Source organism: Oceanobacillus profundus (assembly GCF_003515705.1).
Classification (GTDB): Bacteria; Bacillota; Bacilli; order Bacillales; family Amphibacillaceae; genus Oceanobacillus; species Oceanobacillus profundus.
In genome coordinates this window covers 1-57,671 of the sequence record NZ_QWEH01000019.1, presented here as the reverse complement: position 1 = coordinate 57,671, position 57,671 = coordinate 1, and the positions used below count along the sequence as shown (strand labels likewise).

At 37.7% G+C, this 57,671-nt stretch carries 41 protein-coding genes and 1 riboswitch (1 of these 42 running past the window's edge); of the genes, 23 read left to right on the top strand and 18 right to left on the bottom strand.

What is annotated here, in order from left to right; all coding sequences use genetic code 11:
* From D1B32_RS20125 to D1B32_RS20115, 3 genes are all read right to left on the bottom strand, one after another.
* Positions 1-2,694 carry the 5' portion of an AAA family ATPase gene (locus D1B32_RS20125; protein ID WP_095307443.1) on the bottom strand. 399 nt of this gene lie to the left of the window's left edge, so only the first 2,694 of its 3,093 coding nucleotides appear in the window; its start codon is at positions 2,692-2,694; its stop codon lies off the left edge, out of view.
* A 30-nt stretch (positions 2,695-2,724) separates the two neighbouring features.
* The gene (locus D1B32_RS20120; RefSeq protein ID WP_118890291.1) at positions 2,725-3,918 is read right to left on the bottom strand and encodes an exonuclease SbcCD subunit D; all 1,194 of its coding nucleotides are present in this window, start codon (positions 3,916-3,918) and stop codon (positions 2,725-2,727) included.
* Between the two features lie 499 nt (positions 3,919-4,417).
* Entirely contained in the window at positions 4,418-5,881 is a 1,464-nt protein-coding gene (locus D1B32_RS20115) for a DHA2 family efflux MFS transporter permease subunit (RefSeq protein ID WP_095307446.1), read from the bottom strand.
* A gap of 469 nt (positions 5,882-6,350) precedes the next feature.
* Between D1B32_RS20115 and qoxA the strand changes: the two genes are divergently transcribed.
* From qoxA to qoxD, 4 genes are all read left to right on the top strand, one after another.
* Entirely contained in the window at positions 6,351-7,259 is a 909-nt protein-coding gene (qoxA, locus tag D1B32_RS20110) for a cytochrome aa3 quinol oxidase subunit II (RefSeq protein WP_118890290.1), read from the top strand.
* A gap of 73 nt (positions 7,260-7,332) precedes the next feature.
* On the top strand, positions 7,333-9,282 hold the full coding sequence (gene qoxB / locus D1B32_RS20105) for a cytochrome aa3 quinol oxidase subunit I (RefSeq protein WP_095307449.1): 1,950 nt from the start codon (positions 7,333-7,335) through the stop codon (positions 9,280-9,282).
* The gene (locus tag D1B32_RS20100; RefSeq protein ID WP_095307450.1) at positions 9,279-9,875 is read left to right on the top strand and encodes a cytochrome (ubi)quinol oxidase subunit III; all 597 of its coding nucleotides are present in this window, start codon (positions 9,279-9,281) and stop codon (positions 9,873-9,875) included. The genes qoxB and D1B32_RS20100 overlap by 4 nt, the downstream gene beginning before the upstream one ends.
* Before the next feature lies 1 nt (position 9,876).
* The gene (gene qoxD, locus D1B32_RS20095) at positions 9,877-10,158 is read left to right on the top strand and encodes a cytochrome aa3 quinol oxidase subunit IV (RefSeq protein WP_095307453.1); all 282 of its coding nucleotides are present in this window, start codon (positions 9,877-9,879) and stop codon (positions 10,156-10,158) included.
* A 363-nt stretch (positions 10,159-10,521) separates the two neighbouring features.
* On the opposite strand, the gene D1B32_RS20090 is transcribed toward qoxD, so the two are convergent.
* The 3 genes from D1B32_RS20090 to D1B32_RS20080 form a co-directional block, all read right to left on the bottom strand.
* Positions 10,522-10,755, bottom strand: a complete 234-nt coding sequence (locus tag D1B32_RS20090; RefSeq protein ID WP_095307455.1) for a hypothetical protein — start codon at positions 10,753-10,755, stop codon at positions 10,522-10,524.
* Between the two features lie 191 nt (positions 10,756-10,946).
* Positions 10,947-12,080 (bottom strand): DUF4145 domain-containing protein, encoded by a 1,134-nt coding sequence (locus D1B32_RS20085; RefSeq protein ID WP_118890289.1) that lies wholly within the window; start codon positions 12,078-12,080, stop codon positions 10,947-10,949.
* Between the two features lie 138 nt (positions 12,081-12,218).
* Positions 12,219-13,055, bottom strand: a complete 837-nt coding sequence (locus D1B32_RS20080) for a TetR/AcrR family transcriptional regulator (protein ID WP_095307458.1) — start codon at positions 13,053-13,055, stop codon at positions 12,219-12,221.
* A gap of 100 nt (positions 13,056-13,155) precedes the next feature.
* Between D1B32_RS20080 and D1B32_RS20075 the strand changes: the two genes are divergently transcribed.
* The gene (locus tag D1B32_RS20075) at positions 13,156-16,251 is read left to right on the top strand and encodes an efflux RND transporter permease subunit (RefSeq protein WP_095307460.1); all 3,096 of its coding nucleotides are present in this window, start codon (positions 13,156-13,158) and stop codon (positions 16,249-16,251) included.
* Between the two features lie 103 nt (positions 16,252-16,354).
* Here the strand turns inward: D1B32_RS20075 and D1B32_RS20070 are convergent, their stop codons facing one another.
* Positions 16,355-17,452 (bottom strand): YkvI family membrane protein, encoded by a 1,098-nt coding sequence (locus D1B32_RS20070; protein WP_095307462.1) that lies wholly within the window; start codon positions 17,450-17,452, stop codon positions 16,355-16,357.
* A 179-nt stretch (positions 17,453-17,631) separates the two neighbouring features.
* Between D1B32_RS20070 and D1B32_RS20065 the strand changes: the two genes are divergently transcribed.
* Positions 17,632-18,894, top strand: a complete 1,263-nt coding sequence (locus tag D1B32_RS20065; protein WP_118890288.1) for a PucR family transcriptional regulator — start codon at positions 17,632-17,634, stop codon at positions 18,892-18,894.
* Positions 18,895-19,005: 111 nt separating this feature from the next.
* Positions 19,006-20,136, top strand: coding sequence for an alanine dehydrogenase (ald, locus tag D1B32_RS20060; RefSeq protein WP_095307467.1), 1,131 nt, complete (start codon positions 19,006-19,008; stop codon positions 20,134-20,136).
* Between the two features lie 211 nt (positions 20,137-20,347).
* On the opposite strand, the gene argH is transcribed toward ald, so the two are convergent.
* Positions 20,348-21,748, bottom strand: coding sequence for an argininosuccinate lyase (argH, locus tag D1B32_RS20055; RefSeq protein ID WP_118890287.1), 1,401 nt, complete (start codon positions 21,746-21,748; stop codon positions 20,348-20,350).
* 252 nt (positions 21,749-22,000) lie between these two features.
* Between argH and D1B32_RS20045 the strand changes: the two genes are divergently transcribed.
* From D1B32_RS20045 to D1B32_RS20030, 4 genes are all read left to right on the top strand, one after another.
* Entirely contained in the window at positions 22,001-23,185 is a 1,185-nt protein-coding gene (locus D1B32_RS20045; protein ID WP_316246669.1) for an ROK family transcriptional regulator, read from the top strand.
* A gap of 61 nt (positions 23,186-23,246) precedes the next feature.
* Entirely contained in the window at positions 23,247-24,536 is a 1,290-nt protein-coding gene (locus tag D1B32_RS20040) for a sugar ABC transporter substrate-binding protein (protein ID WP_118890285.1), read from the top strand.
* A gap of 64 nt (positions 24,537-24,600) precedes the next feature.
* Positions 24,601-25,575 carry a carbohydrate ABC transporter permease gene (locus D1B32_RS20035; protein WP_118890284.1) on the top strand — a complete coding sequence of 325 codons (975 nt, stop codon included), beginning with the start codon at positions 24,601-24,603 and terminating at the stop codon, positions 25,573-25,575.
* Positions 25,576-25,593: 18 nt separating this feature from the next.
* Positions 25,594-26,403, top strand: coding sequence for a carbohydrate ABC transporter permease (locus D1B32_RS20030; RefSeq protein WP_095307476.1), 810 nt, complete (start codon positions 25,594-25,596; stop codon positions 26,401-26,403).
* 50 nt (positions 26,404-26,453) lie between these two features.
* Here D1B32_RS20030 and D1B32_RS20025 read toward each other — a convergent pair whose 3' ends face one another.
* The 3 genes from D1B32_RS20025 to D1B32_RS20015 form a co-directional block, all read right to left on the bottom strand.
* Entirely contained in the window at positions 26,454-28,955 is a 2,502-nt protein-coding gene (locus D1B32_RS20025; RefSeq protein WP_118890283.1) for an NEW3 domain-containing protein, read from the bottom strand.
* Positions 28,956-29,249: 294 nt separating this feature from the next.
* The gene (gene chbG / locus D1B32_RS20020) at positions 29,250-29,951 is read right to left on the bottom strand and encodes a chitin disaccharide deacetylase (RefSeq protein ID WP_118890282.1); all 702 of its coding nucleotides are present in this window, start codon (positions 29,949-29,951) and stop codon (positions 29,250-29,252) included.
* A gap of 26 nt (positions 29,952-29,977) precedes the next feature.
* Complete coding sequence (locus D1B32_RS20015; RefSeq protein ID WP_095307482.1) at positions 29,978-30,706, bottom strand: GntR family transcriptional regulator; 729 nt, start codon at positions 30,704-30,706, stop codon at positions 29,978-29,980.
* A 230-nt stretch (positions 30,707-30,936) separates the two neighbouring features.
* Here D1B32_RS20015 and D1B32_RS20010 point away from each other — a divergent pair, with 230 nt between their 5' ends.
* From D1B32_RS20010 to D1B32_RS19980, 7 genes are all read left to right on the top strand, one after another.
* A complete protein-coding gene (locus D1B32_RS20010) occupies positions 30,937-32,256 on the top strand; it encodes a 6-phospho-beta-glucosidase (RefSeq protein ID WP_118890281.1) in 1,320 nt (439 codons plus the stop codon).
* Position 32,257: 1 nt separating this feature from the next.
* On the top strand, positions 32,258-33,544 hold the full coding sequence (locus D1B32_RS20005) for a PTS sugar transporter subunit IIC (protein ID WP_095307485.1): 1,287 nt from the start codon (positions 32,258-32,260) through the stop codon (positions 33,542-33,544).
* Positions 33,545-33,546: 2 nt separating this feature from the next.
* Complete coding sequence (locus D1B32_RS20000) at positions 33,547-33,888, top strand: PTS lactose/cellobiose transporter subunit IIA (protein WP_118890280.1); 342 nt, start codon at positions 33,547-33,549, stop codon at positions 33,886-33,888.
* Positions 33,885-34,190: a PTS sugar transporter subunit IIB gene (locus D1B32_RS19995; protein ID WP_118890279.1), complete on the top strand. Its 306-nt coding sequence runs from the start codon at positions 33,885-33,887 to the stop codon at positions 34,188-34,190. Before D1B32_RS20000 ends, D1B32_RS19995 begins: the two co-directional genes overlap by 4 nt.
* 639 nt (positions 34,191-34,829) lie before the next feature.
* Positions 34,830-35,096, top strand: a complete 267-nt coding sequence (locus D1B32_RS19990; protein WP_095307502.1) for a DUF1292 domain-containing protein — start codon at positions 34,830-34,832, stop codon at positions 35,094-35,096.
* Positions 35,097-35,394: 298 nt separating this feature from the next.
* Entirely contained in the window at positions 35,395-35,898 is a 504-nt protein-coding gene (locus D1B32_RS19985; RefSeq protein WP_095307503.1) for an Lrp/AsnC family transcriptional regulator, read from the top strand.
* Complete coding sequence (locus D1B32_RS19980; protein ID WP_095307506.1) at positions 35,895-37,100, top strand: aminotransferase; 1,206 nt, start codon at positions 35,895-35,897, stop codon at positions 37,098-37,100. The genes D1B32_RS19985 and D1B32_RS19980 overlap by 4 nt, the downstream gene beginning before the upstream one ends.
* Positions 37,101-37,259: 159 nt before the next feature.
* Here D1B32_RS19980 and D1B32_RS19975 read toward each other — a convergent pair whose 3' ends face one another.
* Positions 37,260-38,276, bottom strand: coding sequence for an aromatic ring-hydroxylating dioxygenase subunit alpha (locus tag D1B32_RS19975; protein ID WP_118890278.1), 1,017 nt, complete (start codon positions 38,274-38,276; stop codon positions 37,260-37,262).
* A 129-nt stretch (positions 38,277-38,405) separates the two neighbouring features.
* Positions 38,406-39,773 carry a nucleobase:cation symporter-2 family protein gene (locus tag D1B32_RS19970; protein ID WP_118890277.1) on the bottom strand — a complete coding sequence of 456 codons (1,368 nt, stop codon included), beginning with the start codon at positions 39,771-39,773 and terminating at the stop codon, positions 38,406-38,408.
* 252 nt (positions 39,774-40,025) lie between these two features.
* Positions 40,026-40,127, bottom strand: a riboswitch (purine riboswitch).
* Positions 40,128-40,337: 210 nt separating this feature from the next.
* Here D1B32_RS19970 and guaD point away from each other — a divergent pair.
* On the top strand, positions 40,338-41,708 hold the full coding sequence (gene guaD, locus D1B32_RS19965) for a guanine deaminase (protein ID WP_118890276.1): 1,371 nt from the start codon (positions 40,338-40,340) through the stop codon (positions 41,706-41,708).
* Between the two features lie 108 nt (positions 41,709-41,816).
* Here the strand turns inward: guaD and D1B32_RS19960 are convergent, their stop codons facing one another.
* The 3 genes from D1B32_RS19960 to D1B32_RS19950 form a co-directional block, all read right to left on the bottom strand.
* Positions 41,817-42,176: a CHY zinc finger protein gene (locus D1B32_RS19960; protein WP_118890275.1), complete on the bottom strand. Its 360-nt coding sequence runs from the start codon at positions 42,174-42,176 to the stop codon at positions 41,817-41,819.
* Positions 42,177-42,446: 270 nt separating this feature from the next.
* Entirely contained in the window at positions 42,447-43,307 is an 861-nt protein-coding gene (locus D1B32_RS19955) for a Cof-type HAD-IIB family hydrolase (protein ID WP_118890274.1), read from the bottom strand.
* Between the two features lies 1 nt (position 43,308).
* Positions 43,309-44,088 (bottom strand): DeoR/GlpR family DNA-binding transcription regulator, encoded by a 780-nt coding sequence (locus D1B32_RS19950; protein ID WP_118890273.1) that lies wholly within the window; start codon positions 44,086-44,088, stop codon positions 43,309-43,311.
* A 248-nt stretch (positions 44,089-44,336) separates the two neighbouring features.
* Here D1B32_RS19950 and D1B32_RS19945 point away from each other — a divergent pair, with 248 nt between their 5' ends.
* Positions 44,337-45,263: a prenyltransferase gene (locus D1B32_RS19945; RefSeq protein ID WP_118890272.1), complete on the top strand. Its 927-nt coding sequence runs from the start codon at positions 44,337-44,339 to the stop codon at positions 45,261-45,263.
* A 184-nt stretch (positions 45,264-45,447) separates the two neighbouring features.
* Here D1B32_RS19945 and D1B32_RS19940 read toward each other — a convergent pair whose 3' ends face one another.
* Positions 45,448-46,395 carry a DUF4349 domain-containing protein gene (locus tag D1B32_RS19940; RefSeq protein WP_118890271.1) on the bottom strand — a complete coding sequence of 316 codons (948 nt, stop codon included), beginning with the start codon at positions 46,393-46,395 and terminating at the stop codon, positions 45,448-45,450.
* Positions 46,396-46,624: 229 nt separating this feature from the next.
* Between D1B32_RS19940 and D1B32_RS19935 the strand changes: the two genes are divergently transcribed.
* A complete protein-coding gene (locus D1B32_RS19935) occupies positions 46,625-48,181 on the top strand; it encodes an ABC-F family ATP-binding cassette domain-containing protein (protein WP_118890270.1) in 1,557 nt (518 codons plus the stop codon).
* Between the two features lie 177 nt (positions 48,182-48,358).
* Here the strand turns inward: D1B32_RS19935 and D1B32_RS19930 are convergent, their stop codons facing one another.
* Positions 48,359-55,189, bottom strand: coding sequence for a lamin tail domain-containing protein (locus D1B32_RS19930; protein WP_118890269.1), 6,831 nt, complete (start codon positions 55,187-55,189; stop codon positions 48,359-48,361).
* Positions 55,190-55,639: 450 nt separating this feature from the next.
* On the opposite strand from D1B32_RS19930, the gene D1B32_RS19920 reads away from it, so the two are divergent.
* Both D1B32_RS19920 and D1B32_RS19915 read left to right on the top strand, forming a co-directional pair.
* Positions 55,640-56,833, top strand: a complete 1,194-nt coding sequence (locus D1B32_RS19920; RefSeq protein WP_118890267.1) for an LL-diaminopimelate aminotransferase — start codon at positions 55,640-55,642, stop codon at positions 56,831-56,833.
* A 49-nt stretch (positions 56,834-56,882) separates the two neighbouring features.
* Positions 56,883-57,353: a DinB family protein gene (locus tag D1B32_RS19915; protein ID WP_118890266.1), complete on the top strand. Its 471-nt coding sequence runs from the start codon at positions 56,883-56,885 to the stop codon at positions 57,351-57,353.
* The last annotated feature ends 318 nt before the right edge of the window (positions 57,354-57,671 follow it).

The window sequence follows — 57,671 nt, the reverse complement described above, 5'->3', positions numbered from 1 at the left end:
ATATTGACCATTTGATAGCTCTCTCAATCTCATATTGGCTGCATCAATGATTTGTTCTAAATATTCGATTTGTAAATAGCGTTCAAAGGAAATCTTCCGATCGTTTTGCCCTCTGAGCACATCATATAATTCAGATACTGCAGCTAACCGTTTCTCATGCTCTTTCACATGGCTCTCCGCTTCCATAATATGAACCTTCAAATCAATTGCTCCTTGATAGCTATCTTTTGAACGATTCCAAGTACTTAAAGCAAGCTCGTATGCTTGTTTTAATTCATCTAGTTGCTGCTTGAGGGCCGTTAAATCGATTCTTGATTTTTCTTTTAACACCTCTTTCAAATCAGCGACCTGTTCAGTTAACGTAGATAGACTTTGTTTAAATTGATCAATCTCATTTTTCAATATCTGTTGATCTGGCGGAGACATTTTCGCCTCTCGATATACTTCAATAGACTCGAACCCAGCATTTAGCATTGCTTCATGAAACTGATTCTCTGCTAGCTGCCTTTTCTTGTTCGTTTCGTTTAGCTGTGTTTTTGCATGCGTTCGATTTGCAGTAACGCTTGTCTGCTCTTCTTTCGCCTTTTGCAATCCAGATTGAGCTTGTTCCCACTCTTTCTCTAGCTTTACTTTCATTTCTCTTGTTTCTTTTAATTGTTTCTCTAGCTCTGTTAGTACCTTCACTTCATCTGGAATATTACGTAAGCGTTCTTCATAAACTGCTTTTTTCGATTCATAAGAAGTTACCAAATCTTGATATACTTTTTCAAACTGATCTCTTTTTGGTTCTAATTGTTTAATTTCAATAGCTATATTTTCTTGAATCTCTTTTTGTTCCTCTAACTTCCTGCGTTTTTTATCCAATTCCGTTACGTCAGACGCTAGCTTTTTCCCTTCTTCTACTAATTGTTCAAAAATGGACGAAACAGATTCAAGAGGTATCGTGCATTTCTTTATTTCTGTTTCCTTTTCCTGTAACTGGGATAGTTTTGCCTTTAGATCAGCTAAAGTATTCCGATATGAATCATCCTTTATGTCTAAATCTTTTTTCAATGTTTCCAGTTGCTCTTTCGTAAAGGCGTCCTTCTCCATCGTCGCTTTATTCGGATGTTCGATACTCCCGCAAACCGGGCAAGCTTCTCCATCATGCAAATGATTTGCCAACACAATTGCTTGATTAGCAATCCACGCTTCTTCTTGGCGCTGATACTGTTCCTTCGCTTTTGAAAAATGCTCTTTTTTTAGTGTAACAGCTTTTTCCAGCTCATCTTTTTGCTTTGATAGATCAATATAACCTTGCAGCAGCTTTGCACGTTCCCTCATCTCGAGCAGTTGCTGCTTCTTATCATGATATTGGTTTACAGCCTCCTCAAGCTGCTTGATTTGAATTTGACATTTTTCTGCCGCTTCTTTTTTGGTTTTAATCTCTTTTCTGATTTTTTCCAAATCAGCTCTAGTCAGCTTTCCCTCTCGAACAAGCTGATCTAATTCACCCTTTTGCATGTCGATATCTTTTACAATAGGTAGATAATCCGTTAATCGATCTAGTTTTTTTCCAGTTTCTTCTCTTACATCTTTTTTATTTTCCGCTTCCTTATAATAGGATGTCGCTTGCTCAAGTTTTGTATCAGCATGCTTCTTAGCTGCTTCTGCATTTTCTAATACACGTTTTTTTTCAGCTGCTTCTTTTTGCCAATCCGAGACCTGCTTTTCATAAATTTCAATCGTACTAGCTCGTCCTGCCGCTTCCAACTGTTTTTCTTTTGCAGCGAATACTGGGACTTGCTCTTTTTGTTGCTTCAGACGCTTTTCTTTTACATCCAATTCATCAAACCGCTCATTTAGTGCATGTGCTTCATGGAAAGCATTTTGCTTCTCATCGTGTTTGCGATACGCTGCATCATAGGCTTTTTCATCAATCTCGATTTGCCTAAGATAATAATCAGCTTCCACTTCCAGCCCTGCAACTATTTGTTGTGTATGGTAATGTTCTGCTGATAAAACATTAGTTAAAAGAGAATCCTCACGTTCTGGCAATACCGAATAAATCGTAGTTATATAGTGATCAAGCGTCTGCCTTACTTGGTTATATTGCTGCTCCACTGTGTTTTTCTTATTTTTCAGCAACTCACTAAGATGTTTATAGTGCTCTGTTTTAAAGAGCCTTCGTAATATAGCTTCTTTATTTTCTGTATCCGATGTTAGCAGTTTACGGAATTCACCTTGTGGCAGCATAACAATTTGTTTAAACTGGTCTTGTGTTAATCCTATAATCGCTTCTACCTTTTTATTTATTTCAGAAACGATTTGTCTATCAACACATGGAATCTCTTTGTCGTCTATTTTTTCAAAGAACTCATAACGTTCACCTGTTTTTGATTTGTTTCCTTTTTTCACATGACCTAACTGCCGGAGTATGCGATACACACGTCCGTTTAAGGAAAACTCCAATTCTACAGCTGTATGGGTATTATCATCGGCAAAATCACTGCGCAATGCCTTTATATCTTCGCGATCCGAACCACTTGCACTGCCATATAATGCAAAAGCAATGCCATCAAAGATTGTTGTTTTCCCCGCACCAGTATTACCAGATATAACAAATAAATTCGTCTTATCCAGCTCTCTAAAATCTACGGTTTCTGTATTTTTATACGGACCAAATGCCGTCATTGTTAACTTTAGTGGCTTCAACTGGTTTTTACTCCTTTCTGCTGTATCGCCTTAATTCGTTAGAGATGCTTTCTGTTTCGGTATTACTTTTGTTTCACTTGCATCCTTTAGAAGTTGATCTAATGTTTCTTTAAAAATAGCTTCCATTTCTTCTGTTGCACGATTACCTTTTACTTCATTATAAAATGCCTGAAAAAGATCCATGTCACTCATCTTGCTTCGATTAATAGAACGATCTTCTGCCTGCGCAAGAGGTGTGACAGAATAGTTTTTACGTTCCACATGCATCGCGTTCGGATAGACAGATCGCACCTTTTCCATCGGCGACAATACCGGAGTCTCATCCAATAACCGAACAAAAACATAATCTTGATTTATTGGGTGATTTAATAAATCATCTATGTATGCTTCAACGGTACGAATGTCTCTCCGCGGTTTCAAGAGACGTTTTTCAACTGTGGCATTTCCTAAAGAATCCATCTCGACAATATGAAATCCTTTTTTATGATGCTCCTCGGATAAAGAGTATTTTAAAATCGATCCAGCATAACGAATTTTCTCATCCATTACATAATGAGCCTGATGCAAATGCCCTAATGCCGTATAATGAAATGGCATATAGTGTTCACTAGCAACATATTCTGCACCACCAATTGAAAGCGGCCGCTCCGAATCACTTGTATTTTCTTCTTCTTTCGCATAGGGAGTCACAAACGCATGACCAACAGCAACATGTCGGGCATTGGCATCCATCTGCATGGTAATTTGTTCGATAATCTTTTTTGTTGCGTCATCATGTGTTCGGATATCCTCATCTTCCAAAACATTCCTTACCACACTTGGGTCGCAGTACGGAATGAGATGAAAATGCACCTCTCCAAATTCGTCTTCTAAAACAACTGGTTCTATATGGTTTGTCAGATTACCGACAATATGAAAACCATGATGTTTCATTAAACTGCTCCCAAAATTCAACCTGCTCGGACTATCATGGTTACCTGCTATCGCGATTACAGGTGTTTTTAATCGATGCACAATTGTCTCTAAAACTTCGTCCAATAAGTGAACTGCTTCAATTGGCGGAACCGCTCGATCATATAAATCACCTGCGATAATGACTGCATCTGGTTTTTCTTCCTCCACTGCTTGAATAAGTTGTTCTAATACATAACGTTGATCTTCGGTCATATAAATTCCCTGGACAAGTTTTCCTAAGTGCCAATCCGCAGTATGAAAAAACTTCATTGTATCTCCCCTCTCCAGTACACTAGATAAATAATCTGCTTGCACTTAATCAAAAACTACTAAATTCTTCTGTTTTAATAGTATTGATTACTACTATAATAAGAGAAAAGGAACTTAGCCCCTTTCACAAAATATCGAATCTAAATCTATAATGAGTATACTGCTCTTCTTCCATTGAATCAATGTTAGGAAGCCTGGTCATAATTCATATTTCTACCAGCTATATTTAGTAGATTTGCGAATTTCGAAACTATTATCCGATTAAATTCTTTGTTTTGATGTGGAATTTAGCTATTAAAATAAATTCTATTAAAGTTAAAACTTTTTGAAAAAGTAGAGTTTAGACTCGCATGCAGCCATTGTGTTAATGAGTAAACCTATTCGATTCGGTTGCTCAATTTACTTCCTGCCTTTCCCGGATGCACTAGTCATGCTCTGACACAGCCAGAACGAACACAAATAAATAACCCCGATACACGAATCGTATCAGGGTTATAAACTATTTACTCATTTTTATATCCCCTTGCTTGGCTCGTTTTAAAAAGCTGGCAAGGATTATAGCTACTGCGATAATAAAGGTCGAAATAAAGAATGCATCATTAATTCCACCTAGCATTGCTTCTAAAGCTATTTGTTGCTGCACCTCCGAAGTCGGACCGCCTACTACTGCCTCAGTTAAACGGTTTGCATACACATTTTCTCGAATTGACATGATCGTTATTAACAATGCAGTTCCAATCGCTCCAGAAACCTGATTCAGCGTATTATTCATCGCTGTTCCATGCGGGTAATATTCAGCAGGCAACTGATTTAAGCCGTTCGTAGATACCGGCATCATAACCATGGATAGACCTAACATACGCATTCCATGCAGTGCCATTAACGTAATGTAACCTGTCTCAAACGTTAAGTTACTAAAGCAATACGTTGTAATTGTCATAATCGATAAACCAACAAGCGCCAGTACTCGCCCGCCATATCTATCAAACAGTCTACCTGTGATTGGTGACATAAATGCATTCAGAAGAGCTCCCGGTAATAGCATTAACCCCGTATCCATTGGCGAAATCCCACGAATCGTTTGTGCATAGATCGGTAACAAAAGAAAACCAGAAAACATTGCAATATTAACGACCATCGATATGATGGATGCCAACGTAAACATGGGATATTTAAACACATTGAAATTTAACATGGGCTTCTCAAGCTTTGATTGACGAAGGATAAACCAGATAAGCGCAATAACCCCAAGGATAATTGTTCCATATACCTGTAAGCTATCCCAGCCCTTTGATCCAGCAGAGCTAAAACCGTATAATAATCCTCCGAATCCAATACTGGACAAAATTAAAGAAAGAATATCTAACGTAATAAACACTTTTTCTTTCTTATCCTTTAATAGAAAAAAGCCGAGCAAAAATACAACAGCAGCAATTGGAGTTATAAAATGAAATAGCATTCTCCAATCATAGTGTTCAATAATCCAACCAGAAAGCGTTGGTCCAATTGCTGGAGCAAACATTAAAATCAAACCGAAGACTCCCATTGCAGTTCCTCGTTTAGCGATTGGAAAGCTTATTAACATAACATTCATTAATAATGGCATCATAATTGCGGATCCAGATGCCTGAACCATTCGCGCAGCCAGCAAGATCGGGAATGTATGCGCAATACCTGCAATTAAAGTTCCACAAAAAAACAGACCCATTGCAACTAAGAACAATCGGCGAACAGAATATTTTTGAATTAAAAAAGCTGTCGTTGGAATCAATATACCATTAATTAACATATACCCCGTCGTTAACCACTGGACGACAGATGTACTTACATCAAGGTCTAACATGATAGATGGCAGTGCAACATTTAGCAGTGTATTATTTAAAAATGAAATAAATGCACCAACCATAAGTATTGCTAAAATACCATACTTTGGCCGGTCATTATGATTGATTGATGGTTCCATAAATTCTTCTCCCTTACATTAAACTATACATTGATCACCCGAATTTTTCTAATGACATAAATCATATCATATACCTTTAGTCCACATAATACAAATAAATTTTTTATTGTCTTTATCAAGTTTATGAACCGATTCATAATTCATTCAATTTTTAATAGACTATGAGTCTAGTATGAAAATACAGCTAAATTAGAAAAAAACTTTCCTTCATTAATAGTGGGAAAGTTTTTCATTAGCTAACCGCAAAAATATGGAGCACATTTTTGCAATTAAAGCAACTATTTTTAATACCTACGTGTCCAAAATTTGCCTATCTCCACCAAATCTACAAATCTTCATGAACATTTTGTGAAGCATTTCTCATACTCTTGTATTTTTATCGTTTGCGTACTATTATATAGGACGATAATTGTGTTTACCTTTATATTGGCGCAAAAAAACAGATAATTTAACAGAAAGGGGTATATACATGAAACTTAAATGGACCCTACTAACATTCATTTTCACTATAGCTACAGTGTTAACAGGTTGTGAGCCATTACTTGTCTTAGATCCAAAAGGACCACAAGCTGCAACGACTGCTGATGTTATATGGTTATCCATCATTACTATGGCATTCATTGTTATTACCGTACTTGTATTACTTATCATTATCCTAGTAAAATACCGCGCATCTAAACAGGATGATGATTATGAACCACCACATATTGAGGGGAATCCTATTGTCGAAGGAATTATTGTTGGTATTCCAATTTTAATTGTTATCTTCTTATCTATCGTTTCTGTTGTCTCAACATACCAAGTTGAAACAGTACCAGAAGGATATGAGGATCAGGAACCGTTGGTGATATATGCTTCTTCATCTAACTGGAAATGGCATTTCAGCTATCCAGAGCAAGATATTGAAACAGTCAATTATGTATTTATCCCAACAGATCGTTCCGTCCAGTTCAAGCTTTACTCACATGGTCCAATTACAAGCTTTTGGGTACCGCAGTTAGCCGGACAAAAATATGCGATGGCAGACATGGTAACGACAATTAATTTAGCGGCTGAATCAGCTGGAGAGTTTATGGGTAGAAATGCAAACTTTAGTGGTGAAGGTTTTGCTGAAAACACATTTAACGTTATCGCAATGCCGCAAGATGAATTCGATACTTGGGTAGATGATATTCATGCTACGGCTGATCCATTAACAGAAGATATATTCAATGAATTATTAGAACCTGGTCATCTAGGTCAACTTGCTTTCACTGGAACACATTTAGAATTTTCACCACCACCTGAGGGTGAGCATGGTGGGCATAATCACGGTTCATCTGATGATACGGAACAATCCGAGGATGAACATGATGATTCAGAACACGATCATCATTAATTGAAAGACTACGAACAAAACAGCTAGATTACTAATCTAAATGTACTTGAACTTCTCGAAAGGAGTAACAAACATGGAATTTTTTGAAAGATTCGCTATACCCCATCCAGATCCAATGATCTATGCATCTATGGTTGCAATTGTTCTTGTTTCCATCGCAATCGTTGCAGGATTAACTTACTTTAAAAAATGGGGCTATTTATGGAACGAATGGTTAACAACAACTGACCATAAACGAATCGGGATTATGTATTTGATTTCCGCTTTAGTCATGTTATTCCGTGGTGGTGCGGACGCTGTCATGATGCGTCTTCAGCTTTCTAGCCCGGAAATGGAATTTTTAAACGCTCAACATTATAATGAGGTTTTTACAACGCACGGAGTTGTAATGATCTTCTTTATGGCAATGCCGTTCGTTATTGGTTTAATGAACTACGTTGTGCCACTGCAAATTGGTGCTCGTGACGTTGCTTTTCCGCGACTAAACGCACTTAGCTTTTGGTTATTCTTTGCCGGAGCAATGCTATTTAACATATCGTTTGTTATCGGTGGATCACCTGACGCTGGTTGGACCAATTACTTCCCACTAGCAAGTAATGAGTTTAGCCAATCTGTTGGTGTTAACTATTACATGTGGGCTCTTCAAATTTCTGGAATTGGTACACTAATGACAGGAATTAACTTTGTTGTAACGATTTTCAAAATGAGAGCTCCTGGTATGAAATTAATGAAAATGCCAATGTTTACATGGTCAGCTCTAATCACAAATGTTATTATTGTATTTGCTTTCCCAGTGTTAACTGTAGCGCTCTTAATGGGAACGTTCGACCGTCAATTCGGTACATCATTCTTTGCAACAGGTAATGGTGGTATGGATATGTACTGGGCCAACCTTTTCTGGGTTTGGGGCCATCCAGAAGTTTACATTTTAATTCTGCCAGCATTCGGTATTTACAGTGAGATTATTTCGACCTTCTCACAACGTAACTTATATGGGTATAAATCAATGGTAGCTTCCATGGTACTAATTTCCCTACTCTCATTCTTTGTATGGGTACACCATTTCTTTACAATGGGACAGGGAGCATTAACTAATAGTATCTTCTCGATTACAACAATGGCAATCGCCATACCAACCGGGATTAAGATATTTAACTGGCTCCTAACGATGTGGAAAGGTAAGATTAGGTTCACCGTTCCAATGCTTTATTCAGTAGCCTTCATCCCACTTTTCACAGTTGGTGGAGTAACTGGAGTAATGCTTGCAATGGCAAGTGCTGACTATCAGTATCATAATACGATGTTCTTAGTAGCTCACTTCCACAATACAATTATTCCTGGTGTTGTTTATGCGATGCTAGCTGGTCTTACGTATTGGTGGCCAAAAATGTTTGGCTTTATTCTGAACGAGCGAATTGGAAAATGGGCTTTCTGGTTTAATGTTGTCGGCTTTGTTTTAGCTTTCTTCCCGATGTACATCACTGGATTAGACGGGCAAGCTCGCCGTATGTACACATACTCAGAGTCAACTGGATTCACTCCATTGAATATGCTTTCGTTTGTAGGAGCAGGTTTAATGGCAATTGCATTTATCCTGATCGCCTATAATATTTTCTATAGTATTAAAAACTCACCTAGAAACGTTGGTGACGATCCATGGAACGCACGTTCATTAGAATGGGCAACGCATAACCCGGTTCCTGAATACAACTTTGCAATTGAACCTGAAGTAAATTCCAGTGAAGCATTCTGGGATCATAAGAAAAAGAAACATACTTTATTCAAAGGTAAAATCGATAAAATCCATATGCCAAATAATAGTGGTATTCCAATTATAATGGCAGGTATTTTATTTGTATTTGGATTCTCGTTCGTCTTCAGTATTTGGCCGGCTGTTATCATTGCTGCCATTGCCTTCTTCGCATGTATGATGTACAGCTCATTCGAAAATGATCAGGGACGCTATATTTCTGCTGACGAAGTGAAGGAAACGGAAGAGAAATTTGGAGGTGCTTCGAAATGAAGATAGATCACTCGCAACCTCTTGAATATAGCACACACAAAAATGAAATGAATATATTAGGCTTCTGGATTTTCCTGGGTGCTGAAATTATGCTTTTTGCAACACTATTTACATCCTATTTCATATATGAAAACAGATTTGGAAATGGGCCAAGCGGTGCTGAAATCTTTGAAATAACACCTGTTTTAATCGAGACAGTTGTACTCTTAACTAGTAGTTTTACAATCGGTCTTGCAATTAACGCCATGCGTTTAAACCGACCAAAAGCAATGTTGTGGTTCTTAGGTATCACACTCCTCCTTGGAGCGACGTTCCTTTCGGTTGAGATTTATGAATTTGTTCACTATTATCATGTAGGAGCAACATTACAAACAAGTGCATTTACTGGTATTTTATTAACAACACTTGGAACACACGGTGCTCACGTAACATTTGGATTGTTCTGGGGAATAGCTATCTTCTTGCAAGTTAAAAAGCACGGGCTAAATCCAGAAACAGCCAATAAATCATTTAATTACTCACTGTACTGGCATTTTCTAGATGTTATGTGGATTTTCATTTTCAGCTTCATCTACTTGAAAGGAATGATGTAACATGAAGGAATTATTTCCAATAAAGCAAGTCAATGGCTTTATCTTCTCATTGCTACTTACCGTAGTTGCGCTGAGCGTATACTTCATGGATATGTCATTTACCGCAGGCATGACTATCTTGCTTGTAACAGCTTTTGTTCAAGCAATTGTACAGTTCGTCCTGTTTATGCATGCTGGTGAGAGTGATGATAAGAGAACAATTTACACAACCTTATACTACAGTGCCTTAATTGCTTTAGTGACCATTTTTGGTTCATTACTTGCAATGGTATGGGATATGTAAAGCACAAAAGCAGAAGCGCCCGATTAGCGACGTACGGACTGCGCCCCCGTATTTTGGGGTGGTTCGGCTTGCCGAACATTGTTACGTAGAAGATAAAGGAAATACGGCGACCGTAGGGAGTCGATGTTGACTTTCACCACAAGGGTATAAGTGCGACTAACCCTCTGGCGCAGCCAATCGGCAAGTCTTCTTTTCGTTCGGAGGTGAAGGAAGTCTCACTAACGCTTTAGCGCTGGAGCTGGACGTGGCTGTTTCGGTAACTAAGTTATCTACAGCATTTAAATTTTATAGTTTCCCAAAGAAGCAATAGCAAAGCGAGCGTCTAATTATAGGCGCTCGCTTTTTCATTTACAATTTAATGCATTACAAAACGCTTCTCTTCCCCTCGCCAGGTTTGTGAATCATTTCTTCGGTCACAACGAGAAACGTACCCATTATCCATATAAACGCAGCACTCATGACTGTACCTACACCAATACCAACTAGCCCTTGGTAATCGCTTACATATACCCCGTAAGAAAATATGGCAATTCCAAGGAAAACTAACGTACCACAAATATATTTTACTGCATTCAACATTGCCGCATGTGTTTTCATTTGAAATGACCTCCCTTTGTATTTATTATTTACCACGTTCACATTTTTGTCAAACATTTATTTCTAATTTATGAACTTTTGTATTTGATATTGACAAAAATCCATGGATGCCTATTTTTATAAAAATCTTCACATACAAAAATAAACCGGGAGTATTACCTCCCGGTTATTATGACTGTTACACCACTGCCTTAATTAACAGCAGCGGTAGTGCTGGTTGTTTGGATTTGTTTCATTTGCTCAAATAGACTTTTAATCGTGCCAATTCCCACATTGTCATACTTAGCTAAAATAACCAATTCTTTGGGCAACTGCCCAACTGTGACCATTTGATCCTTACGCAGTTGTTTTAATAAACTTGGGAAACCTGAAAATATATCCTCATTTAATGCTAGCTTAGCCAGTTCCTCTGTTACAACGAGGTACTCTTCTTTGAAAAAGAAAAATAATTCGCCAGGACGATCTAACATAATTTCTCTTCTTTGTTTCTCTTCCTCGATAAAAACTTCTAATTCTTCAAATAGTATTTCTTCATTTTTAGCTTTGTAGCGTTTTACATGTGTTGAAAGCCCTTCTAGATTATTTGGAAGTTCACTCATGATTCGCGCTTGCTGCTCTGCACCAAGTCGAATCAAGAACATCTCTGAACGCTCAAAACGCTGCGGTAACAGAAATGCATCCCTAAGGAAATACGGGATTTCCAACTCCATCTTTTTATATACAAGCTTTCGAATTGTAGTAAAGCCTGGTGGTAGTGGATCAGAAGTTTCTTCTGCAACTGATTTCCTCTTTTCATCAGATTCAAGATTTTTATCATGCTTCCCTACCGAAGCATTTAACAACTGCTCCAATGCACCTAAACGAATTTCTATCTCTGAAATATCGTAGAATTCTTGTCCCTTCGCTGCTGGATCCTGGTATTCCGGAAATATAAATTCAATCGGTCCATATGTCTCCACATACCATCTTACAATTACATAAACAGCTTCCCATGATTGCAGCGCCTCTGAGTAACGGAATTTCCGTGTATCATGTGCAGCTTGATTTCCTAGCATTCGTACAGAATGTAAAGCATCCCGAACCTCTATTGTTATGTATCCATTATCATTTAGCGTATCAATTCTCTCGATTAGTGTCAGGCTTATTTTAGAAGGAAGTTCTTCCTCTTTCATTACAAGCAGCAAAATTGTTTCTACAAAAACCCTTGCATGTGTCAGCATTGTCCGCGGGCTGGCAAATATACTATGTTCAAGTTCTCTAGCAACAAATGCCAGCTCTTTATTCATCTGTTCCAAAAAATGATAATAATAATTGTCCATCTTCATTTTATGTTATCTCCTAGCTGTAAATATTCAAGTCAAACTATTATTTTACCACAGAACGAAAGCTATCTGCTTTATTTTTCTGCATCCATAGAAAAAACTACTTATCCAATTCGCATAAGTAGTTTTCCGATCTGCCCATTATTCAAAACTAAAGTGATGTCGCAGTTTAAAATAGATCGCTTGACATTCTCCATGATGACGAATATTTTCCAGCAAACCACTTATTAATGCCCTGCTTAAGCTTGGATTCCAAAGCTCTTCCTTCAATAAAGTCAGTGATTCTCTTTCAATTTCCCCTTCAACTTCGTCTAATGCATGGTCCATCAGCATCATCATTTCTTCTCTTGTTATTTCTTCATTTAATGGTTTTTTCATTAATTGAACGAAATCTTTAGTCAAAAATGGAATTGTTGTATATGCAGCTAATAAATTCGTTTTTTCAACGAGCGATTTGCAAAGTGTATCTAAATTAACTTGTAAATTAAGGAAGAAAAAAAGTTCTGAATATGTTTTCATGAAACCTTGAATACAATATACGAGATCGTATTTCATTTGTTCTACTTCATAACCGTATATTTTCTCCACCATATATAAAATGGACTCCTCGATTAACTGACTATAATAACGCATTTTTATTATCAATTCATCATTTAATGAATGTGCCTGTTCTTGAATAAAAATTTTCGCGAATTCAGAGTGCTCATAGTACGAGTCAAAACATAAGTGGTAAAATTCATATAAGAGTTTTTCCTTATCATCTTCACTTCTGACCAAGTAGTCAATGCTTGATACATATTTCATCATAAAGTGGTCAATTATAGCTAGAATCAGTGCATCCTTTGACTTAAACGATAAGTAAAAAGCTCCTTTTGAAATCCCGCAATGATCGGTTATTTGCTGAATCGAGGTTGCGCTAAAACCTTGCTTTGCAAAAAGCTCCAGTGCCTTATCCATAATTAGTTGTTTTTTTGCCACATTTTCCACTTCCTTTCCCGCTTCTAACATTGACAATTGACCAAGTAGTCATTATTATAAATAACGTAGTATCATAAGTCAAATAAGGGCAGGTGTAAAGGTGAAAGGTATTGTAAATTTTGTCCTGAAAAATAAACTGGCAGTATGGCTGCTGACTATTATTATTACTGCTTCAGGTATTTATTCAGGGACGCGAATGAAAACGGAGATGATTCCGGATATTAATATTCCTTACCTCATGGTGATGGATGTATATCCAGGTGCAACTCCAGAACAGGTTATGGATGAAGTTTCCATACCAATTGAAAAAGCAATTAACGGGCTTGAAGACATTAAGGCCGTTTATTCCAATTCATCATCTAATATCGCAAATATTCAAGTTGAATATGATTACGGAATTGATATGGATGAGAAAAAACGTGAACTGCAATCAGCACTGGATAATGTCACATTGCCAGATGATGCACAGGAACCAATCATCTCATCGATTAGCATGAACATGATGCCAGTCGTAGCATTAAGTGTCAGTAGTTCAACAGAAGATATTGTGGAGTTAACATCAACCGTTAACGACAACCTCCTACCAAAAATCGAAAAACTCGATGGTGTTGCATCTGCTACTATCACAGGGCAACACATTGAAGAGGTAGAGCTGACATATGATCAGGAATTGATGGCAGAGCTTGATATCACAGAAGATACTGTTGAGGAAATGATACAAGCTAGTGATATGGCTGTTTCTCTAGGGCTGTATGAATTTGAAGAAGGTGAACAGGCGGTAGCAGTAGATGGAAAGTTCATGACAGAAGATGAGCTTAAAGGAATGCTTATACCTGTTACACCATCAGAATCAAACCCTGCTCCATTTGTAGAACTAGGAGATATTGCAACTATCGAGACTGTTGGTAAAGTAGAGTCTGTCTCCCGTACAAATGGCGAGGACGCAATAGCAATCCAAATTGTCAAAGGTCAACAGGATAATACGGTCGACGTTGTAAATGAAGTAAAAGACCTAGTTGAAGAAGAAGTAGAAGCGAATGAAGGATTAATTATTGATGTATCCCTTGACCAAGGTCAGCCAATTCAGGATTCCGTCAATACTATGATTGAAAAAGCATTGTTCGGCGGCTTAATTGCTGTTTTGATTATATTACTTTTCTTGCGTGACTTTAAATCAACGATTATTTCCATTATCTCGATTCCAGTATCCGTATTTATGGCATTACTTCTGCTAAACTGGATGGATATTACATTAAATATTATGACGCTGGGTGCAGTCACCGTTGCAATTGGCCGGGTAATTGACGACTCCATCGTTGTAGTAGAAAATATTTATCGCAGGATTCATTTGAAAGAAGAAAAACTTTCTGGAAGAGCGCTTGTCCGCGAGGCAACCATAGAAATGTACAAACCAATTCTATCTTCAACCATCGTTACTGTTGCGGTTTTCGCACCACTTATTTTTGTCGGTGGGATGGTTGGCGAATTGTTTATGCCATTTGCATTAACCATGACATTTGCACTTCTTGCTTCACTAATCGTTGCGATTACAATCGTACCTGCACTTTCACATTTCTTATTTAAGAAAAAATTATATAGTGAAAAAACAGAAAGCCAGCATAAGGAACAAGGAAAACTTGCGAGAAGCTATAAAAAGGTTCTCGACTGGACACTAAATCATAAAGTGATTATGTCCATCGTATCAATACTATTGTTAGTAGGCAGCTTGATGCTGACACCACTAATCGGCTTCAGCTTCTTAGGCAGTGAAGAAGAGAAGGTTATGTACCTAACGTATACACCTGAAGCCGGCGAATTAATGGATGATACACTTGAAAACATTACAGAGGTTGAAGACGAATTATTAACACATGAAGATATCGATATTGTTCAGCTTTCTGTAAATGATTCAGAAACAGCAGATCCAAATGCAGCTATGATGGGCGGCGGAGCTGGCGGTGCATTAATGTACTTGATCTTCGACCCAGACATGGAAGATTTCCCGCAGGCACGTGACGAAATCTTAGAGTATGTCACAAACATCGATCAATCAGGTGAGTGGAAAAGCCAAGACTTCTCTTCTATGGGAATGGCAACGAATGAAGTAAGCTATACATTCTATAGCGAGGATTTAGATAATCTAACCGAAGCTGTCCACATGGTTGAAGAAGAAGTAGTTAAAATAGATGGAATTGATGATGTTTCGTCAAGTGCAGAGGATGCATATGTTGAACATGTATTAAAAGTAGATCAGCAAGACCTACTGCAATACGGCTTAACAACTGGTCAAATTGTTATGATGCTAAATACCTCGTCAACAAAGGATATCATCACAACAGTTGAAAAAGATGGCGAAACACTTGATGTTATCGTACAACAAGAGCAGACTTTCGATCCGCAGTCAATTGAGGAAATGCTGGATATTCCAGTTCCATTACAAATGGAGCCCGGAACAACAATTCCACTTTCGGAACTTGTAACGGTTGAAGAAGGAACAACGATGAATACACTATCACGTAGTAACAATGAGTACTACGCTACTGTTACCGGAACGATTACAGAAGATGATATTTCAAAAGCAACTGCTGACGTTGATGCAGCGATTGAAGAGCTCGACTTACCAAAAGGTGTAACAATGGGTGTCGCTGGTGTTGCAGCAGATATGGAAGAAACATTTACCCAGCTCGGTATTGCAATGCTTGCTGCAATCGCGATCGTTTACTTTGTTTTAGTTGTCACGTTTGGTGAAGGACTTGCACCATTTGCAATTCTATTCTCCCTACCATTCGCGATTATCGGTTCATTTGTCGGATTACTTATCGCTGGGGAAACCATTTCAGTTTCCGTTATGATGGGTCTCCTCATGTTAATCGGTATTGTTGTAACAAATGCAATCGTCCTTGTCGATCGAATCATCCACATGGAGCGAGATGGAATGGGATTACGAGAAGCTATTCTCGAAGCTGGAGCAACACGTCTTCGCCCAATCTTAATGACAGCTCTAGCAACAATGGGCGCATTACTTCCATTAGCATTTGGTAATGGCGGTGGCGGTTTAATCTCAAAAGGCCTTGGTATTACAGTAATCGGAGGTCTAGCAAGCTCAACCTTATTAACATTGCTTGTTGTACCGCTTGTTTATGAATTACTATCCAAGCTATTTAAGAAAAACCGCAAAGAAATCGAAGAAAACTAAGTTAAACCCTACAGGAATTTTGTCCTGTAGGGTTTTATTATTTTTCAATTGCACAAATGCTGATATGTTACAATCCTTTTGAATTTATAAACGCTATACTCTGTTACCCTAACTCCCTCTGTTGCTCATCTTCCATTTCTAGATGGCTTTCCTTTTCAATTTTTTTCATTCTAAATGGCGTAATGATTAGTACTGCAATAAGAACAAGCCCGAGATACCCAATCAGCGGATAAAAATAACTGACTAAGTGTGTAAATCCTGCAAAGCTTGCAACATATGCGACAATCATCGTTCCTATTAGGAATGGCTTATAACGTTTTGTTCCAACCTCTGCAAATCGTACGACAAATGAGAAGAACATACTGACCGCTGTATTATAAATCATTCCAAATATAACAATTGACATCACCACACCAAGTAGTGGCGATAAATTATTTACGATGCCCAGCATTGGCATATCTAAGCTGCCAACCTCTTCTATCTTAGCAAAAATAGCAAAGTGGCTAAGTAAAATTAAAACTCCTAGACCAAGCCCCCCAACTAGCCCACCGATTGCAGCTGTTTTTCTATTTGCTTCAGTCCCACCCATAACAATTGCCATTGATGCTCCCACTGCCGTATTAAAGGAAACATAATTAATTCCCGAGATAAACCAGTTCGGTAATGAAGTTGGCTGTTCCCTCGCGAGACTATCGAGAGCTGCGAACGATCCATCCAATGTTAGAAAACTATATACTGAAATGATTAAGACAAACAGTACTAGAAAAGGAGTAATACTCCCAATGATGGAAACAATCCGATCAACTTTTAACATCCCTGTTAAGATTACAAGCAACAACATCAAGGTTGTCCCAAAAACATACGGCATGCCAAATTGCTGATTTAAATTTGATCCTGCTCCAGCAATCATTACTACCCCTACTCCAAACAAAGTAAAAATAAGAATATAGTCAATAACCTTTCCAAGATATCGACCGCTTATATTATAGATTACCCCTTTATGAGATGTTGTTTGTGCACGGCTGCCCAACCAAACAAGCACCATCCCAACATACGCAAATAAAGCGCTTGCAATAATTGCACCAACAATACCCATAACTCCAAAGCTAGTAAAGTACTGTAATACTTCTTGTCCAGAAGCAAATCCTGCTCCAACAATCACTCCTATAAAAGCGCTTCCAATTTTAAGTGTATTTTTCATCGTGTCTCCCCCTTCAGATGTTTCCTTTTAAATTATAACAGCTAAAAGATGAAATCTATTTGTGTATATACTAAAATGTGAATTAGAAAGTTCGTTTATCTACTCAAATCCTATTTGTGTTACGTTTATTTTACTAACATAACAGGCTACAACAGCTACTGAAGAGGAAGGTATATTTCATGCGCGATAAAACTAATCACCTAGAGCTTTTAAAAAGCAGAATGAATGAAGAATTTGATTCAGCCGATCAGTTAGCTGATTGGATTGGTGAAATATTCGAGTGTCCTATTACAATAGAAGATTCTAACCATCATGTTGTATCCTACAGTAAGCATAAAGAAAATATTGACGAAGCACGAATCGGCACCATTATGAATCGAAAAGTCCCGGATAATGTAATTAATGGGCTCTGGAAAAAAGGTGTTATGTCTAAACTTATCGATCAAGATGAAGCTGTTGTCATCCCACAAATTAATGAAATCGGGCTCGGAAATCGTGTAGCTATATCCATTCGTGAAAAAAATGAAATTCTGGGGTTTATATGGGCACATACTGGTAATAAAAAACTGGGTAAAGATGAACTCGAACTACTGCAGGAAGTCGCTAAGCAAGTTCGTAAATTATTCTTCAAGCACCCGAAACGGAATAGAAAATCAGAAGAAAGTTATAATGACCTCTTTTGGCAATTACTTACTGGACAAATTAAAGACACCGATAAATTAAACCAACAAGCAAAACAACTTAACGTTCAATTAGAGGGTGAGCTTGCAGTCGTTGTCATACGATTTGAAGATCAAATAACGGAGCAAATTGAAAAGTATGCATACTATTTAGCAGAAACACAGTTACAAGTTAAATCCCTTTTTCGCCTATTTGATAGTCATGAATTTATTGTCCTTGTTCGTCATCATCGTAAGAAGGAAGATCCGGCCTATTTATTAGGGGAATTTATCAAACAAATTATAGAAAAAATCAGTAACCAACTTGCATTAAAAAATGTCAACGGTTCAGCTGGAATCTTTTATGGTGAAGCGAAGCAAATAAATGAGAGCTATAAACAAGCACTAAGCGTATTAAATCTAAAAGAAAAATATGCAAAAGATCTAAAAGGTATCTATTTATATGAAGACCTCGGAGTCTATCAATTTATAGAAGAGCTGTTTGCGATTCAAAAAGCAAGTAAAAGTCGGAAGAATAAATACATTGAAAGATTACGATCATATGATAAGAAACACCACACTTCCCTTACCGATTCTTTACAAGCTTATTTAAACTGTGATTGCAATGTTTATCAAACAGCAAAGGAATTATTTATTCATCCGAATACGATGAACTATCGTCTAAAACGAATTCGGGAAGTCGCTATGCTGGACTTAAAGGACCCAAAACAGAAGACTCTCGTTTATTTAGACTTTATTATGGAACGCATGCATGAAGGGTGATTTGTGCAAATACACAAACCACCCTTCTTTTTTTCATCTTTTTTAATGAAGAAAATACCAAAAGAAAGCGTTATCATAAGATTATAAATAGCTTTTGAGGAGATGGTAAACATGATTATAGGGGTACTCAAAGAGATTAAAAATAATGAAAACCGTGTTGCAATGACACCTGCAGGGGTAGTGAATTTAGTAAAAGCAGGGCAAACAGTCATTATTGAAAAGGACGCGGGCTTAGGAAGCAGCTTTACAAACGAAGAGTATATCGAAGCTGGTGCTTCCATCATTGATAGCGCTTCAGAGATTTGGTCAAAATCCGAAATGATTATGAAAGTAAAAGAGCCGCTCCCATCTGAATATAAGTATTTTCGTGAAGGGTTAATACTATTCACATATCTCCACTTAGCAGCAGAGCCAGAATTAGCCCAAGCGTTAGTGGAAAATAAAGTAACTGCAATTGCTTATGAGACGATTACGGTTAACCGTACATTGCCATTGCTTACTCCAATGAGTGAAGTTGCTGGTCGAATGGCAACTCAAATCGGAGCACAATACCTTGAGAAATCAAAAGGCGGTAAAGGAGTTCTGCTAAGTGGAATTCCAGGTGTTAACCGTGGAAAAGTTACTATCATTGGCGGTGGTGTTGTAGGTACGAACGCTGCTCGCATTGCGCTCGGTCTTGGAGCTGAAGTTACCATTATTGATTTGAACCCAACTCGTTTACGTGAACTAGATGATATCTTTGGTTCAAGCATTCAAACGTTAATGTCTAACCCTTACAATATTGCAGAAGCAGTGAAAACTTCTGATTTAGTTATTGGTTCGGTTTTAATTCCAGGTGCAAAGGCACCGAAGCTTGTTAGTGAAGACATGGTTAGGTCTATGCAGCCAGGATCCGTGATTGTCGATGTCGCAATTGACCAAGGTGGAAATTTTGAAACTGTTGACCACCCTACTACTCATGATGATCCAATCTATGTAAAACATGATGTACTTCATTATGCAGTTGCGAATATCCCTGGCGCTGTACCACGTACTGCAACAGTTGGCTTAACGAATGTTACCGTGCCATACGCAGCACAAATAGGCGCAAAAGGGGTTGCTAAAGCGATCCAGGATAACCCTGCAATTGGCACTGGTGTGAATGTCATCAATGGAAAAGTAACCTATGAAGCCGTTGCCCACGATCTTGGTTATAATTACATTTCATTGGAAGAAGTAATAAATGAACCTGCAATAATATAATTCCCATGGAAAATACCCTTCTTGCATCCTTAGAAGGGTATTTTTTTATTTGTATACATATATGATAGGCAACACAATACTTATCATGATTAGCAAGTAGAAATATGAAAGAATTCGTTGATTAATTAATGCCTTAATTGCAAGAAGATCGACTTCCATATTTTCACGTGAAAGCTACCTTCTCTCAGCTTAATATACTACTAACCAGGGACTACTTCTTTCTCTTCTCAATCATCCCTCTTACGACATCAGGGTTTGTCCCACCAGTTATGCTTCTTCGTGCTACAAATTGTTTTGGATCAATAATTGCTTGCCAATCTTCATTTTTAAGTTGAACATCGCTAAGCCATTCATTTACTTTCGATAGTGAAATTTCATATAGTTCTTTTCCTGCTTCTTCTACGTTTTTGGCAATTGCACTTGCTTTTTTATGTGCTGCCCGAAATGAAATACGGTAATCCCTTGCCAATACATCCGCAAGCTCTGTAATCGTTATCAAATTTTCTCTCGCTTGTTGATAAGCTCGTCCCTTATTAAACTCCAACGTAAGCATAACAGCACGCATTAATCGCAACACTCGTGTAGCTTTTTGATAACCTGCATATAGATGTGGTTGCAGATCGTCTTCCGTATCATTTATATCTCCAAAAGGGGTGTTATGAATCATATGAACTACCGCCAGCCCTTCTGCAGCCGCACTGCTTGCAATTGCACGAGAATGCTCAATCGAAACTGGATTTCTTTTTTGAGGCATAATACTGCTAATTTGAACGTATGCATTAGAAACCTTTATTAAACCTACCTCTTTTGATGCCATACGTAACAACTCTTGAAGCCACCTCCCCATATTCGTCATTAAACTAACTAAAGCCTGCGCTGCTTCAATTAGATAATCACCTGTTCCAATTGCATCATATGAATTCTCTATTAGTCCATCAAATTCAAGCAATTCTACCATACGCTCTCTATTTATAGGAAACCCTGTAGTAGTAATTGCAGCTGCACCCATTGGTGATTTATTCACTGTTGCATAAGCCTGTTTTAATCTTTGAATGTCTCGATCTAAATTATCATAAATAGCTACAAGGTAGTGCCCGAATGTTGTTGGCTGAGCAGGTTGTGTATGCGTATGAGCTGGCATAATTGATTCAGCATGTTTTTCTGCCTGATAAAGAATTGCTTTATTTAATTGTTCCGCTTCTATAATCACTTGTTCAATATAATCTCTAATAACGATGCGATACATCGCTTCTCCCATATCATTTCTGCTTTTTGCAATATGCATTTTTCCTGCTAGATCAGTCCCAATAAGATCCCCTAACCGAGACTCAACAAGAAAAAAAAGATCCTCATGTTGAGAAGAATACATTAATTCAGTTCGGTCAATACATTCTACCTGCTTCACAGCTTCTAAAATTTCAGTACACTCATCACCTGTTAAAATCCCCTGCTCCATCAACATAATAGTATGTGCTTTATGGATTTTAAACATTGCTTCAAATAAATACTTTTTTTGATCATCAAATACCGGCTTTAGCAGTTCATCCATATAGGTCTTACCAGGAAATTCAACTCCTTCAGCCGCTTCAAACTGCTCCTTCATTCTATTCATATCCTACACCTCAATATTGTGTATTATATTTCTTTACAGTTAGTTAACCTTACTTACCAATCATTGTAGCGGATTGTATTCTCTTTTGTAAAGTGTTAATTTTAAAAATAGTAACTCAAATTAAAATTAACTTTATTTTTAGTTATGTAAACGTTGACATTCGGAGAGATTAATAGTATTATAATTTTCAATTAATAAGTTAACTTTACTAACCTATCGAAACATTATTGATTTTGAAAGGAGTGAAAAACTATCGCTATCCGTAATGTCCCCACAGATTCCAACTTACTAAAACATTTAAACAAACGGAAAGTTTTACATTATATTCAACGAAAAGATGGACATTCTCGATCAGATATTGCAAAAGCACTAAAACTAAGTAAACCTACAGTCTCTAATATAGTTGATGAACTTTTAGAGGAAGGATGGATTCGAGAGAAAGAAAGTGAAAGAGCAAGTTCAGCAGGTGGTCGGAAACCATTTCAAATATTCTTTAATGAAAACGCAGCCTATATTGTTGGAATTGATATTGGCGGGACATTAGTTGAAATGGCCATTATGAATTTAGCAGGAAAAATTATAAGTAAGACCGCTTTTTCCACACAAAAACATGTAGGTACTAACTTTATTCAATCAATTGCCGACTACGTAAACACCCTTATAGAGCAAGAAGGATTAGAAAGCAGCATGTTATTTGGAGTTGGCGTTGGCGTTCCAGGTATTACGGATGTTGATAGCGGAATTGTCATTGATGCGCCAAGTCTGAGCTGGAAAAATATACCGCTGCAATCTCAACTTGAATCCCACCTCTCATGTCCTGTTTATATCGATAATGATGTAAATGTTGCGGCGCTCGGTGAATATTGGAAAGGCGCCGGCAAAAAAAACAATAATATGATTATGATTACACTAGGAACTGGTATCGGGTGCGGAATTATAATTAACGGACAGCTTTATCGCGGAGCATCATACGCTGCAGGAGAAATTGGTTATATGGTAACAGATAAAGATGCTGCTGATAAAAAATACGAGCAAACTTTTAGGGGCTACGGATTCTTAGATAGTCACGTAGGAGGACCGTCTATTGCCAAAAGAATGCTTCAACACAGTCAGAAAAGTGAAGAAAAATGGACTGCAAAAGAAGTTTTCCAAATGGCAATTGATGGCGACCAATTAGCATTGAAAACAGTAAATGATTCCCTATCCCATCTTTCTTTTGCATTAATTAATGTTATTTCAATTATCAACCCTGAGAAAGTTGTATTAGGGGGCGGGATTTCTAAATCAATGAACCACTTTTTGCCATATTTAACTTCCAACTTAGAAAAACACTTACCTGTACAAACGGACATCACTATCACAACAGTTGAAGATGTCTCTTTGCTAGGTGCCGGGTACCTCATACTTAAGGAACATGAATCAATTTTAAAAGTATAGATTTTAAATTTAATTTAAAGAGACTCCGGTCCTTTAAAATATTATATTAGGGGGTTTTATTATGTTTAAAAAGTGGCAATTGACTCTGCTTGCAATATTGTTATCGGTTGTGTTTGCAGCATGTTCTAGTGATGATGAAAGTTCTGCTAATCAAGAAGATGGCGACATCACACTTGAATACTGGCAATACTCATTTGATTCTAAGGTTAACTTAATGGATGAATTAATTGCGGAATTCGAAGAAGCAAATCCTGGAATTAAAGTAAAGCAAACCAATTTTCCATATGATCAATACAATGAACAGGTTGCTGCGCAAGTTCCAGCTGGTAAAGGACCCGATGTTATTAACTTATTCTACGGATGGGTGCCTACCTACGTAGATGCAGGTTACTTACAGCCACTACCACAGGACGCTTTCCCACATGAAGAAATAGAGAGTGAATTCTTTCCATTAGTGGAAGCCACGAAAATGGATGGCGAATATTGGACAATACCAACTTCAGTAAGAACACTCGCACTGTTTTATAATAAGGATTTATTTGAAGAAGCAGGCCTTGATCCTAACTCTCCTCCACAAACATGGGAAGAGCTTGAAGACTATGCCGTTCAATTAACCAAAGCTGATGGTAATGGCCGTCTAGAACAATCTGGAATGGCATGGGAACCAGCACAACAAGGTCACCATTGGCTTAGAGATGGTCTAACACTACAAGCAGGCGGACAAGTATTAAGTGAAGATAGAAAGGAAGTTGTCTGGGCAGATACCCCAGCTGGTTTAGAAGCATTTAAATATTGGTTAAGCTTCCCTACTGAGCTAGGAACATCTGAACAAGGTTTTTATACAGATGATGTGACAGCATTTGTAACGGAAAAAGCTGCAATGAATATTGACGGTTCTTTTAGGGTAGGTACATTGCAAAGTGATGCACCTGATCTAAATTATGCAATAGCACCACTTCCTGGTAAAGACGTACAATCAACAAATGCTTCTTTCTGGACAAATGGGATTACTGCCCGTGTTGAAGGAGAAAAACTAGAAGCAGCCACTAAATTTTTAGAATTCCTAACAAGTGATGATGTTATGGAAAGATGGTTAGATGCAACTGGTGAATTACCTGCAAAAGAATCGGTTGCCATGCAGGATAAATATGTAAACGATGAAATTTATGGTCCTTTTATCGAATCCTTGCCTTTTGCTAATGCGCATTTCTTTGTAGATGAAACTCGGGAACGGGATCTTGTAATAGATGCTGCTAATCGGGTGTTAATGGAAGGTCAAGATCCGGAAGAAGCGTTTAATCAATTAGTAGAAGCTACTCAAAAACTTTATGATGAATACTGGGAAAAATAAGCAATCTTTAACGAAAGGATCAAGGTGACACACCTTGATCCTTACCACTTAAAGGAGGTGCAGCATGGAGCAATTCAAATCACCGCAGAATCAGAACAATAAAACAACACAAGTTAAAAAGGAAAAAACTTCCCTTCTTCATAAATTTAGAGGGAATCTTAGATATCAAAAATATTTATTTGTATACACTTGTTTATTGCTTCCAATTATATTTTATCTCGGGATCCGAATTTTACCTACTCTATTTACGTTTAACGTGGGATTTAGAGATTGGAACCTTCTTTCAACAGATATACAACCTTTCGTTGGTTTAGAAAATTATGTAACACTATTCCAGGATGAAATCTTTATTAAATCCATTTTTAATACTTTCATCTATATTCTTTTAGGGGTTTCTGGTCAATTATTATTTGGGATAATTGTAGCATTATTACTTCATAAAATTAATCGATTTGTTGGGTTTTTCAGAGTTATCTATTTTATTCCCTATGTAACTAGTATTGTTGCAATCAGTTGGGTATTTCAGTGGATTCTAATGGGTAACGGGATTATTAATGATATATTAGTTAATTTAGGTTTCTCTGCTCAACCATTCTTAAACTCACCAGATCAAGCAATTTATGTCATCATCGCTGCAATGATTTGGCAATCCATTGGTTTTCAAATGGTTCTCTTCTTAGCTGGGTTAGAGAATATACCAGAAATGCTTTATGAAGCTGCTGAAATTGATGGAGCGACCGGTTGGCAAAAATTTTGGTATGTAACGGTTCCTTTACTGAATCCAACGATTGTATTTTCTGCAGTAATTGGAACGATTACCTTTATTCAAGTTTCCTTTACCCAAGTCATTAATATGAGCATGGATGGAAGTGGCGGTCCTTTAAATTCAACCATTTCAGTTGTAGTTTACATCTACCAGCTAGCCTTTAAGCAATTCGATATGGGATTAGCTTCTGCGGCAACCGTTATCTTATTCCTGTTCATACTTGCTTTAACAATTTTCCAAATGAAAGTTTTAACCAAGAAATTTGATTACTAGAATAGGAGGTGTAGAAGGATGAGGTTCCGACGATTATTGCCGTATGTACTTTTAATAATTGGTTCTGTTATTATGTTGTTTCCTTTCATTTGGATGGTTTCTACTTCCTTAAAAGCACCATTCGATATATTTAATTTGAGCATTATCCCAGAAAATCCAACCTTAGCGAATTATATTAAAATTCTTGAGGAAAGCATGTTCATCAAATGGTTTATGAATAGTATTATTGTGGCTCTAATTACGACGATAAGTGTTTTATTTTTTGATACACTCGTTGGATATATAATTGCAAAATTTTCCTTTGTAGGTCGTACGGTTATTTTCATCTTAATATTAAGTACATTAATGGTTCCAACAGAAATGCTAATTATCCCGTGGTATATGATGAGTTCAGAATTTGGATGGACGGACTCCTATTGGGGTGTTCTTTTTCCAGGTCTTATGACAGGTTTTGGAGTGTTTTTAATGCGACAGTTTATGGAACAAATCCCTGATGATTTACTCAACGCTGCACGAGTTGATGGAATGAACGAGTATGCCATCTTCTTTAAAATTGCTGTTCCGCAGGTTTGGCCAGCGATTTCAGCATTAGGCATTTTTACATTCCTTAGTAACTGGAATGCATTTTTATGGCCATTAATTGTCATCGAATCACCTAGTTTACGAACACTGCCGGTTGGACTATCATTCTTTTCTTCCGGCGAAGCTGAATCACAGTGGCATCTCATTATGACTGGAGCAACTATATCAGTTATCCCTTTGATTCTGGTATTTATCCTCCTGCAGCGTCATATCATCAAAGGTATTACCTTAACTGGTATGAAATAAATTACGTTAAAATATCCCAATAGGATTGCTCGAATCCCATTGGGATATTTTTATTCTACTCCATAGCTAATTAGGTTTGTGAATATCCGGTAAGCACCAGGGACTTGATTATCAATTTGACGATAGAATACTAAATTCGTATATAGATAGGTACCCTCGCCATATTCGGCAAGCAAGATCCCACTCGTAAATGGATCTTCATCTGGATCAGCCATACTAACAAATGTCTCATAGCGATTATCCCAATTCATTGGAAAATAGAGCCCTCTTTCTTGTACCCAATTATCCCAGTCATGATTCGTAACTTCATTTGGGTAGTTAAATAACTTGTGCTCGGGCTGGGTTAACGTTACCTCTGCATGCTCATCCGTTACACGCCATTGAATGGACGGATTACCAATTTCTAATGAATATGGAGCGGTTGCATCTATATTCCAGTTGTCATCTGGTTTATGATACTGCACCACATAATGTCCTCCGCCCTCTACATACTCTAGCAATCTTTCATTATTTTCAGCTAGATCAGGTCGGGAAAGATATGCTCTTATTCCAGTAACAATTGCATCATACTGTGTCAAATCACCTGAAGCAAGGTCTGCTTCTGTAAGTTTCGTCACGTCCATCCCTGTATCTATTAAATAGTCGGCAACTTCATCAAAACCACTTTCGATATAACCAACTTTTAAGTTATCAGGTAGCAGCAACTCAAATGCAACGGTGTTCACTGTTGCTGGATACTGGAAATACGAATCTTTAATATGGTCATAACTAATTTCCTGAACGGTCGTATTAAAGATTGCTCCATTTGCTTCAGCGACAACATCGAAAGAATAATCGCCTTCTGAAATATCTGATGGAGGGCTAACAGTAAACGTTACCTCTTCCATTTCATGCTGCTCCGTAAATGAAACTTCCTTCTCTACTGGATTACTTGCCCAACCCTCTGGCAGATTTAACGAAACAGTTGCATCTTTCTTGCCGTTATAATAGTTCTTTACTTGAACTTTAACTGGAATTTCTTCTTGTATATCAGCTGTATTAATTGTTAAGTTTTCCGAACTTGGAGCTACACTTAACTCAGGCAAGACGGCAACAGTATGATTAAACTCTATTAATTTACCAGATGTTTGCCCTTTTTCTTTAAATTCAACCTTCCCCATTAGGGTTGACTCGTCATATGGTGTATTGTATGGTTCATCTTCTGGCACCCTTACATCAAAAGTTACTTTCTTGGATTCATTCGGTTTTAAATGTTTCACTTTTTGTGTTTTATCTCTACCCCAGGATTCCGGCGTCACCAGTGTAGCATCAATATGTTTTATTTTCTGATTGCCCTCATTTGTAATCGTCATGGTTACTTGCCCTTTCGAACCGGGTGTTAATACTTCCGTGTCGATTTCCATTTCCACATGAAGGCTGGAAGCTACAAAACTCACCTCCTGTAATTGCTCTTCTTTTAATTCAAGCTTATGAAGTAAATCATTTTTAAGATTGCTTGGCATTTTCGCTTTTCCTACTAATTTTTGAATTCTCTTTACATCCTTATGCGCAGATTGTGATACCGATAAAATCGCTTCTCTATCTGGATAGAGCTCGACAATTTCATCCAACTTTTGCTGTAACTTATTTAATTTCGCTTTCACATTTTTCGCTGGAACAATTTCTGCCCATTCATTAAAGTTGTATGGGATACCCGCAAACAACGCATTCGGATAATCTGTATGAACAGCTTCCTTTATTAATTCTAAGTGTGTTTGTCTGGGTTCGGCTGGAATATCTCTTCCCATCCCTTGACTTTTATGCATATATCTTGACTCTTCACCCAGCTGGGGATATGTCATTTCATATACAGGATCATAATCACCAATTTCTATAGAAGTTGTTGCAGTTTCTTCCGATTCAGCAGGTAAATACAACTTTTTTACTTGCCACGTCGATAGTCCCTCTTCTAACTGTTCCGGGAAAACAGTTGGGTCAGCCGCATCTTCAAATGCTTGTTCAGATAAGATCGTTATCGCCCTATGGTGACCATGTTGACTTTCAACATCCCGAAAAGAGGGCATTACAATGTCAGGCTGATAAGTTCGAATGAATCGAATAAAGCGTTCGTAGGTTAATTCCTCTCCCCATTTCTCCAGCGTTTCATCTGGGGATTTGGAAAATCCAAAATCATAGATAGGGTCTGATGTAGTCTCACTTAAATGATATGCCTTTACCCCTGTAATTTTTGCTGCTTCAATCATCTCATTACTACGGATAATTCCTAAACCATTATCCAACTCTGTCCCGATCTCATTCTGTCCTCCTTCACCCCGATTCGCAATTAAGCTTGAAGTTTTCACACCCAACCCTCGAGATAAGTAAGCAAGAAAATCACTGCGTTCATCATCCGGATGTGCTCCTGTGTTTAAAAATGTCACTGTAGTATTTAGTGGTTTTACTGCATTCCATAGTTCAACATCATGATGAATATCTTCCTTCGCATTACCTTTTAAAGGAATTAAAGATACGATAAGCAGTAGAATCAACAAGTAATAAAGCACCTTTTTCATTTAATGTAACCCCTTTCATTATTAGGTTGATACTTAAAACCAACTACCTCCTTTTCACATTAGGGTTAGTTAGTAATCTAAACTTACTAACTTTTCTGAATTAACTTCTCATGAAAACAATATCAATTTAATACTTCATTGTAAATATTAGATTTGTCCTATTTTTCTAATAACAAGAGGCGTAAAGTGGTATAAAAGGATGCAATTGAACATAAAAAATCTTGATATAGAAAAAACTAAATAACCTTTCTATATCAAGATTCAATCATTGCTCTATCCTATTTATTGGTTATTTCAACTACAATCCTCTACCCAATTAGGCACTTGTAAACCACATAGTATCTCAAGTTCCTGTTCTCTTTTCTCTATATAAGAACTAAATTCTTTGAGATCTTCATCAATGATCGCTGGATGTGTCATTACTTCAACGGAAGTCGTGTCTAGCTGCTGTAATTTATTAAAGATTTCATAATCAACACCCTCACCGTAAAAATCCAGCCACAGTGTTTCCGTAAGTAGGATTTCAGGGTTTCCTTTTAATGATTCTACATAGCGAACAGGCACGTTGTATCGCTGAGCTAATTTAACAACCACTTCTTTCAATAGGCCCCATCCATGTATATGGTGATGGCTGTCAATGTGATGAAGGGGCAGACCTGTAGCTAAAAATGCATCGATCTGTGCACACCATTCTCGCTCTACTGCATCTACATCAACGTCTTCCACTTCCAAAAATGTATTTTTAAATTTAAAAAATCCTTGATTATCGAGAAGTGACGGGACATTCCCACTAATCGGTTTACCCCAGGTTAGCACAAGATGAATACCTATATTTAGCAATGGATGCTTTTTTGCTTGTGAAACCGCATAATCTATTGCTTTTCCGTTCATCATTAAAGTTGCCGAGCTGACAACTCCATCCTTATACGCCTTAATAATTCCATCCGTCACACCTTTTGTTAATCCAAAATCGTCTGCATTAAACAACACTTTCATCGATAGTCCCCCTTAAATACTTCTGATTATTCTCCCGTTGGGTAATTCCGCTCAATCATGAAATTAGTTTTATCACCACGGAAGAATGAACGTGAAAATTCTACTTTTTTGCCCTTATCGTCTTCGGCAATTGTTTCGATATAAAAACATGGTGTTCCTACTTCACAGCCTAAATGCGAACAAGAACGTTCATCTGCAAGTGTTATCTCAATTTGTTCAGTTGTTTTGGCGATGTGAACATGGAATTCTTCTTTTAATGACGCATACAAAGATGTTTCTGCATGTTCTTTCATTATCCCCGGGGCAATATCCCACGGAATATAAGCTATTTCATATTGTGTTGGTTCCCCATTTGCCTTGCGAACCCGTTCAATTCGCTGAATTGGATCATTTATAGATACATCAAGGGATTGCTGCATAATTTCATTTGCCGGAATAACATGAATATCTATTAAAGTTATCTCTGCTTTTTTACCCTGAACAGCAATCTGATCACTATATCGCTTCACAGTCTGGGACAGTGTCTGCTTCACTTTTTGTTCAGCGACAAAAGTGCCCTTCCCCTGCTGCCGTACTAAATAGCCTTCAAGAGTAAGCTGATTTAGAGCTGTTCTCACAGTGGTTCTACTAACATTAAAGTCCTTACAGAGTTCCAATTCCGGAGGTATTTTTTCTCCCTTTTTATATTCATTTGACTTAATACGATTCAATAATTCTTCTTTTATATAGGCATGCAGTGATTGGTTTTTTTCCATGTCTGTACTCCTTCAAACATTGTATATATAAAGTGTACAAGATATAAGATATAATGACAATACTTATAAATGTAATTACAATTATAAAAATATGTATGGACATCATAATAATTGTATGATACATTTTTATTACAGTTAAGCATATAACTTATCACAAAGAAGTTAATACGCCTACTAAAAGCGACTAATTTTAAAGCGTTTCCAAATACATCATAAGGAGTTCAAACAAAATGACACTAAAATTAGTAATTATCGGTGGAGGATCTAGTTATACACCAGAAATTATTGAAGGTATTATTCGTCGTCACGATTCATTTCCTGTAACAGAAATCGTTCTTGTTGATATTAAAACAGGGCAAAAAAAATTAGAAATTATTGGGGATCTATCATTACGAATGATCGAGAAATCGGCAAAATCTATTAAACTATCATGGACATTAGATCGAAAAGAAGCACTAAAAAATGCTGATTTTGTTTCAACTCAAATTCGTGTTGGTGGTTTAGAAGCTCGTTCTAAAGATGAGAGAATCCCTTTGAGTCATGGATTTATCGGACAAGAAACGAACGGTGCTGGTGGAATTTTTAAAGCTTTTCGTACCATTCCGGTATTAATGGAACTTGCTGAAGATATTCATACAATTTGCCCAGATGCATGGATGATCAATTTCACCAACCCGGCTGGAATTGTAACCGAGGCACTGTTGAAGCATTCAGCACATCAGAAGGTGATTGGTGTATGCAACATTCCGTTTAACATGCGTCATTCAACCGCAGAAATTTTAGGGGTATCACCAGACGATGTAAAAATTCAATTTATTGGTATGAACCATTTCGTGTTTGGTCAAAAAGTATTCGTCAATGGGATGGATCGCACAGAAGATGTTGTGGAGAAACTAGTTGGGGATCATTTTGATTATTCACCAGCTAACATTGTAAATCTTGGCTGGTCCAAGACCTTTATCGAATCAACTAGACTGCTGCCTAACCCGTATCATCAGTATTACTTCCAAACCAAAGACGTTCTTGAGAAAGATCTGCAAGCCTATAAAGAAAACGGCACTCGTGCAGAGGTAGTACAACAATTAGAAGAATCGTTGTTTGAACTATATCGTAACCCGGAATTGCGTGACAAACCGAAAGAGCTAGAAAAACGAGGAGGTGCATTTTATAGTGATGTAGCATGTAGTTTGATGGATTCTATCTATAACAATAAGGAAGATGTTCAAACAGTCAACACATTTAATAATGGTGCAATCCCAGATCTTCCAAATGATGCAGTAATTGAAGCCAATTGTATCATTACAAATCATGGTCCTAGACCAATTTCTATTGGACCATTACCAGCAACAATAAAAGGATTAGTCTATCAAATGAAGGCATTTGAAGAACTTGTCATTCGGGCTAGTATCTCAGGGGATTACAATGATGCTTATACAGCTTTATTAATGAATCCACTAATTGGCGATGAAAAGCGTAGTAAAGTTTTACTTGATGAGCTATTAGAAGCACATAAAGCTTATTTACCACAATTCAATTCAAGGGGGAATTAGAATGAACAATAAGTTTATGCAAAAATTTATTGAAATTGCCGGACGCATCGGTGCACAGCGTCACCTTGTGGCGATTCGTGATGGTTTTGTTGCCATCATGCCATTAATTATCGTTGGCTCACTTGCAATATTGATTAATAACTTTCCGCCGCTTGGCGAGCTTAACTTTGTAGAGTGGATGAATGGAATATTTGGTGAAGGCAATTGGCAAGCAGTTGGGGGAAGTATTTGGAATGGCACATTTGCTGTACTAGGTCTATTAATTGCGTTTTCTATCGCTTATAATTTAGCTAAGTCCTATGAAGTTGATGGACTATCTGCAGGTTTAATTTCAGCTGCAGCCTACATTATGCTTGTGCCAGAAACACCTGATTGGGGCTTGAGCTTTGCTTGGTTAGGTGCCCAGGGATTATTTGTAGCTATCATTATCGCACTCGTGCTTACGGAGATATTCCGATTTCTCGTTAAATCCAAATTCACAATAAAAATGCCAGAAGGTGTTCCTGATGGTGTCGCAAGATCATTCACAGCACTTATTCCAGCTACAATTATATTAATCATCGTAGGATTCTTCCAAGCTATGATGAATGTTTTTGCAGAAATAAGTATATTTGAATTAATCTTTAATGTCATTCAAGAACCGCTTCAAGGGCTTGGTAACACATTACCGGCAGCAATAGTTGTTTCATTCCTTAATCATTTACTATGGTTCTTTGGATTACACGGCACAAATATTATCGGCTCTGTTATTGAGCCTGTATACTTACCACTAATCCAAACAAACTTAGAACTGTTCCAGGGTGGAATGTCCGCATTTGAAGTACCTTATATTGTTACGAAGCCCTTCTTAGATTCGTTCGTATTTATGGGAGGATCTGGAGCAACTATTGCATTACTGATTGCTATCTTTATCGTCATTCGGCATGAAAAAAATCATCCGTATCGAGAAGTTGCAAAGCTTTCTGCACCAGCAGGATTATTCAATATCAATGAACCAGTTATTTTTGGATTACCGATTGTGTTAAACCCTGTCATGTTAATTCCGTTTATTTTAGTACCTGTTACATTAACCGTAACTTCTTATATCGCACTCGCGACAGGTATTGTACCAAAAACGGTAGCTATTCTACCGTGGACCACTCCACCAATATTGAGTGGTTATCTTGTAACAGGTGGAAGCTGGCGTGGCATTGCACTACAATTATTTAATTTGACACTTGCTGTATTAATGTATATTCCATTTATAATGGCAGGCGTTAGAGCATTAAAACAACGAATGGAGGGCTAATCATGTCCACAACAACAGAAGAAATGCAAATGCTTTCATTTAATATCATTTTGCATGCTGGAAATGCTCGATCACATGCGATGGAAGCAATTGCACTTGCAAAGGAATATAAGTTTTTAGAAGCAAATAAAAAAATCGAACAAGCAGAAGAAGAATTCAACGAAGCTCATCATATCCAAACCGACTTACTACAAAAAGAGGCAAATGGTGAGAAAAATAATATAACGGTCATTCTCATTCATGCACAAGATCACCTGATGACAGCAATGACGGTGAAAGATCTTGCCTTGGAGATGATTGATATGTATAAAAAAATGGAAGCAATTGAGGAGGCTAACCAATGAAAATTATCCTTGTTTGTTCAGCAGGTATGTCAACATCCATGCTCGTAAAGAAAATGAAAGCATCTGCTGATGAAAGAAATCTAGAGGTAAATATAGAAGCAGTAGCAGAATCTCAGCTTAAAAATAACTTAGAAAATCTCGATGTCGTATTAATCGGACCACAAGTACGCTATCTCGAGAAGAAAATTAGAGAACAAGTAGAGCCTAAAGGAATTAAAGTAGATATCATCGACCAATTAGCATATGGTATGATTCAGGGAGATAAGGTGTTGGATCAGGCAATACATTTAAAAAATATTTAAAAGCAATTATTAATTTTACCCAAATTGCTTTGTATAAGACAAACAACAATGGGAAATTTTCAATTACGATGGATGGAGACAGAATGGATTGAAAAGCATTCCTCCCAAATCAAATAGAGGATTATAAAGGAGAAGCTATGTTAAAAGTACCATAGCTTCTCTGATTTGATTTATCCCCTCTTTCTTGTAATAACTTTCTTACATGTATATAATTGCCCCCCCTTTTCCACGTGCGTGCAAGAAACCGCAGAGGCAAAGCTTCAACACAGAGAATGGAACAAAGCCATTGATACTAGTACACAGATATTAACACCTAATACTCCAGCATGAATCGATTAGCCGAATTGATACACTCTTCCCCCTTTATTCGTGAAAATACATGCATCATTGGTAAAGCACGACTTGTTCACTTGATAAATCACTGTGTTTAGATTTTATACATGATAGATAAATAATACAGGCGTAAAAATTTGGTCCTATCAAAAGGAGTTTCTTTCCCTGTTTCGAATGCCATTGTTAATTTACTTGATGCATGTTATTCATTCTTCATGGAATAAAATTTGCATTCTCTTTCTATTTAAAGTAAAAATAAGGAGAGATGTTACCAATAATTCTAGATGAGATAATGGAGGGTAATGTATGGATAAAATTGAAGTTGGTGAAGTTTTTACAATTAGTGATGAAACAGATGTTGATCAGGAAGTAGAAGTACTTGCCAAGGTTACATTGGAAAATATAGATTACGTCGCAGTCAGCTTTTTAGAAGATTTGCAAGAGGATAGTGATGAGGACATTGATATCTTCTTTCTCAAAATCGATGATGATGGTGAATTATCTGCAATTGAAAGTGATGAAGAGTTCGATAAAGTATCCGAGGCATTTGATCAAATCCTAGAAGAAGATTAACAAAAGGAGCGATAATCTCTTAGATAGAGGGATTATCGCTTTTTTTCAAGGCTTAGAACTCTATATCCTATTAAACAGTCGTTTCCATATTACTGACATCATTTTATAACCTACAGATTAGAATAATTATAGTACGAATAATTCTAAACTGATAGAGGGATTTGGAAGTACGCGTTTTTCTATATAGAATCAAAAAACCTTAAATTTTAGTTTTGATTACAGTCCAAAAATGATATAATTTCATCATTGCTTCGTTTAATTAATATTACAAATTAACAGCAATGGAAGGCGGGTTGGAATGAAACTAACAAAAGAGGAATTAAATATTTTATCGATACTTGAAGAAAACCATAATGTATCAACAGAATCCATTGCATTGCAGCTTGGAATAAGTGAAGAACAAGCACAAATGACCATCCGAAAACTAGAAGATGAAAAAATTATTGTTAGCTACCCAACACTTATTGATTGGAATAAAATAGAGGGAAAAGAAACAATTGTAGCAATGATTGATGTTAAAGTAACACCAGAACGTGGTGTTGGCTTTAATGAGGTAGCTGAACAGATTTACCGCTACCCAGAGGTTCAATCACTGTACCTTATGTCAGGTACCTATGATTTATCTGTAACCGTTGAAGGTAAAACAATGAATGAAATTGCAGCTTTTGTATCCAATAAATTAGCTACAATTGAAAATGTCGTATCCACTACAAGCCACTTTATGCTAAAGAAATATAAGCATGATGGCGTAATTATTGAAGGAAATGATGATAAAGATCGGAGAATGGTGATTACCCCATGAGTATAGACTTTCAAAACTACTTATCAACTACAGCAAAAGGATTAGAACCATCTGGAATACGAAAATTCTTTGACTTAGCAGCAAGTATGGAGGATGTCATTTCACTTGGTGTTGGAGAACCAGACTTTGTTACACCGTGGAATATTCGCGAGGCAACAATTGAAGCACTAAAAGACGGTCACACATCGTATACAGCAAATGCCGGGTTATTAGAATTACGTCAAGAAATATCTAATTATTTGAAAAGAAATTTTAAACTTAGCTATCAACCAGAGGACCAGGTCATCGTCACCGTAGGCGCAAGTCAGTCCTTGGATTTAGCATTCCGAGCGATTTTGAATCCAGGAGATGAGGTACTTATTATCGAGCCTGCCTTTGTTTCTTATACCGCGCTTGTAACATTGGCTGGTGGGATTCCAGTCCGCATTGCAACATATGCAGACAACGACTTTAAAGTAACGCCAGAGCAGCTGGAGGCAGCCATAACAGATCGAACAAAAGCAATTTTATTATGCTCCCCTAGTAACCCAACAGGCTCCTGTTTAAATAGAGCAGAGCTAACAGAAATTGCCCAGGTTGTGGAAAAACATGACCTGCTTGTCGTTACCGATGAGATTTATGCAGAGTTGTCATATGATGAGGAATTCACTAGCTTTGCTGCAATTCCTGGCATGTATGATCGTACGATCGTCGTTAATGGATTTTCAAAGGGATTTGCAATGACCGGCTGGCGTTTAGGTTTTCTCGCTGCACCCCGTGAATTTATACAAGTAATGGTGAAAATTTACCAATTCACGACAATGTGTGCACCAACGATGCTTCAGCTTGGAGCACTCGAGGCCTTACGTAATAGTGCGGATCAAGTTGAAAAAATGAGGCAAAATTACTGGAGACGAAGAAATTTCATGGTCCAATCGCTGCGCACGATAGGATTGGATTGTCATACACCAGGCGGGGCATTCTATGTTTTCCCTTCTATTCAGAAAACAGGACTCACATCCGAAGAATTTGCCGCTCGTCTTCTGCAAGAAGAAAAGGTTGCCGTTGTACCAGGGAATGCCTTCGGAGCATCTGGAGAAGGCTATATTCGATGTTCCTATGCAGCTTCCATTGAACAGCTCGAGACTGCAATGAAACGAATTGGACGATTTATTCAATCATTAGAATTAAAAGAAGAAAAGGTTTTAGAGAAAGTACGATAAGAATAAAGCAATGTGCCTACTTGGTCATCGTAGTAGCACATTGCTTTATTTGTTTCATTTAATTTACAATAAGATCTACATAGAACTCCATATACAATAAAAAACGCCTTACAGATTGTCATTTCTGCAAGACATTTTATTTTTTCGAGGCTATAGTCTCTAGTTCAATACTTTCTTCCGTTTACTTCGTTTCGATTCATCAATCGCTAATGTTCCAGTTTCCACTCCTAGTTCATCCAACCATCTGCGATATGCAATGGTCAACGCGTCTGATTTAAGGTGCATTTCTATTTGCAAGTCTAAAGGAAGCAATTCTGGTTTTTGACTCTCCACAATATCTAAATCTTGATAGAAAATCGTATCCTGGAATTCAATAAACGAATCATCAGACTGTTCAAGATCATAATTTCTCGTTAATAGCATAAACACCTTCGTTTGTTCGTCATCTTCTTGGTTTACAGTTGCGAGTATCGTCAATGCTTCGTCTGAGCCCTCCGTTGTTTTTGTAAATCGTGCTGTAGTTGGATTAAGAATTTCATAAACGTAATCTGCGTAGCCGCCTTTTGAACGTCCATCTGGATTCGGTTGATACACAGGTATCTTACTTGTAATAAAACGATTATCGATAAAATTCACATCGTAATCAACAATCTCAGCATGGTCTTCATCTCCAAGCATACCTTCATGCACAAACATAAGATGCGACACATCCAGGAAATTTTCGATAATTCTTGGTGCATTTGCTTTTACATCATATGGACCGCAAATAGCAGTATGATATCCCGCTTTATCATATTCCGGATAAGCAATCATTGGATCTGGGTCATCACCCAAATTAACCCAAATCAAACCGAAAGATTCCTGCGCATGGTAAACCGTTGCTCTCGCTTTCTTCGGAATAGGTCTTTCACATGGCAATGCCGGTATTTTCACACATTCGCCAGTATCATTGTATTCCCAAGCATGGTAGGCGCAAACAAGGTTTCCATTCTTTACCTTTCCAAGCGAAAGTGCCGCTCCGCGGTGGATACATAAATCTTTAAATGCATGTACGCCCTCCTCATTACGAAAAATCACGACACGCTCACCCAAAACAAATACCTGCTGTGGATCTTCTTTTAATTCATCCGCTTTATAAACCGGGTGCCACTGGTTCCATAATCTATCTTGTTGCATAACGATAAACTCCCCTTTTATTTAGAAAACTTAGCATTTGTCAGGAATTCTTAAAAGCGTTATTTTGCTTTATTAGAAGTCCTTGTACTTTGGAGTGCAAGTTGCTCTTTTTTGAAAAATCTTCTATATCTAATTAACGTTTAGTTTTGGTGCTAATCCAGTATCTTCTTTCTTCTCCGGAAGTACTAAATTAAGTATTAATGCTGCAATTGCTCCAATAGCAATTCCAGATGAAACAAAATAAGTTACGATACTTGGAAGGCCATATAAAATATCTGCCGGCATAAGCACCGCAAATAGTGCGAGCATAATTGGAATACCGATCACAAGCATATTCCGTTCTGTAAATGGCGCTTGCTTTACCACTTTAAAACCATTCATCATGATTACAACACAAATAATTGCAAACACACTGCTGATGACTACTGGCGGGATACTAGCAATTACGGTCATAAGCTTTGGCAACATTCCAAACATGAGAAGAAAGACACCACCTGCAATTATCGGTTTCCTACTTTTCACACCAGTGATAGCAATAATTCCTGCATTCGTGGAATAGCCTGTAACTGGTGTGCCACCGAAGAAAGATCCAGCAAAGCAGCCTAGCCCTTCACCAAAAGCTCCGCCGTTTAATCGTTTATCATCCAGCTTTTCTTCCGTAACATTACCTACTGTGAACCACGTTCCAGTTGTTTCAATCATAATAATGAAGTAGATAGCAAGCATAATCAAAATCGCATCCAATTCAAAGGTTGGGGTCCCAAGAGCAAATATACTTGGCATAGCAAACCATGCAGCGTCACGTACCGAAGAAAAATCCACCATTCCAAAGAAAGATGCCACAATTGTACCTATACCCAAAGCTAAAATAACAGATGCAACTTTAATATGTTTCCATTTCGTTTTGGCTTTTTCACCAATGTACATAGAGCTAATCAGTACTGCTACTGTAACAAACGCGATAAAAATGTTTGTATTAAAGCTACCTTCCGCGCTATAGATCGAATTGATTGCTGTTGGCATTAAGGAAAAACCAACAACGACGATGACTGTACCTGCAACAATCGGTGGTATGAATTTCCGTACGACCTTACTGAAAATTTTCAATGGATAACCTAATAGTGCGATTAACAAAGCACCTGGTATTAAACTACCAATCATCGCTCCCATTCCAGACGTTGTTCCAATTGCTGCAAGTGCACTGAGTGGCACAAATGATGGTCCTTGCATAACAGGCAGCTTCATCGCGAATCCAGCCTGAATAATTGTTGCAATTCCACAAGCAATAAATGTCATCTGAATTAACAATGCACTATCAGCAACCGAAAAGGATAATAGCCCAGCTAAAATAATCGGCGGAATAAATAAATCCATTGCTAATACATGCTGTAACCCTACAAAAATAGACTTTCCTACTGAAATATCCTCTTTTTTTCTACCTTGCTCATTCTCATTCTTTACTGTCTTTGTCTCTAATTCTCTCACAGCATTCTCCAAGCTCTTATCTCCCTTCGTCTAGTACGTTACTAGATTTTTTTTAAAATTTACTGTAGTGCTTCTCATATAATGGAAACATAGAATAAAAAAAGCTCGAAATACATGCCCCTCTTTGGAGAAAGCAATGTACTTCGAGCTTTAGATATCGAAATACCGTGAAAAGACAAGACTTCAAACAAACCATATTTCATGGTCGCTAGTTACGAGTAACACACTGAACCAAACCTAAAATAGGTAAGTTCCAATGGATGTCTATTCACGATTGCTTCTCATAGTCAGTTTATTTACGGTAAACCGGTAGATACTTGTAGGCCATATCCCTACGATTATATGAAAATAACAATACATATTTTTTAGAATGTTTATAGTATAGCACCCATTTGGGCAAAAACAATACCTGAAAAATAAAAAACAACCTTCCAATAATTTAGACAAATACACTAATTGTTGAATAATGAAGATTATTACTGGCTAAAAAGATATCTTGGATTTCCATAGACGAAGTTATTTTTATGTCTTATAATGACAATCATAATACTAAAATACGAACATTAAGGTGATAACATGAAACAATATATGCAAATATTTCACGGAACTGCTTTTACAAGTAAATCAGCGAAAGAAGTGGAACAGCTAGTAGACTATCTTTTCTGTATTAATGAGGATGGGATAATTGAAAAAATTGTTGCACCATCAGATTCAGAATATGAAAAACTACTCGATGCCTATAGTGAAGCAGAGAACTTTCATCGTTTAGCAGATGGACAGTATTTACTACCTGGTTTTGTTGATTTACATGTCCATGCACCTCAATGGGCGCAATCTGGAACAGCATTAGACCTCCCACTTTACGATTGGTTAAATACGTATACCTTTCCGGTTGAGTCGAAGTTTTCCGACTTGGATTATGCGAAAAAAGTCTATGAAGATTTAGTCAGCACATTTCTTGCAAATGGTACGACGACTGCCCTTTATTTTGCAACCGTCCATAAGGAAGCTAGTTTGTTACTCGCCAAAATTTGTTCTGAGAAAGGCCAACGTGGTCTAGTTGGAAAAGTTGTCATGGACGATCCCGAACAAAATCCAGACTACTATCGAGATCAGGACACGCAAACCGCGCTTGCCGATACGGAGGAATTTATTTTAGCTGTAAAGGACTTAGCTAAGTCAACAAAACAAGGGGTTTACCCTGTTGTAACGCCCCGGTTTATTCCAAGCTGTACCGATGAAGCATTAAAAGGCTTAGGCGAATTAGCAGCAAAATATGATACCCATATCCAATCACATTGTAGCGAAGGTGACTGGGAGCATAATTATGTACAAGATCGCTTCCAAAAGAACGATGCGTTTGCCTTAAATGATTTTGGTCTTTTACGTGATAAATCGGTGATGGCACATTGCAATTTCTTAGATGATAACGATGCCGAATTATTTGCTAAAACGGGTACAGCGATTGGTCACTGTCCAATATCCAATGCATACTTTGCCAATAGTGTCATTCCAATCGCACGCTTTCACAAAAAAGGAGTGGATATTGGACTAGGTACCGATATTTCTGCTGGGTCGACACCGAGCATTTTTGATAATGCAAGACAAGCTGTTGTTTCATCAAGGATGCTAGAGGATGGTGTGAATACTGCACTTCCAGCTGCAAAACGCGGCGTACCAAATTCACGGATTACGATTAATGAAGCATTTTATTTTGCCACTGCTGGTGGGGGCGAAAGTTTGAGTTTACCAATTGGCAGACTCGAGGAAAACTATGCATGGGATGTACAAATTATCGACACGAAACTATCCACTGCAAAATTACCAATTTTTAATGCAAATGAAGATTTATATGATATTTTCCAGAAAATTATGTACCTCACTCGACCGGAGAATATTCGTGAAGTTTGGGTGCAAGGTGAACGCGTTCATTCACGAGCAAACTAATCATAAAAAAGAGCCTATTTAAACCATTCGGGTTGGGTACTGCCCCCCGAAAGTTAGTTTTCTACTCTAACTTTCGGGGGGCGGTACCGTTGCATAGACTCTTTTTTTCTAACCATCATCCCCAAATGGACAAGACGGATGAAAATGTTCGAAATACAAATGATAGTGAAGCGAACAGCCGCTGTTGAATGATGCTTGACAGTTTGGACACGTGTTGTCACTGTTTATATATTGGTTAATTGTCAGCTCTTCCTTGCAGCTTCCACAGAGGATAGCTTTTTCATTGAACTTTTCACGTGGCCAAACCTCTCCCTTCCCACAACCATACGCTTCGTGACATAAATGACAAGGAAAATAACGATTACAGCAATAAAAACGAATAGCGATGATGTCTTTGCCGGTATGATAATGCTGACAGCGTGTTGCTTGATCAATTGCTCCTTGAATATCAAACTCAGAAATCTTCATTTGCCGCCCCCCTTTTTTGCTATTTTATCACATTTAGAAAGCGGAATGGGCTGGCAGACTATAAAGTGAAATGCAAATAGCCCCCTTCTGTTACGCCGCATTTGCGTTACGCCAGAAAGCGGGCCACGAATCGGGTTTCAAGCAAACCCAATGAAATATTAGGAATAGCCAGTGGCTATGAATGTTAAAACAAAATCACTCGTATCATGACACACGAAGTCAGATACTTTGAAGGCATGGTGTTTCTATACTTAAATAATCCGCCTAGCTTTATTGTTTACGAAGTGAATTAATAAAATGAGCAACTCCATTTTCATGATTGGAAAGCGTAACTTCCCCAGCCGCTTCTTTAATTGCATCAGGAGCATTTCCCATAGCAGCACTTCTGCCTGCTGTTGTTAACATTGATAAATCATTAAAACTATCTCCAACAGCTGCAGTATCCGCTATATGAATACCTAATTTATTCGCAAGGATTGCTAAGGCATTTCCCTTAGATGCATTTTTGTGCTCCAACTCAAAATTATGATTTGCTGACGATACAATCGTTAAGTCATTGTGGTCTTTAAATTGTTCCCAGCCCTTATTTAGTTTTGCCTCATCAAATGAAAATGCAAGGATGTTATAAATATCAATGCCCATTTCACTCACTTCTTTATGAGAATCAATATAAGAAAATCCCGTTTGACTGAACTGCTTATTGATTGCCTGTTTTAGTTCTTCCACACTTATATTTGGGTTGCCGCTCAGCACACGATCCATTTCAATCGTTAATCGTTCCCGACCATTTTGTGGTGTTAGGATAGCTTCATTGCTAAAGATTTCATAATAAAATCCCTCTTGTTCAAGCCAATTTAAGCTCTCCAGTGCATCTTCATGCTTCATCGGTAGATGGTGAAATAATTCTCCGTTTGGACGATGAATTGTTGCTCCGTTTGCTCCGATAATCCATGTCTTCATATTAGTATTTTTAAAGATCGTTTGCACATCAAAATGAGCACGCCCAGTAGCAATAACAACCTCAATTCCTTGCGCTTGTGCGGCTAGAAGTGCTTGTTTGTTGTTCTCACTTATTTCACTTTTTTCATTAAGCAGGGTTCCATCTAAATCAATTGCAATTAATTTTGTCATCTTATTTATCACCTTTCGTTTCACCGTCTGCTATTAGTAATTCTACATTGTTTTTTCGCAAGACTTCCATAAAGGCCTTTGATGGTGTTTTATCTGTAATTAATAGATCTACATCATCTAAGCTTGCAAATTTGAAAAAGTGATTCGTTCCGAGCTTGGTATGATCTGCTAAGACAATCACCTGTTTCGCTTGCTTAACCATCTTTCTTTTTACAACACCGTCTTCTTCATGCGCAATGGTCAATCCAGTTTCTGATATACCAATAACACCAACAAAAAGTTTATCCACGTAGTAATCCGAGAGCTTCTCCACTACAGAAGAGCCGTATAAAAAGCGATGCTCTTTATGCAGTGTGCCACCCAGAAGTTGAATATTGATATGGGATCTATTAGACAATACTTCTGCCAGGTTAATTGAATTCGTAATGATTGTACAATCCATATTTTGAATGTGCTCTGCACAGGCCTGAACTGTCGTTGATGTATCTAAAATAATATTGTCATTCGGATAAATTAAAGAAGCTGCCTTCTTCCCGATTATCTTTTTTTCCTGTGATACAGTCTCCAGACGCTTTGAGTAGTTTTTAATTTCTTCCTGAATAGATGGTAAGATTGCTCCGCCACGTGTACGTATAATAGAATTTTCCACTTCTAACTTAACAAGATCCCTTCGCGCTGTATCTCTTGAAACATGAAACATCGTACATATTTCTTCAACCGATATTCGTTTATTTTTTTGAAGGAAGTCTAAAATAGATAACAATCTCTCTTCTTGGTACAATGCTTCTTCACCAACTTCAGTACGTATTTATAAGTAATTATACATATTTTACACAGATTTACAAGTATTTATAAGTAATTGTAAGTGATATATTCAAATTCCCTTAAGAAATTGAAATTCATTTCTAAATAGGTAGCATTTTTTGGCAAAAAGGGAATGATATATTCACCACTGTTAAAATAAAATACTTTTTGGTAATAGTTTTATTAGGTTCATATTCAAAATTATAAACGAAAGGAGTGCTACCATTGTCAAATCAAGTTTACGCAATATTTCGCGGAGGATGGGTGTTGCTGCGTTCTATCGCGGTTATCTCATCAAGTGTTGCGACTATTATTTCTAGCTTACTTCCTTTATTTTTATATTCATCAATCTCTTCGGACCGGCTCTGGCTGCTATTTGTTTTCCTTACGATCGCTGCATTCGCCATTCACGGCGTCCTAACACATGCTTTTAACGATTATACCGATCATTGTTCTGGTACGGATAGCTTTAGTCCAGCTATTTTGTCTGGGGGAAGTCGCGTAATCCAGAATGGAATGTTTTCTTTGCACGCAGTTCTCAAACTAGCTTTCGCCTTTACCTTTATTCTTTTAATCCTTGCTTTAGTGCTCGCTATTTTTGCACAATACAAGCTCGTCATTTTATTATTGATTGGAATCTGGAGTGCCGTTTCTTACTCGGTCTCTCCTTTGCATCTAAGCTATCGGCCTTTTTTAGGTGAATGGGCAAGTCTTTTTCCAGCTATCTTTTCACTTGGTTTGGCTGGACCTTGGTTGATGTTAAATACAATTCCATTATGGGCAATCCAAAATTCCTTGATTAATGCCCTTTTTTGTATGGCATGGGTAATGGTTCATCACATTCCAGATTTACAAGCTGACAGACGAGCTTTACCAAAAAAACAAACAAGTGTCGTTTGGTTTGTTGAGCGATTCGGACTTTATTATGCACGTTTCCCAGCGCTGCTCTATTTTTCCTTTGCAGCATTATGCATGCTTTGGTTAGGATTCGACCGAATTTGGGCTGCAGGCTTTCTATTGATTATGCTCACTATAGCGATAATACTTGTTCTGAAAATGGATGTAACAAATCATGAACAGGTAAGTAATTATGAAAAGATCTTACTTTTTCTTGCGATGCTAACAGCTGTTGGATTAGGTATTTTGGTTTAAAATGTACTTAATTCCTTTCTTTCCCATTGATTGTCCTCATCTGGCGTTTCGACGCTTTGCTAGATTTAACAGTGTAAATGTAAAAAGTGACCAACATATAAAAATATCGGTCACTTTTTACTTTTCAAAGCCTGTTAATGTTCCAATAAATTGATTTCCCCTCACTGAACTTCATCAAATGAACCTAACCATTCTGGTTATTTTTCTTTATTCTTCTGTAAACAAAAAATCCAATCACCACGATAACTCCGAGTAAGATAAGCACAGGCATATTACCTATAATGAACACAAAAATCCCTGAGAATACTGCGAGAAGAAAATTAATGCTATTCAAAAATTGCTGTTTGGTTTTTTCCCAGGTGTTTAGTTCCCCTTCACTCATCCCCGAAATCGTTACATTTTTTTCCTCCATATAGATCGTAACCGTTGCCAAGTCAGTTCTGTTTTGTAAATAATTCATTCGTCCTTTTATCTCCTCTATTTCACCTTGAACTTCAGCTAAATCAGCTGAAATGGTTAATAGATCTTCTGTTTTCTCTGCTTGCTCCATAAAGGAAAGCAATCTTTCTTCAACAACTCCTCTTGATTTTAAACGAGATTCTAGATCAATAAATTCTTCTGTTACATCCTGACCTGAAATAGAACTTTCCAAAACTTTACTGCTCCCATCTTCCACAATCTGAATAAATTCACGAAACTGATCCTGAGGAATCCTTACTGTCACCTGTCCGGTAGTTGAATCATTTTCTGCGTACCCTTGCATATTCGAATCTACAACGTACCCACCACGGTTTGCAACCTGAGACTGAATTGTATTTAATGTCTGCTGATAATTTTTTACTTCAATTTGCAGATCAGCAGTGTAAATTATTTTTCGATCAGACTCGACGATTTCTTCTTGTGATGAACCACTTTCTTCTTGTGAATCACTCACTTCTGGTTCAGTATTGCGATCAGCTTCTCCACTAATCGAATTGCTGCTTTCTATTTCTACACTTTCTATTTCCACGCTTTCTTCCGAGTCATAATTAGCCCTATCGCTGCTTACATTACTATTTTCCGCATCATTACTGCAAGCAGCTAGCAACATGCCGATCCAAAGAACAATCAAAATAATCAACCCATTTTTCATAAAGACCCCCACCTTTCATTTCCATCTCTTTTAGAATAATTACTTATCATTACAGACGTAATTTACTGAAAAATGTTACATCTATACTCGAAATAAAATAACAGTGACAGGCACTGCCTCCTCGAGTTTTGTAAAACCTACCTGCTGGAAGCAAATCTTGACTAGCCGTTTTCTGTAATGACCTATATAATAGAACAGAATGTATTTTAGAAGGAAAAGGTGTTTTATAATGAGTTTACTTACCGTTAAAAATTTAAGTCACGGATTTGGGGATCGCGCCATTTTCGATGACGTTTCTTTTCGTTTATTACAAGGAGAACATATTGGACTAATCGGAGCGAATGGAGAAGGCAAGTCCACTTTTATGAATATTATTACACAGAAACTTGAGCCAGATGCTGGAAATGTGACATGGGCAAAAAATGTCCGTGTAGGTTACTTGGATCAGCATGCTTTACTCAAGCAAGGGATGACTATCCTAGACGTGCTAAGAACAGCCTTCCAATATTTATATGATATGGAGGCTGAGATGAATGAACTATTCACAAAAATGGGTGAAGTCGGTCCTGACGAATTAGAAAAACTGCTCGAAGAAACTGGACAAATACAAGACGCCCTCACGAACAGTGACTTCTATATTATCGATGCAAAAGCAGAGGAAGTTGCTAACGGGCTTGGCTTAGACGAATTTGGTCTAGATCGTGATGTCCATGACTTAAGTGGCGGACAAAGAACGAAAGTATTACTTGCCAAGCTATTATTGGAAAAACCAGATATTTTATTACTCGATGAGCCGACAAACTATCTTGATGTGGAGCATATCGAATGGCTAAAAAACTACCTGTTAGCTTATGAGCATGCATTTATCCTTGTATCACATGATATCCCATTCCTAAATAGTGTTGTGAACCTCATTTACCATATGGAAAATCAACAGCTGACACGCTATCCTGGAGACTACGATGAATTCTTGCGTGTATACGAGATGAAAAAACAGCAACTTGCTGCTGCATACAAGAAACAACAACAGGAAATTGCTAATTTAAAGGACTTTGTCGCGAGAAATAAAGCAAACGCAGCAACAAGTAAAATGGCGATGTCCCGTCAGAAGAAATTGGATAAGATGGATGTTATTGAGTTGGATAGTGAGAAACCAAAGCCCGAATTCAACTTCAAACAAGCTCGTACACCTGGTAAGTACCTATTCGAAGCAAAGGACCTCGTTATCGGCTATGATGAAGCCTTGTCCAGGCCACTTAATTTATCAATGGAACGTGGACAAAAGATTGCATTGTACGGTGCCAATGGTATTGGTAAAACTACGTTGCTACGAAGCATTCTCGGTGAAATCCCTGCCATTTCAGGCTCTGTACAGTTAGGTGAGCACCTTCATATCGGATATTTTGAACAAGAAATTAAAACAGAAAAAGATAAAACCTGCATGGATGAGGTTTGGGATGAATTCCCTCATTTCACGCAATACGAAGTACGTGCTGCTCTTGCAAAATGTGGACTAACAACAAAACATATTGAGAGTAAAGTTCAAGTACTAAGTGGTGGAGAGAAGGCCAAGGTCCGACTTTGTAAATTAATTAATAACGAGTCCAACTTACTCGTATTAGATGAACCTACAAATCATCTAGACCCGGATGCAAAAGCAGAACTAAAACGAGCACTAGACGAATACAAAGGCAGCGTCCTCCTCATTTCCCATGAACCTGATTTTTACGAGGGTATTGTAACGGATAAATGGAATTGTGAGGATTGGACGACGAAAGTGTTCTAAATATATTTATATTGATATGGACGTAAGGCTTAGAGATAATTTTCTCTAAGCCTTATTTGATTATAATTGTAAAGAAAACTTGGTATTTGCCAAGTCTCTAGGCGAATGCCTTAGTTGCACTTTCTTATCTGCAAAAAAAGAACTCCAGACTTAGCTGAAGTTCTTTCATCAAATCCATTAATCCACCGATCGTTGTCTTCTATAATATCCAACATACCATATCCCCACACCACTTATTATGAACACTATACCGATTAATAAATAGTTAAACATATCAGTAGCTGTATCTGGCAGGAATCCGCCGGATACTGAATCATCATTTGAGCTTACTTTTTCAATAATAGGAGCTTTCTCTTCCCCAGATCCGTCACCAGAGACTGGAGCAGAACCACCATTTGTATTTGCTTCTTCGACTTTTTCGAATGCAGCAAATGTACTCAAATGGTGTACTGGTGCAGTAACTTTATCATCTGCAAATTCACTTCCATTGACTAGCTTCCACTCATTCGAATCCTCATTGAAATAATATAAATGAAGATGTTCAGGCTTTGTAACTTTTGCAGTGAATACACCCAACGTTAATGTTAGTGGTTCTGCAAATTCACTTATCAGTGCACCGCCCTGTGTAATCGTAATATCATATATATTACTTAATGCATCCGCAATTTGTTCCAATCGTTCGATTTTAATGATGACTTCGCCTGCTCCGCTGAATGCAGATGCCGGGATATCCAGCGTAATGTCACCTTTTTGAATCGATAGGATAATATTTTTTTCCTTTATAAGCTTAATTTGTTCTTCCGTTAAATCGAGTTCAACGATAGCTTGATCTGCATATTCATTTAAATCAACAATGATATTGCCATCACTCGCTACTTCATGAAATGCGTCACTATCAAGCTTGGCTTTATTACTTTGTACTTCAGGTGTTACGGTTTGCTTCTTGTTGTTTGGTAGTTGCTCGTTTGGAACTTCACCAGAATCCTTGTCACCTCCATCATCAGGAGTCTCATCTGGCTTTTCGGGCTTATTCGGTTCTTCTTCTGGGTCAGGAACCTCCGGCACTTCTGGTTCAGATGGGTCAACCACTTCTCCGTCGACTGTTTGGAAACTCCAAATGTCTGAACGAACCATACCACCGAAATCATCCGATGCTATAACATACCAGAAATATTCGCTATTAGGATCTAGATTTTCCCAAACAACTGTTGCTGTATCTCCGCTCTCTACATTTTTCACCGAATCAATCAGATTATTAGTGTACACATTTACCTCTACATAATCAGTTGCAACTTCTTTCAACTGCGGTTCTAGATCCCAGTCCAAATTGAATTCATCCTTCTCCGGGAACTCTTCTGGATCATAGTAATTGTATTCATCCATATACGGAGAATAGGTACGTACTTCCATTTGGTTTGTTTCCATATTAAAGGTCAACAGTCGCATATAGCCTTGACCGCCTTCTGGTCCACCCTGGTAATCTGCAAGCAATTGGTATACAGTGCGATCAGCAGCACCATCGCCATTATCATCAATTTCGTCTATTAATTTTTGGCTATTATGGTAATGTCCCGATAGGACTGCATGGACATTTTCATTTGGAACAACAACTTTTTCAAAAAGCTCATCCCCTATTGGACTTCTTGTCCCGCTGGCAAGCAAGTATTCATGGAATCCTAAAATCGCTTTATGGTTTGGATGCTCTTCCAGAACATCATTGATCCAGTCAATTCCATCCTGATCGACACCCCATCCCATGTAAACAATGATAAAATCATTTCCATTGACTGAAATAAGGTCATAGTGTCCGCGGTTATTTTTATAGGAACCAGCAAAATAGGAACGATCCTCAAACCGTTGATCACCAAAGTACGTATAGTAATTCGTATAATTATTATCTTTTTGATCAACATCATGATTTCCAGCAAGAACTCCATATGGAATACCAGCATCATCAAGTACTTTCATTGCCTTGTCTACAACTTCCCATTGGTCAAAATCATCCCAAATATTAACGATATCTCCAGTATGGATGACGTACTCAAGATTTAACGCTTCCTGATTGGCTGTAATCCAATCCACTTGTTCGTTATAAATATTCGGATAGCTCTCAGAGTAGTATTGTGTATCGGACATCCATACAAATGTAAAATCCTCCCCTGGATTCGCTATTTGGTCTTGAACAATAACACTTACTTTACTGTCCTGTAAATATGCATCTCCAGTAACAGAACCGACTAGCTCAAACGCCGCTTCACCTGCAATAATCGATGTAAGCTCATCCCACTCGGTTGTTTTATAATTCCAAGCATACATTGTTACCTTTCGGCCATCCAACGAGGAGCCATTCCATACAATTTCGATTTCATCATCAGGCTGAACATTTTTATCAACGGTAACATCGAAGCGATGGTACGGAAATTCCGTAGTTGATTCAGTTGACACTTCTTTTCCATCCACATCGGATAACTGTGCCAACTCATCTTCTGTAAATTCGGTTTCTCCTTCTGGTAAAAATTCTCCAGGAGGTTCCGTACCAACACTATTTTGTGAAATCGTGAGGTGCTTTGAATCATCAGCTTTATACTGATACGACTGATAAAAGTCGACTTTCATCTTGTCTCCAGTTGGATCATTTATTTTCACCGATAGATCAGCACGCGTTGCATCCGGCTGGTTATTCATCCAATCTGGAAGCCATGGATGTTCCTCCACGACAAGGAATGTAATTGTCTCTGTTCTGGTATTTCCTGCTGCATCTGTTGCAGTATAGATGATTTCATGTTCACCTGGTGCAAGCTGAGCAGATGATGTTTCATATGGAAGTGTGATTGTTTTCCCATCTAATGTCGCCGTAACTTCTGCAACCTCACTCGCGTCTTCAATTTCTGCATCAATAGTAAAGTTACCTTTATACTCCTGTCCTTCTTTAATGCTTGGTTTAATAATCGGTGCTGAATTATCAACAATCACATTTGCAATTGTCTCGTCATCAGCTAATGTTGCTTTTATTTCATGCGTCCCATCTGAGACAGTTGTTGTATCGAATAAATAAGCAAGTGATGCAAATTTTTCTTCTTCAATCGTAAAATCAAAGTCGTAAACTGGATCCTTTCCAGGACTGTCACCGATAGAATAATTTGTATCCGGGTTATTATAGTTTGGATCATAGATAACTGTTCCATCTTCTAATACTAAGCGAACATTTTTAATCGTAAAATCATCACGGTTTTCAGTTGATGTTTCATCAAACGGGCTTACTTTATTTCCGGCACGAATGGTAATCGTATTTTCTCCAGGCTTCATCATGTCAGCAGGAATAGGGACTGTTAATGTAACAAAGTCTGTATACGTATCATCGAAAATTTCTAGGATTTCATCCCCCATCGTCACACCATTTTGGAAATAAATATTCGTTTCACTAACATCAAATGCGAAATACGCTTCATTTTCCATCGCCATAAACGTATCGGTCACTTGCTCTTCATCAAGAAACAATAGCATATCATTCGTATAAGCATCTTCAGTCGCTTTGATGACTTTTTCACCTGCAATTAATTCATCCTCTTCCACATTTAAGCGAAGTCCCGTTTCTGCATTTGGATGTTCAATCGTTACGGATTTTATTTCTGTTGAACTTTCATTACGTCCATCACGTGCAACAAAGTAATATTCCAGCTCTTGCTGTCCGATTAGTTCGGGTTCATAGATGGTATGTTGAAATGTATCTTCTGTTTGTCGTTCCAAGTTTACTTGTCTAAAGTTCTCTCCATCCATCGTACGGTAAAAAAGACTAACAGATTTCACTTCGATATCATCTGTAATGGTTGCTGTAATTTGAACAGGTTCCTCCGATGTGATGGTATATTTTCCAGTTGTATCTTCTATGTTTGGTTCCGCGGTGTCATCAGGTAATTGTACCTTTTCTCCCGGCACTTGTTCTGGAATGACTTCTCCAGGTGTTGCATCCAAAACACCGGCACTGATTTTTTTCAACTTTTGACTACCGTCACTAGGATAACGGAATAGGATCCCTTTATCAGCAACCGTATCATCTACACCAGCTTCATCCAAATAGGTTACATTGGAAAGCTCATAACCACTTTTCGTTGCCATTACAAATGTACGCTCTGCACTATTTGACATTCCATTGTTGTATATCTTAATTAAGTTCTTACCTTCTGTCAGATCTGTTCCATAATGGGCATTAAAATCTGTACTCGTTAAATCCGTATTTCCAGAATTAATAATCCAGAAAACAACCGTTTCACCAGACGGAATAATAATTTCCTCATGGTCTGCAGGTGGGCCCCAAAGTAAGTCTCCCTCTGGTCCAGTATTCGGGTAACGATAGCGAATGGTATAATCTTTATAATCAATTGCTACTGATGTATTGTTATATACTTCAATAAATTCATAGGCGTCCGCACCATTTGCATTTGTTGAATCTGGTACAACCTCCGTAATAAATAGAGGTGGGACTTCTTGATAGTCTATAGCTGCTTGAGGAATATCGAATTCACCTATTTCTGACGTTGTCCTGCCAGCTTGGTTCGATGCGACAATATAATAGTTAAGCTTGTCGCTCCATATTTCTGCACGAGGAATACTTGCCGTATAGAGCGCAGCTCCCTCTGTCTCTTCCATCGTGATGGAATCAAATCCCATCGCTTCACTTTGGCTTACATAAAGATTAACGCCTTGTATAGCTTGTTCAGAAATAACTTCAACCTGGATCGTTATTTCTTCATCTGTCACTTCAAATTCAGGTTCACCAATTACTGGAACCTCTGCATTCATTTCAATCGCAACAGGCTCTTTAGGTACTTGCTCTTGGTAAACTGTAAGTGGGGAAATACTTTCTGCAATTCCGAGCTTTTGCATCGTATTTCCTTCTGATGGATATTTATACATAACCCCTTGATCGGTAAAAACATCATCCGAACCATCATTATAGGAAGCTTGTACAATCTCATTCCCAAACTCATCTGCAAGAATTAGTGTGCGCTCACTTCCATTTGCCATCCCAGCACTTTGAATGATCGCCACTCGATCCTCGGTTAACTCAAGTCCATATTGTTCATTAAAATCATCAAGTGTCGCCTGTTGGTTCCCGTCATTATGAGTCCAAACAATAAAGCTTTCCTGAGAGTCGATTACCTTATCATCGGTAATATCCCAAATCTGATCGGCGGTTTCAGTCGGATATCGGTAAATGATCTGGTAATCCTTCATATTAATTGGCTGATCCGTATTGTTATAAATCTCAATAAACTCATACGCATCGGCACCATTCATGTTTGCTGTGTCTGGTGTTAATTCCGTAATTAATAGCTTCGGCATAGCTTGTGAATCGGCTTCGGGCTGGGGAATAACTGCTTCATAAGTTTCTGACATAGCAGTACCAGCGTCATTTGAAGCAGTAAAGTAATACTGAACCTGCTCACTCCAAATTTGATTGCGTGGTAAGGTAAGCTTATAAACAGAATCTTCTTCCTGCATTGGCAAGGTTTGTTCCTTAATGGCACTGCTTTGGCTAAAATGTAGTTGTACTTCATCTAGTTCTTGCTCTGAGGTCACTTCAATTTCTACTGTTACAGTATCATCCGTTAGGGATACGGTAGGCTCTCCAATGATAGGAGCTTCGACATCTTTTACTGTGTCTGCCTTAACATCCATCGTTTCCGTTTCTACTGGTTCACTTGGAACTTGTCCGTTGATAAGGTTTAATGGAGTAGCAGTTTCCCCAAGCCCAACGAATTGCATCTCATTACCTTCAGACGGATATTGATAAACAATTCCTTGATTCTTCTCTTCCAGTTCACTATAAGCAGCACGTATAATTTCCTCACCCATGTTATCACGGATAATTATGGTTTGGTCTTGATTGTTTTCCAATCCGCTGCTTTTAATTGTTGTTACACGATCTTCTGTTAATGTAACATCATAATTCCTATTAAAGTCATCTGTTGTTAGTGCTTTATCTTGCAACCAAAGGATGTATGTTTCCTCTGGCTGAATAACTTTTTCCTCTTTCTCTGTTAGATCCCATACTAGGTCTGTTGCGTTATTTCCGTCATGGTACGAAAGTTGATAATCCTTCAGGTTTATCGGCTGATTACTATTATTGTAGATTTCAATAAATCCATAGCCATCTAGCTGAGGTGCAATTTCTGTAATAAGCAGAGTTGGAAGCTTTTGTGTATTCGATTCTTCTGATTGTACAGCTGCTTCTATGTAGCCTTCTTCAGGATAAGTTATTTCCTCTCCATCTGCATCACGTGCGATTATGTTGTACTTAAAGTTATCGGACCATAAATGTATTTCTGAAACTTCTACTGTATAATTTTCTGTACCTTCAACCTTTGTAAATGGTAATTCCTGCTTAGCCATCTTTACACCCGATTGGAATTGTAAGATTACATCTTCTGCATTTTTAATATTCGCCTCAAATGTAATATTCGCTCCATCATTGATATTCGTTATAGCTTCATGCTCAATTGCCAATACTTCTTCAGTTGCCACAGTAGCAGAATCTTGGTCATCCTGTGCCTCTTCTTGTTCTTGATTTTCTGGTTGCTTTTCTTTTACCTCCGTAATATAAGGTAAAGATGTAACACTCTCGTTCTCATTCCTTACTTCAAACCAATATTCCAATTTTGAGCTTGATATAGCATCCCCTGGAATCACTGCAATATATAAATCCGTATTCTCTGAACGCTCCATTGGGATTGCTGTCGCTTCAGCGTCTTGCTTATAATACAACGACACTTTCTCAGCATCTTGAATCGTTGCTATTACTTGGAATTCCTCTCCTTGTATCAGCTCCTTTGGCTGTTCATGTTGAATTGGTAAAACCTCTTGCATTTCCTCTCCTTCGACTTCCTTCTCGGCAGCTTTTGCATCCGCTTCATTAATAGCTGAGGCAGCATAAATAGGCGCTGCTCCATGGAAGAATGTCGTAAATAAAAGCATCAAAGCCGATATTAGTGCAAAAATTCTCCTCATTCTCTTCCCTCCATGACTAAGTTTACGTTCATATTAAGTATAGATTTCGCATATTAACCGGAATTAAATAATGTATGAAAATTCCGTAAAGTTTTTTAGGTCTAAGGTGATAGTGGAAAAGTTATAGGCGTAAGGTAATGAATTACTGATGTTCTCAATATGTCGTAAATTGACTTTCCAGCTAACTGCAAACTGCACCTTGGAAAGGCTTGTTTTCTCTAGTATTTTTTCCATTTGCTTCTCTTGTTGCTTTTGCTTTAGAAACCAGTCTGAACAGTACCTTCCGCAACTCTGCTTAAATAAATCGGAATCACCTGAACAGTTATTTTTTAATAGCTTTTGATCAATCATCGATATATCGATTCATAATCCTGAAAAAATCAATTCCATTCCCTTAATAAATGTTATAATATACTGAGTTTTAAGTTCTATTTCAAAGAGGTGGTTTAAATGAACATAACACTATCGGATAAAATGCATCATTTTCAAACTTCTATTTTTAATGAGCTTTCCAATTACAAAAAGAAAAAAAATCAAGAAGGAAACGAAATGATTGATTTAAGCGTAGGCAGCCCTGACCTTCCCCCAGCAAAGTATGTCATTGATGAGCTTGCGAAGCATGTTACCCAACCTTGCAACTACGGCTATACATTAACTGGGATTGATGAGCTTCACCGGACTATCGCAACATACTACCATAATCAATATAGCGTTACCGTAGATCCAGTCAATGAAACATTAATGGTCATGGGATCACAAGATGGTCTCGTTCACTTACCAATGGCGCTCACAAACCCTGGTGACATTATTTTATTACCTGATCCTGGATATACAGCTTATGATACAGGTGTTGCATTGGCTGGTGCGGCTGTTTATGGCATGCCGCTTAAAGAGGATAATAACTTTTTACCAGATTTAGAAGCTATCCCAGGAGAAATTCGGGAAAAAGCTAAGCTCATGATCTTAAACTTCCCAGGTAACCCTGTTCCTGCTTTGGCAACAAAGAAATTCTTCGAACAAGTGGTAGCTTTTGCAAAGAAACATCAGATTGTTGTTGTTCATGACTTTGCATATTCAGAGATTTACTATGAGGATAAACCAGTTAGCTTCCTATCCATAAAAGGAGCAAAGGAAGTTGGTGTCGAGTTTAATTCATTCTCGAAAAGTTTTAACTTAGCAGGCTGCAGAATCGGCTATATTGTTGGCAATCCAACAGTTGTAGCTGGGTTAAATCGACTTAAATCGAACCTTGACTATGGTGTGTTTTTTCCGATTCAAAAAGCAGCAATTCGAGCATTAGAGAATTCTGTTAGCTTTAGTGAAGAATTAAGAGCGATTTATAAAAGACGCAGAGATATTCTAGTAAGTGGTTTAAATGCGCTCGGCTGGAAAGTTGATACACCTAGTGCTTCTATGTTTATCTGGGCAAAAGTTCCGAAACCGTTTACTTCAACCGAATTTGTCTATCGTTTAATGGATGAGACTGGGATTGTTGTTGTACCAGGTAATGCATTTGGTGAAGCTGGTGAAGGGTATGTACGGATTGGGCTTGTCCAACCAGAGGAAGTTCTTAAAAAGGCAGTGGCGAAGCTAAGATCAAGTATATTGTTTTCAACTACCGAAGTACCAATTACGAATAAATAACTTAATGAAATAGTCGATACCAAAATCTAATTTCAGGAGTGAATAATAAATGGCACACACAAAAGAGCTTTTACTTAATCAATTGTTGGCAAATGCAAATGATCCTAGTTGGTACCTTCCATTTACAAGTTCCGTTAAGAACTTGTCTGAAGAAGATGCCTTTTGGAAGCCTAATGAAGCTAGTAATAGCATTGCAGAAATTGTGCAGCACCTTATTTACTGGAATAAAACATGGCAAACCAGGTTTACCCAATCGGATGTGCATGCTGTACCTGCATTGGAAAATAACGATCAAAGCTTCACCCTTCCAGAGGGACAAACGTTTAACGACTTAAAGAACACATTATTAGACGTGCTCTTACAATGGCAAAAGCTATTAACAGAGGAAAAGTTAGATGAATCTGTTCGCTGGGCCTATGAACCGGCTAAATGGTGGGAGCTTGTTGGTAATGCAACGACGCATAATGCATATCATATTGGTCAGATTATTTATATTCGAAAGCAACAAAAAAGCTGGTAGATCGAATACTACATGTGAGAACATTTGATTGAGCAAGGTTTTGTACATCATCCTATACGTCAATATTTGTTCATTATCAAAAGCAGTCTGTGTTAAGTTCATGAATTTGCCTACCATCCAAACTAAAAAGTGGAGCTGGGACATAACGAAAGTGTTATACGCAAAAAAGGAACGATGTATAAACTTAGTGTAGGAAATATACGTAGACTGATATGAACGAAACTGTCAAGTACCCCTTACACTCTTTTGAAAGATATTCTTTTTGACCAACTTTAAGCTAAGAGTCTATGTCTGTATAGGCTCTTTTTTATTTAACTG

Coding starts and splice junctions, on each gene's coding strand:
- D1B32_RS20015 (WP_095307482.1), bottom strand. CDS start 30,706: ATGGAAAAAAACCAATCACTGCATGCCTATATAAAAGAAGAATTATTG.
- D1B32_RS20100 (WP_095307450.1), top strand. CDS start 9,279: ATGAAGATAGATCACTCGCAACCTCTTGAATATAGCACACACAAAAAT.
- D1B32_RS20085 (WP_118890289.1), bottom strand. CDS start 12,080: ATGAAGATGGACAATTATTATTATCATTTTTTGGAACAGATGAATAAA.
- D1B32_RS19990 (WP_095307502.1), top strand. CDS start 34,830: ATGGATAAAATTGAAGTTGGTGAAGTTTTTACAATTAGTGATGAAACA.
- D1B32_RS20030 (WP_095307476.1), top strand. CDS start 25,594: ATGAGGTTCCGACGATTATTGCCGTATGTACTTTTAATAATTGGTTCT.
- ald (WP_095307467.1), top strand. CDS start 19,006: ATGATTATAGGGGTACTCAAAGAGATTAAAAATAATGAAAACCGTGTT.
- D1B32_RS19960 (WP_118890275.1), bottom strand. CDS start 42,176: ATGAAGATTTCTGAGTTTGATATTCAAGGAGCAATTGATCAAGCAACA.
- chbG (WP_118890282.1), bottom strand. CDS start 29,951: ATGAAAGTGTTGTTTAATGCAGACGATTTTGGATTAACAAAAGGTGTG.
- D1B32_RS19955 (WP_118890274.1), bottom strand. CDS start 43,307: ATGACAAAATTAATTGCAATTGATTTAGATGGAACCCTGCTTAATGAA.
- D1B32_RS20070 (WP_095307462.1), bottom strand. CDS start 17,452: ATGAAAAATACACTTAAAATTGGAAGCGCTTTTATAGGAGTGATTGTT.
- D1B32_RS20065 (WP_118890288.1), top strand. CDS start 17,632: ATGCGCGATAAAACTAATCACCTAGAGCTTTTAAAAAGCAGAATGAAT.
- D1B32_RS19985 (WP_095307503.1), top strand. CDS start 35,395: ATGAAACTAACAAAAGAGGAATTAAATATTTTATCGATACTTGAAGAA.
- D1B32_RS20025 (WP_118890283.1), bottom strand. CDS start 28,955: ATGAAAAAGGTGCTTTATTACTTGTTGATTCTACTGCTTATCGTATCT.
- guaD (WP_118890276.1), top strand. CDS start 40,338: ATGAAACAATATATGCAAATATTTCACGGAACTGCTTTTACAAGTAAA.
- D1B32_RS19915 (WP_118890266.1), top strand. CDS start 56,883: ATGGCACACACAAAAGAGCTTTTACTTAATCAATTGTTGGCAAATGCA.
- qoxD (WP_095307453.1), top strand. CDS start 9,877: ATGAAGGAATTATTTCCAATAAAGCAAGTCAATGGCTTTATCTTCTCA.
- D1B32_RS20000 (WP_118890280.1), top strand. CDS start 33,547: ATGTCCACAACAACAGAAGAAATGCAAATGCTTTCATTTAATATCATT.
- D1B32_RS19935 (WP_118890270.1), top strand. CDS start 46,625: ATGAGTTTACTTACCGTTAAAAATTTAAGTCACGGATTTGGGGATCGC.
- D1B32_RS20005 (WP_095307485.1), top strand. CDS start 32,258: ATGAACAATAAGTTTATGCAAAAATTTATTGAAATTGCCGGACGCATC.
- D1B32_RS20120 (WP_118890291.1), bottom strand. CDS start 3,918: ATGAAGTTTTTTCATACTGCGGATTGGCACTTAGGAAAACTTGTCCAG.
- D1B32_RS19940 (WP_118890271.1), bottom strand. CDS start 46,395: ATGAAAAATGGGTTGATTATTTTGATTGTTCTTTGGATCGGCATGTTG.
- D1B32_RS19920 (WP_118890267.1), top strand. CDS start 55,640: ATGAACATAACACTATCGGATAAAATGCATCATTTTCAAACTTCTATT.
- D1B32_RS20035 (WP_118890284.1), top strand. CDS start 24,601: ATGGAGCAATTCAAATCACCGCAGAATCAGAACAATAAAACAACACAA.
- D1B32_RS20115 (WP_095307446.1), bottom strand. CDS start 5,881: ATGGAACCATCAATCAATCATAATGACCGGCCAAAGTATGGTATTTTA.
- D1B32_RS20090 (WP_095307455.1), bottom strand. CDS start 10,755: ATGAAAACACATGCGGCAATGTTGAATGCAGTAAAATATATTTGTGGT.
- D1B32_RS19980 (WP_095307506.1), top strand. CDS start 35,895: ATGAGTATAGACTTTCAAAACTACTTATCAACTACAGCAAAAGGATTA.
- D1B32_RS20040 (WP_118890285.1), top strand. CDS start 23,247: ATGTTTAAAAAGTGGCAATTGACTCTGCTTGCAATATTGTTATCGGTT.
- D1B32_RS19995 (WP_118890279.1), top strand. CDS start 33,885: ATGAAAATTATCCTTGTTTGTTCAGCAGGTATGTCAACATCCATGCTC.
- D1B32_RS19930 (WP_118890269.1), bottom strand. CDS start 55,189: ATGAGGAGAATTTTTGCACTAATATCGGCTTTGATGCTTTTATTTACG.
- D1B32_RS20010 (WP_118890281.1), top strand. CDS start 30,937: ATGACACTAAAATTAGTAATTATCGGTGGAGGATCTAGTTATACACCA.
- D1B32_RS19975 (WP_118890278.1), bottom strand. CDS start 38,276: ATGCAACAAGATAGATTATGGAACCAGTGGCACCCGGTTTATAAAGCG.
- argH (WP_118890287.1), bottom strand. CDS start 21,748: ATGAATAGAATGAAGGAGCAGTTTGAAGCGGCTGAAGGAGTTGAATTT.
- qoxB (WP_095307449.1), top strand. CDS start 7,333: ATGGAATTTTTTGAAAGATTCGCTATACCCCATCCAGATCCAATGATC.
- qoxA (WP_118890290.1), top strand. CDS start 6,351: ATGAAACTTAAATGGACCCTACTAACATTCATTTTCACTATAGCTACA.